The following is a 57,376-nucleotide window of genomic DNA, read 5'->3' as shown; positions in this document are numbered from 1 at the left end:
ATAGGTTCGCCCCCACTCTCCAGAAGGAGGTCCAATCATTACATATTCTGCAGAAAGACCTGTGGTGGTAAAGAACGATATATAAATTAAATATTTCTTCATTTGAAAATCAAAAAATCAAGCTTTTAAGTTGTATTTATATATTACCTAATACTGCTAAAAAAAGAAAAATACTAATCTTTAAAGTAGAGGAGTTTTATTTTAAAATAAAACGATTTATTTATTTGGCTTTTTATACATGAATTACCTAAAGTCTCTGACTATTATGTCCAGCTGTTTTTTATTTACAACACCACTTATAGCAGCAGAGCAAACTGTAGCAAATGCACAAAAATTTTTAACGATTATATTACCAGACAAAGGTATCCAATCTGGAGATTTAAAAAAATATTTTTCAGATATGGCTGATGAGCATGATGGATCAGCACGACTCGAAGGCTATAGTAAAATTACCAACGTAACTACTATTGATCGTTGTATTAGCAAAATAAATTATGATAATAATAGCTTATCTTTGAGAGTTTATCATGGTGGTTCAATGGTTGAACCGGTAGTATCCCTAAGACCTGACTTACGACTAGGGAGTACCGAAAATGGAATTGATTGGGGAAAGGTTTTAGAAGTTAAACAATCTAAAGAACTTGTTTCTATACGCTTAAAAAATAATGAACCATACACTATTTTTTCATTAGGAAGTGAAGATATAGCGACACGTGTAAACTATGCCATGACATTTCTTAAGCAAAAATGTGATCCAGCGAATGGAACAGGTTTTTAAGTTTAAAAGGCACTATGTTAAACATAGTGCCTTTTTTACTTATAACACACCTGGTGCACTGAAATTATATGAGCGTCGTGTAGGAGCAGGTGCTTGATAAATCGGAGGTGCAGTATATACAACTGGCTTAGGCTTATCATAGTTTATTTTACAAACCCAATAGGTTTGTTGAATATTTGAACATATACAACCTGAAGTAGTCGAACCACGTTGAATTTTCTCATCAGCTTGATTACATGCTTTACTTCTGTCTGCACCCACCCCTTTTGATGTATAATTGTATGCTTGGGTTTCAAAGCTAACAATAGCAGACAAACCAAGACCTAAAATAAAAAAATATTTAGATATATTCATTTAAACTACTCTAATCTTTGCTTAAAAGCGAAGATAACCAATAAAAACACTCACTCTCCCTATTTTAATTTTATTCTATTTATTTAAAACCATAAATGATCAAAAATAAGACAAATAAAAAATATTTTTTATTTGTACACTTTTATAAAAAATTAAATTTATTCTTAATTCCGCCTATCATAGAGCGGGATTCCTATATGATTAAACCATTTTACGGTATCTGTAAGAAAACACTTACTATGGCAGAGTCAAAATAATTTATTATTTGTTGAAAATTTCTACTCAATAAAACCAAGACAATAAAAAAGAGGCTTTCCGCCCCTTTCCTATCTATCTTTAAACCGCTTCAGGATTTTTTAACTCCGTCATCGGCCAACGCGGTGTGGTGGTTACCGCTAAACCATCATGTTGTCCTGCTTTTAAACGCTGGTAACCGGCAAAAGCAATCATGGCACCATTATCGGTACATAAAGCCGGTTCTGCATAGTAAACCGATGCACGGATCTTGGCTAAATCAGCCTCTAAACGTTCACGTAAACGTTTATTGGCACTGACTCCACCAGCAATCACCAGACGTTTTAGACCCGTCTGTTTTAATGCTTTCACTGATTTTTTTACTAGCGTATCGACAATGGCTTCCTGGAAACTGGCTGCAATATCGGCATCACGGTTTTCATCACCGAGTTTCTTCATTTGTACCGAAACGGCAGTTTTTAAACCACTAAAGGAAAAGGTTAAATCCTGATGCAACATCGGACGCGGGAAAGCAAAGGCATTCGGATCACCCTGCTCGGCCAGTTTGGCAATATTCGGTCCACCCGGATACGGCAAGCCCATCATCTTGGCCACTTTATCAAAAGCTTCACCGGCCGCATCGTCAATTGACTCACCCAGCAGTTCATACTGACCAATGCCATACGCGGCCATCAGCTGTGAATGCCCCCCTGAAACCAGAAGTGCAACAAATGGAAATTCAGGCGGCGTTGCAGACAATAACGGTGCCAGCATATGCCCTTCCATATGATGCACGCCAATCGCAGGTTTATTTAAGGCAAATGCCAAGGTACGGCCAAACAGCGCCCCGGTCATCAAGGCGCCCATCAGGCCCGGACCGCGGGTATAGGCCACGGCATCAATATCCGATTTTTTCACACCGCTTTGCTCAAGCAGTTCGTTCATTAATGGAATCAGTTTACGCACATGGTCCCGTGAGGCCAGTTCCGGCACCACGCCGCCATATTCGGCATGCAGTTTGATCTGGCTATACAGCACCTGTCCGCGTAAACCCAACTCACTGTCGTACAGCGCGAGTCCTGTTTCATCACACGATGTTTCTAAGCCTAAAACGATCATTAAACTGCCTATAACCTGTATCAAATTTATTGCGGGAACTATTATAGACTTGTGATATGAGATGTAAATGAGTAAAATACTGACCTTCACTTGTGATCGAGGGCAATTCGGCCCCAGATCTTATCCATAACTTAATGAGGATTCTTCATGCCACAAGTTAAATTGAAAGAAGGCGAACCAGTAGACGTAGCTATCCGTCGTTTCAAACGTTCTTGCGAAAAAGCAGGTGTTTTAGCTGACGTACGTAAGCGTGAATTCTACGAAAAACCAACTCAAGAACGTAAGCGCAAAAAAGCTGCTGCTGTTAAACGCTACCAAAAGAAATTGGCGCGTGAATCAGTACGTACTACTCGCCTTTACTAAGATTAATTTGTGATTGACTGCCTGGATTAAAACATGACTACTTTAAAAAGCCAGATTACTGACGTTTTGAAAGCGACAATGCGCGCTAAAGAAATGGACAAGTTAACGGTCATTCGTAGTCTACAGGCGGCAATTAAGCAAATCGAAGTCGATGAGCGCAAAGAGCTTGACGATGCTCAGGTTCTTGCGGTCATTGAAAAGCAAATTAAACAACGTAAAGAATCGGTTAAAGCCTTTGAAGGTGCTGGCCGAGAAGATTTAGCTAGTAAGGAACAAGCCGAAATTGAGGTGTTATCTCAGTTTCTACCAGAAGCTATGACTGAGGAAGAACTTGATTCCATCATTGCGCAAACGATTGCAGCGCAAGAAGCTACTAGCATGAAAGATATGGGTAAGGTGATGAATTCTCTGCGTCCGCTCATAGCCGGGCGCGCCGATCCTGCACAAGTATCTGCCAAAATTAAAGCCAAATTAAGCTAATTCAAGTCAGGCATACGCCTCACGTCCCCCCCGAACAGCATCAACAGCTGTATCAGTTTATTTTCCCGAAAATAAAAAACTGCCTAAAGTTTTAAGCAGTTCTTGAGTCACTTCTATCAGTGTGCACAATTGACCTGATATTTTTTCAGCATCTGCATTTCTTTAGATGAATACACCTGCTGGGCCACATCCTGCTTGGTCATGTTGCGATATTGCGGATCCAGATAGGCACGGTTTTCATCTGCAGCGCTATACAGCTGATCAATATAATTCTGCACAATGCCACAAAACTGCTGTTGCTGCGCCGGACTAAAACCCGATTGCTGCGGATTCAAGCCCTTTAAAAACTGCCGGGTCTGCTGCTTATAACTCTGGTTAATCTGCTCAACCGCCAGTACATACTGCTCCACACTCGCTGCCTGGACCACAGACAGACTCCCCCAGAGCAATATGCCCATCCATAATTTTTTCATCGCGTTATTTAAAATCATTATTTAGCCAGGAGCTAGAATTCTAGCATTTTAAACCCCATGCCTTATAGAGGTTTCCAGCAGACTGACTTGCAAAAACTGCGGTTTTCGATGCGCAAAAGCCTGTTCGGTCGGCGCCGGCACATAGCCTTCAGTCACCGTTCCCAAACGCAAACGCAGAACCCCCGGCAAATCTAAACGATAAGAATAAATCGGGCTACCACATTCCTGACAAAACACCCGCGCCTTATTCGGACTGTGAAAATATTCTTTTAAATATTGCTGTCCGCGTACAATTTGAAATTTGGATTGATCAATCGGGCTATTCCAGCCCAGCATGGCCCCCTGCGCACGCTGGCAATGCTGGCAAAAACATAAAATGGTCTTTTCCAGGTCGGCCTGATAATGGTAATACACCAGCCCGCATAAACATTGTCCCTGTAACATCATTGTTCTCCTTATTGTTATTATGATTTTTCATGCTGTTAAATTTTGAGCTGTCGTTCCCGCTGCATTTCTGTGGTACGTGTTTTCAGTTTGGCAGTCATGGCCTGATTATCCTTGGCCAGACGCTGGGCATGCAACAAGGATTTAATCGCCTCTTCCTCCCATCCAGACCAGTATTGCAGTTCTGCACGATAACGCAATACATTCACCGTGCGTAATGGCGAACTACGATCAATATTGGCGGCCTGCTGCATCAAACGCCAGGCACTTAAATCACGCTCGTTCCGGTTCAGGAACTTTTGCACCAGTGCCTGTGCTTCAGCCGGCTGATTCTGCCGGATCAGCACTTCAGCCAGCTTGTAATTCAAGGCCCGGTTCTCCGGCATAATCCGCGCAGGCGAACTGATCACTTTATAAGCCTCACTCAGCTTATTCTGCCCTAAATAGATGTCAGTTTGAATTAAACTAATAAGATGATGTAAACGGCGATGATTTTTGGCCTGATCCAGGGTTTGCTGTGCCAAGGCATAATCTCCCTGCCGGGTATAAAAAGCCGCTAAAGCCAGCTGTGCAGCAAAGTTATTGCGGCTGGCCAAGACCTGTAATTGCTGCTCTGTCGCCTGATTGGATACCACCAAGGTGTACTGTTTTAAAATATCAAATTCTTCATCACGTAATGATGATTTCACCCGTGGCAACTGGTTGGCACGTAAACGCGCTTCACTCATCCGCTCTGTGGTCAGCGGATGGGTAAACCAGAAATCCGGCAGGAAACTGACCCGGCTGGTGGCACGGTGCATCACTTCAAAAAAATCGGCCATGCTTTGCGGGTTATAACCGGCGGTATACATATATTGCATGCCAATCCGGTCGGCTTCACGCTCCTGATTACGGCTATAGGTCAGCTGCTTATCCATTAATGCGGCCTGTGAACCCATCATTACGGCAGCACCGGCATCACCATCAGCCTGGGATGCAACCAGTGCCCCCACCAGCACACCTGCTAGTGCCAGCAGACCCTGACCCTTAAAAGCTTCCTGTGAACGGCTATAATGACGCTGGGTCACGTGGGCAATCTCATGCGCCATCACCCCGGCCACTTCATCCATATTTCGCGCAGAAGTCACCAGACCGGTATTTAAGGCAAATAGACCGCCTGGCACGGCAAAGGCATTAATTTGCGGATCGTTAATAATGAGCAGGCCAATAGGCTGGCCCATTTGGGTCTGGCTGAGCAGATGCGAGAAGACCGAGAACAGCTGATCTTCCAGCCACGGATTTTGCGCCACCGGCATTTGACGCTGCACTTCACGATAGACTTTTTCACCAATCATGCGTTCTTTTTGCTGATCGATCAGCCCCACCCCTGCACCAATTTCTGGCACATTAAATTGTGGTGAAGTGGTGAAATTTGCCCCATGTATCGAAGTGAATGCTGTAAGCAGGCCTAAACTGCCTGCTAAAAACAACCGTTTCAAATTGCCGTTCTCAAATTATCTGCTCGTGTCTTGAATATAGCATTCAATATCGAAGAAATATGCAACGAAGTGTTAGGAAGTTTTACGCAAATCCGCCATTGACCGCGTAGGCCGGCTGCCGACCCTCCAGTACATCCACCAGATTTTTATAGGCCAGCCAGGCCATTTTTTTACGGGTTTCTGCCGTCGCCGAGCCAATATGCGGCAAGGCCACCACATTGTCCAGACCAAAGAGTTCGGAACTTTGCAACGGTTCTTTTTCATAAACATCCAGACCGGCCGCAAAAATTTTCTGCTGTTTCAGCGCGTCAATTAAAGCCTGTTCATTGATCACGGAACCACGGGCAATATTCACGAATACTGCATGCTTTTGCATCAGCTCAAACTCACGCGCACCAATTAAAGCGGTCGAGTCGGTATTTAAATCCACCGCGACCACCACAAAATCCGACTGTTGTAGTAGTTCATCTAGATTGCGATATTGCGCATTTAAGGGCTGTGCCTGCGCCAGATTTTCGCGGCGGTTATGGTACAGAATATTCATGTTAAAGCCATAACGCCCACGACGGGCAATGGCGGCACCAATATTCCCCAAACCAATAATCCCTAAAGTTTTACCATGAATATCCTGACCGAACTGGGCCGGGCCAACGGTACGTTTCCATTCACCCTGTTTGGTCCAGCGATCCAGATAGGCCAGCTGACGCGCGGCTCCCATTAACAGACTAAAAGCTAAATCAGCAGTGGTTTCGGTTAACACATGCGGTGTATGGCACAGATAAATCTTTTGCTCAGTCAGATAGTCCACATCATAATTGTCATAACCGACACTGATACTGGAAACCACTTTAAGACGGCGCGCACCCGTCAGGTTAGAGGCATTGAGCAAACGCCCCGCACCAATCATGCCATCAGCATCTTGGACATGAGTACGAATCTGCTCATTAACATCACCCAGTTTCGGGCTAATTTCTACCACGTCATACTGCTGTTTCAGCTGGCTTAAAACGTCCTGATCAACCTGACTAAATGCGATAACTTTTTGTTTCATTCCTGATCCGTCATGTGTTTTTTATCTTGCATAGCCTGCCATAGCTGTTTTTTCAATAGGGGCTGTTCTAGCATCTCGGCCAAAGCGGGCAACGCTGTAGCTTGCGTTAACTGTAAATGAGGCAATTGCCCCAGCACAATGATCTTTTTCTCCAGTGCAATCGCATCTAGAAAACCTTGCACATACACCGAGACCGCCCGGCCATCTTGCAGCTCAGGCAAAGCAAAGGGCCAATTCAGCTCAAAAAATTCTGCCTGTGCCGCACGCTGGATATTACGCCATAACTGTTGCTGCGACTCATTGATGTGGGTGGCATCCAGCACAATCGTATATTGTTTTGTAGCAATGGCTTGTAAATGGAATGCATCAATCTGTAAGGCAGGCTGCACTTCAACCAGAGCCGCAGGCGTGACAGGTTCTGCCGGGCTTTCGACTGGATTCTCTTGCGGAGAGACTTGTGGTTCCGCAACAGGCTGTCTGAATTGTAAGGCAATATCTTGAGGTACTGTCGCCGCGACAGCTGCCGGCATGACAATTTCAGTCAGCAGTTCTGCCGGGGCCTGATCTCGCCATAAGGAAGATGTGGGCAAATTTTGAGATGCAGCGTCCCGGGGAATCCATATATCAATTCCCAAACTTGCCAAAATCTCACGTTGATGCCCAATCATCTGCTATCGTCACTTATGTCCATAGGGCTATTCTAGCCGGATTAGTCCGGTTTTGCTGTGCTTTCTGCATCCAGTCATATTAAAGCTGCTCAATGATGATGACACAATCCACCTACCGCACTCAGAAATAGAGTGCTTAGATAATCATTAAACTGTTTTTCTTCTGCATACGCTCGACCATTTCTTCGGTGGCAAAGCCTAAACGCCAGTACAGCAGCTCCAGTACATCCAGCTCATCCTGAGTGATAATCCGGTCATTCCACAAACAGGCTTCAGCAATACCCAGAATACTTAAACGGTCACGCAACAACAGCCCGGCCATATCATTCAGAATTTCTGCCAGATCAATTGGCTCATCAGAAATTTCTTCATACAGCGACATCTCATACGGTGTCAGCACGCGCTGTAAAATTTTTTCCCGTACTTCCAGCTGGTTGCCGCTATTGATCTGCTGGACATGCAATAAGGCATCAATTAAACGCACAATTTGCGGTTTAACTTCATCCAACGCCGTCGGGGTATGCAGCGGCAGCAGGTTCAACTCAGATTTGACCCGCTCCAGCAGCAAGGCATCTAACAGGCCAATTTCCCCATCTTCCTGAATAATTTTGGCCAGCTTGGTCAAGAACTGCCGCCCGATACTGGCCGGCATGCCGCCAATATTCTGGCAGGCTTCCAGAAAAATGGAGATATGCACCCGACCATCCAGATTTAACAAGGCATCGACAATGGCACGGCTGACTTCTACTTCAGGCGGAATAAATTCGCGGTATTGGCGAATCATTAAAATCGCCATCATCACTTCCCGCGAACCAGTGGCCGTCTGCAAGGCACGCTGGATCAGTTCCGGACGCGGCATATTACGGCGGATTTCCGGTTTCAGCGGCTTGATTGCATCTTTAATGGCAAAGCTAATCGGGGATAATCGCAATAAAGGCAAAGGTTGCGGCGAACTCCACGGCGCATAATATTCACCGTTGACCTCTTCCAGTGAACGAAACAGACCAAACCAGGGCTGGCTGCGCAGCTTTTTCAGGTTTTCCAGTTGCAGGTCCTGTACCAGTGCCGGATTTAACTCATAAATCCGCGCATCAATACTCGGATGAATATTCAACCAGCTTTGCGGACTCAGCGAGTTGGCAAAACACATATGCGCAATTGATTCCGAATATTCACTGTGAATTTGCGAACCGGCATGATGCACATAAATCCTGAGCAGGGTTTGAATATTGGCATTGTTCTGGATTAAACGTTTGGTTTTCAGGTCGTTTTTAAAGGTACGCCCGCTCAGGTTTAAATATTTAATAAAACGGGTAATCAGCATGCCTAAGCTGCCAATCAGCCAGATCATGCCGCCCAGTGCAACAAAAGGCGTGGCAGGTGCATAAGCGGTGTTGTAATACTGCTTGCCAAAGCCGAGTTTGGCCACTTTACTGCCCCACTGGCTAAACGTGGTCAGGCTGCTGTAGAGAATTTTCAGCTTGGTATTTTCCGCAGTTTCACCACTTAAAATTTGATGAAACTCATGACTGAGCAAGCCATACAGTTCCTGCTCATCCAGGTTTTGCAAGGCGCCCCAGGTCAGAATAATCGCAATATCGCGTGGATAAAAACCGGCGGTCAGTGCATTTACCCCGACTTCATCCGGCAGGACATACAGCGCCGGCGTATCAATCGCGAAGGTATCGGCCAGCTGTTCGGTAATTTTTAAGGCAACACTTTCTTCCGGCGTGCTTTCAATCAGGCTTAAACGACGTGCACACAGCTGCTTGGCCAGTGAGTGGCCGCCAGAACGGAAAATATATAATTCAATAGCAATGGAAATGCCCATTAAAGACAGCAGTACCGCGACCAGATAAGGACTTAAGCTATGCCAGTAAATGGACTGCGAAGCATCAATATAATGCACCAGCAAACCCAGTACAGTATTTAAAATAAAAATGGTCAGGATGACCGCAAGCAGACACAGGCTTGCAGACCACATCATATTCTTGTTTTTAATAAAGTAGTAACCTACATCTTTCAATGTAAATTTCCTTAAATTACATTGTCTTTAGGCGACATCATAAATGAAAAAAGCGGGAATTTCCCGCTTTTCCTGCCAGTTTTACAAGAATTATTCTTCTTTCAAACCGGTCAAATCTACCGATGCAGCATCAATATTCACATCGATATAATTGTCTTTTTTCTTTTTAGCTGTATCGCTGCGTTTTTGCTGAAGATTATCAAGATAGGCTTCATCAATACCGCCTGCGACATAAACCCCATCAAACACCGAGCAATCGAAATCATTCACTTCTGGCACTTTATGGGTACGTACTGCAGCTTTCAAATCTTCCAGATCCTGGAAAATCAGACGGTCAGCACCAATAATTTCACGAATTTCTTCGACGCTACGGCTAGAGGCGATCAACTCAGATTTAGCCGGCATATCAATACCATACACGTTTGGATATTTCACCATCGGTGCCGCTGAAGCGAAGAATACGCGTTTGGCACCAGCGTCACGTGCCATCTGGATAATTTCGTTACAGGTGGTACCACGCACAATCGAGTCATCTACCAGTAACACATTCTTGCCTTTAAATTCCAGCTCAACCGGGTTCAGCTTTTGACGTACCGATTTTTTACGCTGCTGCTGACCTGGCATAATGAAGGTACGACCGATATAACGGTTTTTCATAAAGCCTTCACGGAATTTAACACCTAAGGTGTTGGCCAGTTCCAAGGCCGAAGTACGCGAAGTATCTGGAATTGGAATTACGACATCAATATCGTGTTCCTCACCCCATTCACGCAGGATTTTTTGCGCCAGCTTCTCACCCATTTTTAAACGGGCTTTGTATACCGAAATACCATCAATGGTCGCATCTGGACGCGCGAAATACACATATTCAAAAATACATGGATGATATTCAGATTGCGCCGCACACTGCTGGGTAAACATCTGGCCGTTAGAGTCAATGAAGATGGCTTCACCCGGTGCCAGGTCACGCTCGACTTTAAAGCCCAGTGCCGTAATTGCCACCGATTCAGAGGCAATGATGTATTCCATGCCTTCATCGGTTTCACGCGAACCGTAAATTAACGGACGAATCCCATGCGGGTCACGGAAGCCCACAATCCCTTGACCGGTCACCATGGCCACTACGCCATAAGCCCCTTTACAACGCTCATGCACACGCGTTACCGCATGGAAGATATCTTCTGCTGCCGGCTCCAGCTTGCCGCGTTTTTGTAATTCATGAGCAAAAACGTTTAACAGTACTTCTGAATCTGAATCGGTATTCATGTGACGTAAATCAGTCTTGAACAGGTCTTCATGAATTTCTTCGGCATTGGTCAGATTACCGTTATGCGCCAGCGTAATACCGTACGGCGAGTTCACATAAAACGGCTGCGCTTCTGCACTGCTAGATGAACCAGCCGTCGGATAACGCACATGACCAATCCCGTAGTTGCCCAGCAAGGCACGCATGTGACGGGTATGGAATACATCACGCACCATGCCGTTGTCTTTACGCAAGAACAAGCGACCTTCATGGCAAGTGACAATCCCAGCTGCATCTTGTCCCCGATGTTGTAACATCGTTAATGCATCAAACAACATTTGGTTAACAGGTGATTTACCAGCTATACCAACTACTCCACACATAGCAACCTCGCAGACCAGCTAGGATTAATAAAAAGGATTATTCGTTGACTCATCTGCGCCCTTTCGTTCAGGTTCAGATGAAGAACCAGAAGATTTCGGAGCATCTTCTGATTTGATGTGCTGTAAAGCCTCATTGGCGGCATCTTTGGACATTTGTGTGGCCCAAGGCGCATAAGGTAAAAGGGTTTGAATAAATTTGGACTGTTTCCAGTGCGGCGAACTTTCGACCCACGGCCCAATGCCCTGAATGGCAATTAGCACAATCAGCAGACCTTTGAGGGTACCAAACGCACCACCGGCTAAACGATTTAATGGGCCCAGTTTCAGCGATTTCAAGATGCGGTTTAATAATGCGCTCACCATCCAGGTCAGCACCACAATCACCAACACAATAAAGGCAAAGGCCGCAATTTTCTGAACCACCGGATCAGCACTGAGAGCGGTCATGGAAGGCGCTAGAACGGAAGCATATTTTGCCGCCACAATCAGGGCAAAAATCCAACCGACCAAGTTCGCAAAGGCTTTAATAAATCCTTGACGCAAACCGTTAAGCCCTCCAATGAGCAGAATAATCAGTATAAAGATATCGATGGCGTTCATGACTTTAAAGTGCGTCTACACAATCTTTCACAAGTTCCGGGCCAGTATAGACCAAACCGCTATACACTTGTACCAAAGTTGCACCGGCATTGCGTTTCGCAACTGCCTGCTCACCTGAAAGAATACCACCAACACCAATTAAAGGAATTTTGCCCTCTAAGGTTTTGGCAAAGGCTGCCAGACACGCGGTACTCTTTTCAAATACTGGCGCACCCGATAAACCACCGGCTTCATCGCCATGTGGCAAATTCTCTACCCCTTCACGAGACAAGGTGGTATTGGTCACAATTAAACCATCAATTTTAAATTGCAGTAATTGCTGGGCAATAAATTCAATATCGGACGGTTCTAGATCTGGCGCGACTTTCAGCACCAACGGTACATAATGCTGATGCTCTTCGGCCAACGCCAACTGACGCTGTTTCAAGGTTTGCAACAGCTCGGTCAGGGCATCTCCGCTTTGCAGACTACGCAAATTCTTGGTGTTTGGTGATGAGATATTGACCGTAATATAAGAGGCGTAATTATAAACTTTTTCTAAACAGATCAGATAATCATCAACCGCTTTTTCTACCGGAGTATCGGCATTTTTACCAATATTAATCCCCAGTACGCCTTTAAATTTGGCGGCCTTGACGTTTTCAATCAGCTTATCGACGCCATCATTATTAAAACCCATGCGGTTAATAATGGCTTTGGCCTGCGGTAAACGGAACAGACGCGGATGTGGATTACCGGCTTGTGGACGCGGGGTGATGGTACCAATTTCAATAAAACCAAAACCTAGAGCGGCCAGTGCATCAATATAGGCACCATTTTTGTCCAGGCCTGCAGCCAGACCTACCGGATTCGGGAATTCAATACCCATACAGGTGACCGGTTTTGCTGCCACCTGCTGACGCATCAGGCCCATTTTATGACCTGATTTTAATAAAGATAATGTGAGCTCATGTGCACGCTCCGGTGCCAAAGAAAACAACAAAGGGCGGGCAAGAGAATACAACATATCGGCAAAAGTCTACGGCTTTTTAAGTCGGCCTATTATAGGCCCAGATTGTTGAAAACACCATGCTTGACCATTGTTTATTTTTACCGGTTATTGCACTGTCGCCGTTAATTTAATCTGCCCGGCATCGGAAATTAATTCCATTTTTTCAATGCTTAATCCCATTTGTGCCAGCTGGGTCAGGAAATTGGCCAGCACAGAATATTGTGCATGACTGCTTACAATTTGAATTTTTTCACCCGACTGCTGCGATGCCACCGACAAACCCTGCTGCTGTGCCACGCGCTGTACTTTTTCCAGACTGCTGAGCTGTACATCCCCGGCCGGCTTCATGGTCACGGCGTTGCTTTGCATCCACACCACCAGATCTTTTAAGGTATTGAGCCGTTTTTGCTGCTGATCTGCTGCGCCGTGCATATACCACAGCGCCGATCCGACGGCGGCCACCAGCACAAAAATACCGGTAAAAATCACCATGATCCGTTCACGCAAGCTCAGCGTATCTAAATAGTCATTTAATTTTTCCAGCGACTGATCCCAACGCTGCTGAATTTTTTCTACTGCTTTCATTATTGTATTTTCACCAGTCCGATTGCGCCGTTGGCGGCCGGTTGAATATTACCTAGCTCGACCTTAAAGCCTTGCTGGTTTAATTGCTGGGTCAATGCCTGCAAGCTGGCTGCGGAACTGGCCTGCAATTCCATATTCAGACTGGACAGATCATAATTGACCCGTCTGGCCACAATCTGATTCTGCATCAATACCGGCCCGACCCGACTGAGCAACTGTAAGGCTTGGGTATCGGCGGTCTGGCTTTGTTTTAACTGATATTCAAACTGGCTTTTAATATTTTGCTCGGTGACCGGATAGTTTTGCCCAAACCAGTATTTAAACTGGTCAATCGCCTGCACCGCGGTCTGATTCGCAACTTTTTTATACTGATACCAGCGCGTGGCATCATAACTGAACTGCACCACCAGAATCCCCAAAAATACCGCAGCACAGGCTTTCCAGCAACCCGAAATGCCCGATTCACTTTTGGCTTTGGGTAAAATATTAAAAGGATGCTGTTTGGCTTTTTTCAGCACCGGCACTTCATAATGGAAGGAGCTTAACTGCTCATGCGTGCTGATAGCCTCAATACTGTGCATCTGTTCGGCGGTAAAATTACTGATCTGATAACGCTGTTCAGGCGCCTGATAATCCAGAAATAAAGCCAGATCATCGACCGAGCTGCCCAGATATTCATTTTCACGTACCAGCAACCGGCCACAGACATTGGCCAGCACAATATGATCAGGCTCAGGCACTGGCAGCAATAAAAAGTCTGGCAATAAGGCCGTGACTTTGACCGGCAATAGCGCCAAAGCATGTTGCAAGGTTTCGACATGGCTTTGCGCCACACCAAGTAAAGTCAGGCGGTCCGGCTGCTGAAAATGATGCAGCACTTTCATGGCATCAATTGGCAATACCACAAATTCTTCTAGCAGGAATTTAATTCCGTCTGGCCCCAGCTGCTTGTATTGGGCCTTGCTCATCTGCTGTTGCAGCATCTGTATATCCCGGCTCGGAAAATACACCACTGCTTCTTCACCCTGATGAAGCTGTATCGCCTGAATCAGGTCTTCCAGGGTATTGGCCTGAACCCAGTACTCCCCGCTCGACCATTGCCAAACCCCATTGGCTTCCGGCATCCATATTTGCAACATTGTTATTGTACTGCCATGAAATAAAGTGTGTTGTTATGCGTCTGGAATAAAACTTTTTATTTGTGTCGATAAACCTGCAGCAATAACCGCCTGCTCATAAATACGCGCTTCTGCCAGCGCATAAGGATGGAAAGATTCCCCGGTTAACTGCTCTGCAATATGTGCCACCACATTCATATGACACACCACCGCAATTGATTCATAAGGCAAATGCGATAACCACTCAATAGCCTGAGTCGCATCATCATCCGGTTTAATGGTATTGCAGATCACCACAGGCACATCTTTAAAATAGGTCTGGATATGCGCCAGCGTTTCCTGGGCACGTAACAGCGGACTAACCACAAACACATCCGGACGGATCAGATCTTTTAAATACTCTGCCGTTTGCTGTGCCTGGGTATGCCCACGTTCGGTCAGGGGACGTTTAATATCATTACCATGCACGGGTGGTGAAGCTTCACCATGACGCACTAGGGTCAATTGCATATACATTTCCTTATTTCATTTTGTCCGCATTATAAGCAGTAAATATGACAGTTCGGTTCATCAAACTGTCATATTTTAACCAATTTATACCTCATGATGTGGCAATACAAACTCTACATCACTACGATGGCCATTTTTCATGAGTGCCAGTGCAATCGTCAGCGGCGGCTGTCCTTCATAAATTACATCATACAAGGCGCTGGTAATTGGCATATACACATCCAGCTCTTCAGAACGCGCTTTGACCTGCACAATGGTATTAATCCCTTCTGCGGTCTGGCCCAGTTCCTGTGTGGCCTGTTCCAGGGTTTTGCCTTTGCCCAGTGCAAACCCGACCTGATAGTTACGACTCAATGGACTGCTACAGGTGGCAAATAAATCACCGACACCTGACAAACCAAGGAACGTCAGCGGGTTGGCGCCCAGCTTGACCGCAAAACGGCTCATTTCAGCTAAAGCACGGGTTAAAATCATACTTTTGGTATTTTCACCGACGTTATACGCGGCGGCCATGCCCATGGCCACGGCATAAATATTTTTTAACGCCCCGCCAAGTTCAACCCCGTGTACATCATCACTACCGAATACACGGAATAAAGCACTGTGCAGTGCCTGCTGCACCGCATAACGCACCAGTTCTGACTGGCTGGCAATCACGGTTCCGGCGGGCTGCCCGGCTACAATTTCTTTGGCCAGGTTCGGGCCAGACAGCACGCCATACGGCACTTCTGGCAATTCGGCACGAATAATATCGCTCATAAAGCAGAAGGTTTTGGCCTCAATGCCCTTGGTCAGGGACACCACCGCTTGCGAGGTGATAAACGGCTTAATCTGCTTCAGCACATCACGAAAAGAATGACTTGGAATGGCGACCAGAATAATATCTCGGTCGCGCACCGCCAGTTCCAGATCCGACACTGCTTTTAAGCCCGGCTCTAAAGGAAAATCTGGCAAATAGCGTTTATTGATATGAGTGCGGTTAATTTCCTCAGCGGTGGCTTCATCCCGAATCCAGATCATGGTGTCACAGCCGTTACGCACCGCGGTATTGGCCATGGCGGTACCAAAACTGCCCCCACCCAAGACGGTAATTCTTAATGCGGTTTTCTGATCAATATTGACCGGTTCTACCAGACTGGCAAAATTCAATTCTGACATTATTTTTATATCCTCAGCCGTATGCGATGCTTATTCCGTCCAGTAACTGACATAGGCGTCAGTCTGAATGTCCGCACGCGGCGCAATCGCTTTTGCGGCAGTTCCAATATAGATGATGCCTGAAATTAAATCATCTTCATTTAATTTCAAAGCTTTTTTCAATAATTTTGATTCAACCACGGCACCACTGCGCCACATACTGGCAAAGCCCTGGGCCTGCAAAGACAGCAGGAAATTCTGTACCGCCGCCCCGGTACTTAAGGTTTGCTCAAAATCCGGAACTTTAGGATGCGTCTGGAATTTGGTCAATGCCAGCACCAGTAATGGCGCCCGAAAAGGATGATGTTTCACACGTTCCAGCTGCACCGCATCGGTCTGGCCCAAATCGGCCAGGGCCTGTACCAGCAACGCACCAAAGGCTTCACGGCGCTCTGCCGGAATTACCACAAAACGGGTTGGTTTTAAACGATGATGATCAGGCGCGGTCAAGGCGGCCTGAAAGGCACGCTCCAGCTGCGCTGCATTCGGTGCCGGCTCGACCAGATGCCCAATCGACTGACGTTGATGAATATTCTGATGAACCGTAGCTTCCACTGTATCCGTCATTGGCTTATATCTATCTGTAAAATCTGCTTCAAGATTAGCATAAACCACAGAATTTACTCTATTTGCGTTGGGTTATTTGTATGAATCCTGAGTTTTAATGGCTGGCTCATCTGTCACAGAGCCACTATATAAAACTGCATTTCTTTACAGCTTCTACAAACTCTAAAAGAGCAGATATGTTTAGATAGATAACTGATTCAACAAATAAAATATGGGGACTACACATGAACAAGCTGATTGGTTTAAGTGCTGCAGCCACGGCTGCGCTGTTTTTTACCGCCTGTGCTTCAAACCCGACCTCTTCGCTGGCAATTCAGAAAGAAAATAATCAGTACGAAGTCACCGGTTTAGGGAAAAGCAATATCATTTCTAAAAACAACGCCATTAGTACTGCCAACAAAACCTGTGGTAGCCGTGCTACACCGGTGGTGGTCGATGAACAGACCACTTATAACGGTGCTTTAAAAGGCGTGGTCGATGAACAGACCGGACAGATGATTCAGGCTGCCGCGACTGTGCTCGGCACCATCTCGGGTCGTAATGCCCAGCTGGCACAGGATGATGATTATCAGACCGTACTCACCTTCCGCTGTCAGGCCAATTAATCTGAACATAATCAAAAGATGCAATAAAAAATGGATCAGGTCCTTTGGAGCTGATCCATTTTTTCATTTTGATGCGGGTAGCTGCCTCAGCAACAACACGACATAGTAAAGTCTAGCAATAACCATCTAAACGGGTTAATGGCAGTTTTTGTCCGATGGCTTTTTCAATTTCTGGCAAATAGAAAGCATCATCTTCGGCCAGGAAACTAATACTGACCCCACGCGTACCAGCACGACCAGTACGGCCAATACGGTGCACGTAGTCATCTGATTGTTCTGGCAAGGTAAAGTTCACCACATGCGACACGCCATCGACGTGAATGCCGCGTCCGGCAACATCGGTGGCAATCATGATGTTGTGCTTGCCATTTTTAAACTGGTCCAGCATTTTCAGGCGTTTATCCTGGGCAATTTCACCAGATAGCATGACCACTTTATAGCCATCACGTTTCAGATGGTCATACAGACGGCGCACCTGATCGCGGCGGTTGGCAAAAATCATGACTTTTTCAATTGGCTCATCGCGCAGAATATCTTGCAGCAGTTTATATTTGTCTGAGTTCGACACCATATATACGCGCTGTTCGACATCGGCATTGGTTTTCTTTTCCGGTTCAATTTCGACAGTCACCGGTTCAAATAACCATTGCTGGGCCAGATTCAGCACATCGTAGCTAAAAGTGGCCGAGAACATTAAAGTCTGACGCTGCTCTTTACGCGGTGAAAAACGCACAATCCGTTTTACCGATGGAATAAAGCCCATATCCAGTAAACGGTCGGCTTCATCAATCACCAGAAATTCCAGCTGATCCAGCCAGACTTCTTTTTGCTCGACAAAGTCAATCAGACGACCCGGGGTCGCGACCATAATGTCGACAAAGTTTTTATCCAGCTGCGCTTTTTGCTTGTCAAAATCGACACCGCCCAACAAAGTCACCACATGCAGGTCAGTAAACTTCACCAGCTCTTTGGCATCGCTTTCAATCTGTAAGGCCAGTTCACGCGTCGGTGCCAGAATCAGGGCACGCGGCTCACCACGGAAACGCTGCTCTTTCACCGGATTATTCAATAAGTCATTGATTACGCTAATGAGGAAGGCAGCGGTTTTGCCGGTACCGGTCTGGGCGCGACCAATGGCATCATGTCCAGCCAAAGTAAATTTTAAAACCTTTTGCTGAATGGGCGTCATTTCCTTAAAACCTAAGGCCGCAATAGCTTGTCTCAGTTTCGGATGTAAATTTAAGGTTTCAAAACCAGATGACATAAAAATGTGCTCTAACTTATTAATCACAAAAACGTATCATATTATAAACAAAAAACGCCCCAATAGATGGAGCGTTTTTCAGATTAATCCAACGATTAGTCTAAAGGTTGTACTTCTTCCGCTTGGAAGCCTTTTTGACCTTTAACTACGCTGAACTCAACACGTTGACCGTCACGAAGTGAACGGTGGCCTTCGCCTTGAATCGCACGGAAGTGAACGAATACATCGTCGCCGCCGTTACGTTGAATAAAGCCAAAACCTTTAGTGTCGTTGAACCATTTAACTACGCCTTGTTCACGAGCTGTCATAAGTTAATCCTCATTGATTAAAAAGAAGGACCACCCGGTGTTGCAAACAGCAGAGTAAACAAAGTTTAAAAATATTTTTATTTCTAAGCTTGTAATCATTCTGTATAACTATTAACAAAATCCCGGTTACATCCAATTTGTAATAGGGCGACAAACAACAACTGCCTATCTCAAATCCTAAATACGCATCGAGCTTAACACGGGTTTATGACAAATAATAGATTTTTTTTGATTTATCTTATTCAGAATTCATGCTTTTTTTGACAAAGTTAATTCAAGATTTTTCAATGTTATATTTTGATAAAAACCGCAAATAAACTTTAGATTTGGCACCAAATTTGCTAATATTTTAAGTCCTTTTTTAAAGACCCGATTGAAGCAGATTATGGACAACTCTGTCGATGAAATGATCACCATTGATGCGATGGGACAACCCTGCCCCATGCCCTTACTGATGCTAAAACGCGCTTTAAAAAAAACCGGCGCCGGACACTTTCTGCTCAAGTCCTCTGACCCGCATAGTCAGCAAGATGTCAGCCGCTATTGTCAGATTCACCAGTACGGCTGTGAATTGACACAAATTTCTGCCAACGAGTTTCATTACTTTATTGAAATTAAATAATTTTCAATTAAAGTAAACAGCATGCATTGGCATAAAACTTTACATTTCTCTACCTTTTTTCCTTAATTTGCAAGGATATTGGTATTAAGATGAAATTTACAGGTAATACGACCCACCGATCCTATAAGGAGAACTCATGAGTGACAGCCGCAATCAGTTGATGCCCCTGTCATTATCTGCGCCAGGCGTAAATCTCGGTGCTTATATTAGTACCGTCAATCAAATTCCTATTTTAACGGCTGAACAAGAAAAAGAGTTAGCTGAACGTTATTATTACGATCAAGATTTAGATGCAGCAAAAATGCTGGTCATGTCGCATTTGCGATTTGTAGTCCATATTGCGCGTAGTTATGCAGGTTATGGTTTGCCACAAGGCGACCTGATTCAGGAAGGCAACCTCGGTCTAATGAAGGCCGTGAAACGCTTCGACCCGAATATGGGCGTGCGTCTGGTGTCATTTGCCGTGCACTGGATTAAAGCAGAGATTCACGAATATGTGATCCGTAACTGGCGTATTGTTAAAATTGCCACCACCAAGGCACAGCGTAAACTGTTCTTTAATTTACGCAGCCTGAAAAAATCCAGCAAAAAACTGACGCTGGAAGAAGCCAAATCGATTGCCAACGACCTGAATGTCACTCCGGAACAGGTCCTGGAAATGGAAGGCCGTCTGACCGCTTATGACGCGGCTTTCGAAGCGCAAAATGATGATGAAAGTGAAAACACTACCCATGTTGCGCCGGCGCTTTATTTAGAAGATAACCGTTACGATCCGGCCCGTCTGGTCGAAGATGAAGATTATGAGGCACAAAGCACCTCTGCCCTGCATGAAGCCATGGAGCAGCTGGATGACCGTTCGCGTAATATCTTGCAGCGTCGCTGGTTAGATGATGATAAATCGACCCTGCATGAACTAGCAGCTGAATATAATGTTTCTGCGGAGCGTATTCGCCAGCTTGAAAAAAATGCCATGGAAAAAATTAAAGTGGCAATGTCATCTAACTAAGTGATGATTCCAGAGTGCTAAAGTTAAAAAAGGGCGATCTGCCCTTTTTTGCTGTCTGTGCTTGCTGAAACCGGGCGATGATCTTAAAGAAATCCATTTTCTTCCCCCCTAAAATCAAAAAGCTGGATTCAATACCACATTTCAGGGTGAAAGTTTTTCACTTTCTCGTTGCCCGGAAAAATGTTAAGGTTGAGCGCAAATTTACTCAGGTCATTCTTGCTATGTGGATTGCAATTTCTGCCCTTAATTTAGCACTTGCGGTGATGTTAGGTGCATTTGGGGCACATGGCTTAAAAGCACGCGCAACAGAAGCTCAACTGGCGTGGTGGCAAACAGCGACTGATTATTTTTTCTATCATGCCCTCGGATTATTGGCACTGGCGATTCTGGCCAAAGTCATGACTCAATTTCCCATTAAAGCCAGCTTCCTGCTGATTCAGGTCGGGATTGTGTTTTTCTGTGGCTCATTGTATGTGATGGCGCTAGGTTTGCCGCGCGGTCTGGGGGCCATTACCCCAATTGGCGGTGCGCTAATGATTGCCGGCTGGCTGGTACTGGCCTGGAATGCCATGAAATATGCCCGATAATTCGGGAACGGAACAGCTAGGAAACTGCAGGTATGCACATTTATTTAAACGGCGAATTACAACAGACACAGTGCCATAATTTACTAGAACTGGTGCAACAACTGGCGTTGGAAGGCAAACGTTTTGCGGTAGAACAAAACGAGATGATTGTGCCGAAAAGCCGACTGGAAAGCACCCCTATTCATGATCAAGACCGCATTGAAATTATTCATGCCGTTGGCGGCGGCTAAGACGGAGCACGTATGGAAGACACCCTACTTAAAATCGGTTCACGCACTTTTAACTCGCGCTTGCTGGTGGGCACGGGAAAATATAAAGATCTGCAGGAAACAGATCTGGCCATTCAGGCCAGCGGTGCGGAAATTGTAACTGTTGCTATTCGTCGCGTGAATATTGGTCAGCATCCCGATCAGCCAAATTTGCTGTCTGTGATTCCACCAGAAAAATATACCATTTTGCCAAATACAGCCGGCTGTTTTGATGCCAACAGTGCAGTGCGTACCTGTATGCTGGCACGTGAACTGCTCGATGGTCATAATCTGGTAAAACTGGAAGTACTGGGCGATGAAAAAACCCTGTATCCAAACATCACCGAAACCTTAAAGGCAGCGCGCACGCTTATTGATGATGGTTTCGAGATTATGGTCTATACCTCGGATGATCCGATTGTGGCACAAGAACTGGAAAGCATGGGCTGTGTGGCAATTATGCCTTTAGGCAGCTTAATTGGTTCAGGACTGGGGATTTTAAACCCGCATACCATTTCTATTATTAAAGAAAATGCCAAAGTACCGGTACTGGTCGATGCGGGTGTCGGCACTGCCAGTGATGCAGCAATTGCCATGGAACTGGGCTGTGATGGTGTGTTAATGAATACTGCAATTGCAGCAGCGCAAAATCCGGTCCTGATGGCTTCGGCAATGCGCAAAGCAGTGGAAGCGGGTCGTGAAGCTTATCTGGCAGGCCGGATGCCGCGTAAACGTATGGCCAATGCCAGCTCGCCAGAAACCGGTTATTTCTTTAAATAATCCGGACATTATCTGCGCTAAGAGATGAGTTGATCCTTCAGGTTTCAATTGATTTAAAAGCGAAACATGAAAAAAGGACTCTGCTTGAGTCCTTTTTTATTACGGTTTTTAAACCTGAATCAAGGAATCAAGCCTTCATCACGCATGGCAATCTGCACCGATTGACGCTCGGCCACTTTATTGCGTAGCGCAATAATATGGGTATATGGGGTTAAATCATGATGAATATGGTTCGACCAGTTGGTCAGTACGAATAAATAGGCATCGGCCGGGCCAAAGTTATCATCGACCAGATATTCATTGTCTGATTCACCGATGGTTTTATCAATATAACTTAACAGACGGTCAATTTCAGCATAGGCTTTATTTTTTTCATCATCGGTTAACTGGCCACCGAAGAATACCGCGTAGGCATCATGCAGTTCCGAATTCAGATAACCTAACCATTCCAGCACTTTGGCACGGCCCATGCCGGATGGTGGAATTAAATCTTGTTTTGGATCGTGCTGAGCCAGAAACGGTAGAATTGCCACGTTCTCGGTCAGAATCAGACCAGGATTAATCTCAAGCGCCGGAACATAGCCTTTTGGATTAATTTCGTAATAATCATGACCTTTTTCGGTTTTATGGGTTTTCAGGTCGACACGTTCTAAATCAAAATCTACATTAATTTCATTTAAAATAATATGGGCCGCTAAAGAACATGCACCCGGTGAATAATAAAGCTTCATATCTGATCCTTGTTATATAACTACTAACTGTTTTAAATGGCTTCTAACAAACTTTCAAGTGATCGAACCTGTAAATTGCAAAAAAGCGTAAATGCGTAAAAAACATTTACCTTTTCAATATTGAGCAAGCGCGGCGCTTTTTCAAGTGGATTGCGGCTGCTTTTTTCACTTCATTTGTTTTACCATAGTCGCCTTTAAAGTTTCATGAAAAGCCGATTGTGATTAGTCTGAAAAAAGAAGAGTGGTTTTCCAATATCCGGACCGATGTGCTGGCCGGTCTGGTGGTGGGGCTGGCCCTGATTCCTGAATCCATTGCCTTTTCTGCGATTGCCGGCGTCGATCCACAAGTTGGCTTATATGCCTCCTTCTGTATTGCCGTGACCATTGCATTTTTTGGTGGCCGCACGGCGATGATTTCGGCCGCGACGGGCGCCATGGCGCTGCTGATGATTACCCTGGTCAAAGAGCACGGGCTGCAATATTTACTGGCGGCAACGGTACTGACCGGGATCATTCAGGTGGTGGCCGGCTATTTTAAAGTGGCCAAGCTGATGCGCTTTGTGTCGCAATCGGTGGTCTATGGTTTTGTGAATGCGCTGGCGATTTTAATTTTTGTCGCGCAACTTCCAGAGCTGATGCAAATGGATCTGTGGGGCTATGTCTTTGTCGGCCTGGGGCTGGCGGTAGTTTATCTGTTTCCCTATCTGCCTAAAATTGGCAAGGCGGTGCCCTCACCCTTAATCTGCATTATTGTGCTGAGTCTGCTGGCGCTATTTTTGGGTGCCGATATGCGTACGGTGAGCGATCTGGGACAGTTTCCAGACACCTTACCGGTATTTTTAATTCCTGAAATTCCGCTGAATTTTGAAACGCTGGCGATTATTTTCCCTTATTCCATCACCCTTGCGACAGTGGGTTTACTGGAAACCATGATGACCACCACCATTGTAAATGAAGTGACGGAAACTGAAGGTGACCGTCATCAGGAATGTCGTGGTCAGGGCTATGCCAATATTGTCAGCGGTTTTATGGGCGGGATGGCCGGCTGTGCCATGATTGGCCAGTCGATTATTAACGTCAGCTCTGGTGCGCGTACCCGTCTTTCTACTTTGGTCGCCGGCGTTTTCCTGCTGTGTCTGGTGGTGTTCTTTAAAGACTGGCTGGCTTATATTCCAATGGCGGCACTGGTGGCGATTATGATTATGGTGGCCTTTACCACCTTTAACTGGGATTCGGTGCGTAACTTTAGCAAGCATCCAAAGCAAAGTAATATTGTGATGCTGACCGTGGTGGCCATTGTACTGGCGACGCACAACCTAGCCTTGGGTGTTTTCGTTGGGGTATTGCTGTCTGCCTTGTTCCTGGTGAATAAGCTGGAAAGTGAAGTCAAAGTTCAGTCTGAACGCGTACAGGATACACGCCGTTATCAGATTACCGGACAGATTTTCTTTAGCAGCTCGGACAAGTTTTTCCAGTTCTTTGACTTTAAGGAAAATCTGCAACAGGTAAAGATTGATCTGACTCATGCGCATATTTGGGATTTAACCTCGGTCAATATGCTAAATACTGTGGTGCAGAAATTTGAAGCTCGCGGGATTCAGGTCGAGCTGATTGGCTTAAATGAAGCCAGTGACACCCTGATTGATAAATTAAGTCCGAATTAAGCTTGAATAAAAACTGCCTAAAGAAAAAACGCCTGATAATCAGGCGTTTTTTATGGCAGATCAATACCCGCCTTATTTACGGCGACGTAACCAAGCCGCAGCACTCAGCCCGAATAATCCCAATAATGACCATAGGCCGGTACTCCCCCCATGGGTATCCGCTTTGGAGTCTTCCGATGGCTTTGGCTCTGCCGGTGCATCTGACAGGTCCAGATCAATAATAATCGGGTCGTGGTCAGATGAACGGAAAGCATCCGGGCTATAAAAGGCCTGAATCTGCTCGGCAGTTTTATAGTCTTCGTTATAGGCCAGTGCCGTCGGTTCATCAGCATTAATGGCCCATGCAAAAGCACGTTTAACCCGTGGATACAATTGTGCATCGGCAATGGCATGGTCTAAATTACCGGCGCCGCCATAGCCTTGGGTATTACTGGCCACGCCAAACACATAACTATAAGCCTGTTTGCCCTGTCCGATTTTTTCATCATTAAACAGATTTTTATAGTTGGCCTTTTCCAGCGCCAAAATCGGATCTTCTTTGGCATAACTGTTTAAGTCGCCCAGAATCAGGACATTGGGCTTCGTTACTTTGGTTGGATTGGTCGCCAGCCATTGCATTAATTTCTGTACTGCGGTCACACGGGTGCTATTCCAGCAGCCTTGACCATCGTCCTGATCTGCATCTAGGCCGGTATCAGGACAGCTACCTTTGGATTTCAGATGCTGTGGCACCACGGTAAAGCTTTCGCCACCCGCCACAGGTTTAAAACTTTGCGCCATGGTGACACGATTCAATTGTGTACCATCATCAAATACGGCAGCGGCATTCACCGGCGTCAGGCGTTTGCTGTTATAAATCATGGCTACGGCAATGGTATCGGTGCCCAAGCGATCTGCATTTGGCGGTGTCACATACTTCCAGTCTGGCCCCAGACTTTGGGTTAAATAGGCAATAGCGCTGTCTGGGCCATAACCATTGTTGGCAATTTCATTCAGGCCATAGACATCGGCATCAATGGCTTTTAAGGCACTGACAATTTTCTGATGCTGCTTGTCGAACTCTGCTTTGGTTTTTGCACCGCGCTCGGTCGGGAAGCCTTGTGCCGCCCCATTGTCATAGTTCAGGACATTAAAGGCCGCAGCACGAATCTGGGCAGTATTTTTGGCGCTGACGCTGCTGCGCTCATTTTTGTCTGCCACGATATTCGGCAAGGTTCTGCCCTGAACAGGCTGAATACGCCACTGGTTAAAACGATATTCCAAAATCCCTTCTACATTTTGCAGCTCATAGCCGGCTCTTAAGGTATTTTGCGCATTAAAGTTCAGCGGCAACCACGGCGTCCGGTTCTGGTTGTTATAGCCATCATCCAGAATAATTTTCGACAGCAGGTTTTGTTTGGCCAGGCTGAGTGCTTCGTCGGATTTGGCCGGATACAGATTGGTCGGCATATATAAACGCCCAAGGCTTAGGGCCAGCTCGCCATAACGGCCATAATTATAGTTTTCACTGACGGTCAGAGTTTGCGGCAGTTTAACCAGTGCACCCTGATAACGCTGCGGTGCATGCTGCTGCATATCCGTCAGGCTTTCAAACGGTAAATTTACCGTTTTTGGTGCTACCCAGCTTGCCGCTTGCGGATTACAGGTTTGAATATCCTGAGTCAGCTGGTCCAGCTGCAGCTGGTTTTGATAGCTAGTGAGGCGACCGCGTAAAATCACCTCTTCCCCAACCTGACCACCTTTGATCTGGCTGCTGGCCGGAATATAAACAAAAATCGCATTATTCAGGTTTGGTTTGGCTTTGCTATCTGGCGTTTGCAGATAAAAACCGGAAAAACCATTGCTATAACGATAATCTGCGGTCATCACCCCACGCACGGTATAGATCTGGTTCTTGCTGGCACTGTGCAAATCGGCAATGGCGGTATCACTACTGCTACAGCTAATCGTTTCCGTCACAGGCGGTGGCTGCTCTCCTTCTGGCAGCAAATACTGACTAAAAGCATTCCGGTCAGACCAGGCCGTCCATTCACTGTTCACATCAAAAGGTGCTGTTGGGTCAACTGAGCTAACACTATGCGTGGTTTTATTGCGGCTTAAACTGGTGCCCTCTGCCCAACTCGTAGTCTGTCCAAGCACACCAAAACGATCGACCGGTGTATTATGCTTATACAGCACAACAGCATCATTACCATTAAAATTCAGACTTGCGATTTTTTTGACCAGATCGCCCAGCACCAGCTCCAATTCACTTCGCCCGACCAGATATTCAGCTTTGGCCGGCAACACTCCCTCTAAAGATACCGTCAGTCCGGCTGTGGTTGAGCCATTGGAAAAAATCTTGATTTGATACTGAGATAAATCGGCCGCTGTCGCATCGGGGTTATAAATCTCCAGTCCCTTACGGTTCGATGTACCATCGACATATTGACTGAACATCAGCTCTGCATGTGCAGAAAAGCCACAACCCATGAGTGCCATGGCCCAGCATAAAGTATGTAATTTCATTGTTTTTTATCAGTTGTTAAAGCTTATTCAGGCTATTTTTTAGACATGACAGATGTATGAACATTTGATGAAACTATTTCTGCATTTTCATGACAGCTGCCGTGAAAAAAATAGCGCAATGCATGAAAAAATTTGACTTCAACTGCTCAGGACTTAAAATACCGCATTTGAATTTTTTACGATTGCCAAAGTTATGTCGAATGATCAATTAGACCAGCAAGTCGTCGAGCTGGACAACTTAAACGAGCACCGTGAAATTGTGACGTTTATGCGTCGTTCCTCACCACTCAACACCTCTCAACGTACTGCGCTTGAACAATATGGTCACCTAATTTTGGAATATCCGGTTGGCGATTTACGTCAGCATTTTGAACATCCAGAACGTCCTTTAACGGTGGAAATCGGTTTTGGGATGGGCCGTTCACTGGTCTTAATGGCACAGGCCAATCCGGAGCGTAACTTTGTGGGTATTGAAGTGCATGTGCCAGGTATTGCCCAGTGCGTATATGAAGCAGGCACGGCCGGTTTAAGCAACCTGCGCGTCCTGGATGCCGATGCAATTCAGGTGCTGCGTGAAATGCCAGACAACAGCATTAACACCGTACAACTGTACTTCCCAGACCCATGGCAGAAGAAACGCCACTTCAAACGCCGTTTTGTGGTGGATGAACGTATGGAACTGGTCGAGCAAAAACTGGAAATGGGCGGCACTTTCCATGCAGCAACTGACTGGGAACCGTATGCAGAATGGATGCTGGACGTGCTGGACAACCGTTCCCGTTTAGAAAACCTGGCAGGCAAAGGCAACAGCTATCCACGTCCGGAATGGCGCCCGCAAACCAAATTTGAACGCCGCGGTATTGAAGCCGGTCACAAGATTAACGACTTTATCTTTAAGAAAATTTCTTAATCACAAAGTTGAAAAAGCGCTGAAATCTCAGCGCTTTTTTTATACGTCCCTATCTTGAGATTAGACAAAATAGATGATCTACCAGTCAAAAGTGATTTAAAAGATCAGATCAACGACTCGATTAACCAGTATAAAACCGAAGATAACAACAATGGTTTATGACTGATGACGTTCTAAAATCTGCTGGCTGAATAGTTGATAAACCGCCTGTAAATCGGGTCGCTGTGCATCGGCCAATAACTGCTGATGCATCTGTAAAATATTCTGATCACCACGCATGGCCGGGCCGGTCTGCATGATTTTAGGGTCGGCCTGGGTGGCCTTCTGCGCCGTTTCCAGCATTAACGGATACAGCAGACTAAAATCGACCTGCTGGACATCAACAATTTGCCGGGCCATGTCATAACAATAATTACTGAAATTACAGGCAAACACCGCGGCCAGATGCAGGCTCAGACGCTGCTCGGAGCTATAGGCATAAACCCACTGACTGAGTTCATTGGCCAGCTGCAACAATACAGCCTGATCGTCTTCATGTGCCGCTTCAATAAATACAGGGGTCTGACTCCAGTCAATCTCACGTTCCAGACTAAAGGTTTGCAGCGGATAAAATACTCCGGCACGTGCATGTACCTGCTGCAACAGCTGCATTGCAGTACTGCCGGAGGTATGGACCATCAGCACTTCAGGCAAATGAGGATGCACCTGCTCAATTACCGCGGCAATGGATTGATCACTCACCGCAATGATCACCAAGTCTAATGTTGCATCAAACTGTTCAGGGCTATGAATTGCACTGGCCTGTACCTGCTGTGCCAGCTGCGCTGCCTTATCCAAACTGCGGCTATAAATCTGTACTATCTGGTGCCGTGCACTCAATGCCCGTGCCAGATGATGTGCTACCCGCCCCGCGCCAATAATCCCGATTCGCATCTGTTTCATCTATATTTTGAACTGCCCACAGCATGCCAATAAAAAAAGGACGAATCAATTCGTCCTGATAGACTTGAGCCAGTTTTAGAACTTTCTTAAGGTCAGAATCTGTTCACTGCGTCCAAATGGCCCATGAACATCATGCAGAATGCCGCTGGTCAGACCAATACCGTCTTCACCATATTGTTGTACCACTTCCAGTCCTAGCCACTGGCCTTGCGGTAAGCGGTGCAGATGAATTTGCAAATCCAGGTTTGGAAAGCCCCAACCGGCATTCGGGTCCTGACGTGGCACCACACCATTGGCGGTATCTACCATGCCCATCAGGCGGGTAAAATCGGACGTCGGCTGGCCGTCAATCATTTCAAGCTGATTACTGAGCCAGACAATGCCTTTGCCCGGACGATGGTCCAGATGGGCACGGGTCTGAATGCTTTGAATATAGCCGCCTGGCCAGCAGCGCATGCCATCCCACTCGGGTAAATAGTCCGGACTTTCTGCCGGTAAATCTTCCAGACCAGCAATGGCACGAGTGTCGGAAGTCAGCATTTTCCAGGCACGCGCCACAATACAGGTTTTGCCATTGGCACACATTTCCGCTTCAATCAGTTCAATGGTTTTGCCCGGGCGAATCATGCGGGTAGTAATCGAAAATTCACCAAAGGCAATCAAACCAAAAATATCCAGCCCGACCCGGCCAATGCGCATTTCTGCACGTGGCTGGAACTGTTCCAGCTCTGCACAAAGAATACCGGTGGCAGGTGCCATATGCTGCTCATGCGGATTCCACGCGCCCTGAGCATGAATATTCGATTCATAATAAGCTGTGCTGCTGCCATCTGCATGCTGTTCACGTCTGATAAAACTGTAATATGCCGACATTATTTTCCCTACTTCCTTGCTCTTTGGTCTGTGTGCTACCTGCCTGTGTAGCCTCTGTTTCGTTTATTTTCGTGCAAAAAAACCATAATAACTCATGATTTGACAATAAACCCTGCAACTTTTAAATCCGACTTTTGTTAATACGTCTTTGGTCTGTTCAGCCGAAACCAGTTCAAAATCATCATCCAGACGTGCAATCATCTTTTCACTCTGGCTCACTGTTAAGCCCTGTTGCACCGCTACATGCTGCAGCACTTGCTGTTCAGCCAATGTTTCAGGCTGCATCAGGTCATAACTGAGGAAAACACCACCCGGTTTTAAGCGCTGGCAGATGTCCTGAAAAAAATCGGCTTTGGCCGGCATGGGAATAAAATGCGCCACCAGAATGGCCAGTGCCGCATCAAAAGGCTGAGGGGACTCTAAACTCTGGGTATCGGCCTGAATAAACTGCACCCGCTCGGCACCTGCAATTGAGCGGATCGTATTTTGTGCCTGTTCCAGCATGGCACGGGAGGGATCAATGGCGGTAATCTGCCACTGTGGATGATGCGCCAATAAATAGGTCAGCTCATAGCCTGTCCCGCACCCGACCACCAGAATATGCACAGTTTCCGGTAATTCTGCCGTTAGAATGGCATCAATCTGTTGATGTACCAGTTCATAGCCGGGAATCAGTTTACGGATGTGATCATCATAGCCGGCGACAATGACTTCACTGTGAAAGTTTTTGGCCATCTTTAACTCACTCTACCTCTGACTCTTGAATAGACTTGCGAAGATCATTCTTGTTGGAAAGTCATGACAGCTCGCGGAAAGCAAAGCAATTTTGCTCTGATTTGATTTTTCCCGAGATTCAATCACATGACCGGCGATATCCCTGTCGCCCTGTCATGTGATTAGATGCCTGCATGAATCAAGCAATTTCTTTTAGGTTCAACTCTTCACGCATAAATTCACGCAGCTTAAACTTCTGCGCCTTACCCGATGCAGTCATTGGAAACTCGCTAAAGAAACGCACATAACGTGGCACTTTATTGTGTGAAATATGCTCGGCGCAGTACTGGCGAATGGTTTCTTCTGTACATGGATCGTTTTCATGCAGAATAATGCAGGCGCAAAGTTCTTCGCCATATTTATGGTCAGGTACGCCAATCACCTGTACATCGCAAACCGCCGGATGGGTATAGAGGAAATCTTCAATTTCTTTCGGGAACAGGTTTTCACCGCCACGAATCACCACATCTTTAATCCGGCCTTTAATTTTGACAAAGCCTTCATCGTCCATTTCAGCGATATCACCGGTATGCATCCAGCGCGCGGCATCAATCACTTCTGCGGTTTTTTCCTGATCTTCCCAATAGCCGAGCATTACCGAATAACCGCGAACACAGAGTTCACCGAGCTGTCCACGTGGTACCACCTTGCCCTCTTCATCGACAATTTTGACTTCCAGATGTGGATGGACTCGGCCTACGGTACTGACGCGACGTTCCACCGAATCTTCCGTTGAACTTTGCGCACTTACCGGTGCTGTTTCAGTCATGCCATAGCAGATGGTAATTTCCGACATATGCATGCGGTCAATCACGCGCTGCATGATTTCCTGCGGACATGGACTGCCGGCCATAATACCGGTGCGCAAGCTTGACAGGTCAAACTCATCAAACTGTTCATGCTCTAAAATGGCAATGAACATGGTCGGTACGCCATAAGCGGCGGTACATTTTTCCTGCTGAATGGCTTTTAAAGTATCCAGCGGGTTAAATACGGCTGATGGATAAACCATGGTGGAACCATGAGTGATACAGGCCAAGTTCCCCATCACCATCCCGAAACAGTGGAATAACGGCACTGAAATACAGACCCGATCTGCCGGGCTGAGATGAATTGCTTCACCGACAAAATAGCCATTATTTAAAATGTTGTTATGGGTCAGCATGGTGCCTTTCGGATTCCCGGTGGTGCCCGATGTAAACTGAATATTAATAGTTTCATCAAACTGCAATTCACTAGAAATCTGCTGCAGTTTTTGCAACATTTTTTTGCTTGGCGGGGTCAGTAAATCCTGAAAGCGGTGTAATCCGGCATGTTCCTGATCATCAATTTTAATAATATGTTTCAGATGCGGCAGGCGCTCGGCTTTCAGCACTTTGCTTGCTGCCTGGTTCAGCTCCGGGGCAATTTTGGTCAGAATCTCCTGATAATTGGTGGTCTTGAACTGCGAGGCAATCACCAGTCCCTTACACGACACTTTATTCAGTACATATTCCAGCTCATTGCTTTTATAGGCCGGGTTCAGGTTCACCAGAATAATGCCGGCTTTAAAGGCCGCAAACTGGGTAATAGTCCATTCCACGCAGTTCGGCGACCAGATTGCAAGACGGTCACCTTTTTGAAAGCCCAGTTTCAGCAAACTGCAGGCAAAGGCATTCACCTGCTCTTGCAACTGCCGGTAGCTCAAACGCACATTCTGATGCAGGCTGACCACCGCATCCTGTTCGGCGTATTGCGCGCAAGCCTGATCAAATTTTTCACCAATCGTTGTGCCCAGTAAAGGCTGGCTGCTCGTTCCGTAGGCGTAGCTTAACCGTACTTGTGTCATTGAATCGTTCTCCTTGATTCTTTGTAATTCTGATTTTCAACTCTACTAATTGTTTTTGAACCACGACTACCTGTCTGTCTTCCCTGCCGTTTTTATCGTTTTTACTCACTTCCCTCCTGTCGACGTACTGCGTTCACACAAAAATCGGCAATCTGTTTGACAAAGTAATCCTTATAGTTTTGATCAAACATCACATTGCGAGATGGGTTCAAAGGTTCAATCACCACAAAAGTCATAGAGCCAACCACGCCCAGTGCGGCGGTGTTCAAATCTTCAAACTCAAACTCACCATTGACTTTTCCTTCAGCCAAAATTTCCTTAATGCTCTGCTTGATCAGCTGTTTACTGCGAAAACGTTCATGTTCCATTTCCGGATCAACCGGTTCAAACATGAGCGCATACGCCAGTTGGGGACTGTTCATGGCACGCTTCACAAAAGTTGTAACAGATTTTTGCAATTTCTGTTTTGGCGATAAATCCGAGCCGGCAATGTGGTTCAAAATTTCAACCTCATGCTGAATCGCATTCGACAACACTTCAATTAAAATCTGGCTTTTGTTTTCGAAATATCGATAGACCAAACCGGTAGATACACCGGCACGTTCCGCAATGGCCTGAATCGACGCCTCTTTAAAGCCCCCTTGAGCAATTAGTTCACGAGCGGACTGCAAAATCGACAGGCGATTCTGTTCCATTCGTTCCTGCATCAATGATGATCTTTTATAACTCATATCTTATTCTCAACCAGATAAAATGAATTGTAAATCATTTTGTGAATTTTAGTTCACTTTTTTAAATTTTCGATGTATGTTAAAAACCAAGCACAACAAAAATGCTTTTTTGGAAACAACAAATATAACCGCAGGATGGATGAAGAAATGAATTTACAAAGCTTGGATTTCGGTTTGGATGAAACACTGATCGCCCTTCGTGATTCAGTTGCTGCATTTTGTGCAAAAGAGATCGCACCCATTGCTCAACAGGTCGACCGTGACAACGAATTCCCTGCTCATCTTTGGAAAAAGTTTGGGGACATGGGTTTACTCGGTCTGACTGTAAGTGAGGAATATGGTGGCACCAACCTCGGTTATCTGGCACATATTATTGCCATGCAGGAAATTTCACGTGCCTCAGCATCCATTGGCCTTTCCTACGGGGCACATTCTAACCTATGTGTGAACCAAATTAAGCGTAATGGTAACGAAGAACAGAAACAGCGCTATTTACCGAAACTGATTTCAGGTGAATATGTCGGCGCATTGGCCATGTCAGAACCGAATGCCGGCTCCGATGTGGTCAGCATGAAACTCAAAGCTGAAGATCAGGGCGATCATTATCTGCTAAACGGTTCAAAAATGTGGATCACCAACGGTGGTGATGCAGATGTGCTGGTGGTCTATGCCAAAACTGATACCCAGGCCGGCGCCAAAGGCATGACCGCTTTCCTGATTGAAAAAACCATGCCGGGCTTTAGCCACGGTACGCACCTGGACAAACTGGGCATGCGCGGCTCGAATACCTATCCACTGTTCTTTGACAACGTGCGCGTACCGAAAGAAAACGTCCTCGGCGGTGTCGGCAATGGTGTAAAAGTGCTGATGAGTGGTCTGGACTATGAACGTGCTGTATTAAGCGCAGGCCCACTGGGCATTATGGATGCCTGCCTAGACACCGTGATTCCGTATATCCACGAGCGTAAACAGTTTGGTCAGGCACTGGGCGAATTCCAGTTGATGCAAGGCAAAATTGCCGATATGTATTCGACCTGGCTGGCCTGTAAAGCCCTGGTCTATGCGGTAGGTGCAGAATGTGACAAAGCCGAGCATAGCCGCAGCCTGCGTAAAGATGCTGCCAGCACAATTTTATATGCAGCCGAAAAAGCCACCTGGATGGCCGGTGAAACCATTCAGACGCTAGGTGGGAACGGTTATATCAATGAATTTTCTGCTGGCCGTTTATGGCGTGATGCCAAACTCTATGAAATTGGTGCAGGCACCTCGGAAATTCGCCGTATGCTGATTGGCCGCGAACTGTTTAACGAAACTGCCTAAAAATAAATCACAAGAATAGACAAGGATGTTGGCATGAATCAATTACAGAGCAAAATCAATATTCGCAGCGAAGAGTTCAAAAACAACCTCGCAGCGATGCAAACCCTGGTCGATGACCTGAAACAGAAAGTCCAGAAAATTGCCCTAGGCGGCGGTGAAACTGCACGTCAGAAACATCTGGATCGCGGTAAATTATTACCACGTGAACGGATTGACCATCTGATTGATCCGGGTACGGCTTTTATTGAAATTGGTCAGCTGGCTGCCTATCAGGTGTATCAGGATGATGTACCTGCTGCCGGTGTGGTGGCCGGTGTCGGTCAGGTCAATGGCGTGACCTGTATGATCATTGCCAATGATGCGACAGTAAAAGGCGGAACGTACTACCCGCTGACCGTGAAAAAGCATTTACGCGCTCAGGAAATTGCCGAGCAGAACCATCTGACCTGTATCTATCTGGTCGATTCTGGCGGTGCCTATTTACCGCTGCAAGATGAAGTGTTCCCAGATCGTGACCACTTCGGCCGTATTTTCTACAATCAGGCGCGCATGTCGAGCATGGGCATTGCCCAGATTGCCGTGGTGATGGGCAGCTGTACAGCCGGCGGTGCTTATGTCCCTGCCATGTCGGATGAAACCATTATTGTGCGGAATCAGGGTACCATCTTCCTGGGGGGCCCGCCACTGGTGAAAGCTGCCACCGGTGAAGTGGTCAGCAGTGAAGACCTGGGCGGTGGCGATGTGCACACCCGTTTATCAGGTGTGGCCGATCATCTGGCAGAAAATGACGAACATGCTTTGGCCATTGCCCGCAACATCGTCGCCAATTTAAATAAAAAACCAAATCCGCAGCCGGAAAATGTCGAAGCACCATTATTCGATGCGTCAGAGCTGTACGGCATTGTCCCGACTGATGCACGTAAACCGTTTGATGTGCGTGAAGTGATTGCGCGTATTGTCGACGGTTCACGCTTTGACGAATTCAAGGCACGCTTTGGGACTACCCTGGTCACTGGCTTTGCCAAGCTCTATGGAATGCCAGTTGGAATTATTGCCAACAATGGAATTTTATTCTCTGAGTCTGCACAAAAAGGCGCGCATTTTATTGAACTATGTACCCAGCGCAATATTCCGCTGATCTTCCTGCAAAACATCACCGGCTTTATGGTGGGTCGTCAGTATGAAAATGAAGGTATTGCTAAAAATGGTGCCAAGCTGGTGATGGCCGTCGCGACAGCCAATGTGCCTAAACTGACTCTGGTGATTGGCGGTTCTTTTGGTGCCGGTAACTATGGCATGTGTGGCCGTGCTTACTCGCCACGCTTTATGTGGACCTGGCCAAACTCGCGTATTTCAGTGATGGGCGGTGAACAGGCCTCTAGCGTATTGTCGACTTTGAAACGCGATCAGATTGAGCAAAAAGGTGGCAGCTGGTCAGCTGAAGAAGAAGACCAGTTTAAACAGCCAATTCGTGACCAATATGAACGCCAAGGCCATCCTTATTATGCTTCTGCGCGTTTATGGGATGATGGCGTCATTGATCCTGCGCAATCACGTGAAGTATTGGCGCTCAGTCTGGCGGCAGCATTAAATGCCCCAATCCAGCCAACCAAATTCGGCGTGTTCCGCATGTAAGAGGTGACAAAAATGGATTATCAATTTTTACAACTCGAACAGCAAGATCAGGTGGCTACGGTGTGGATTAACCGTGCCGAACTGCACAATGCCTTTAATACGCAGGTCATTGAAGAATTACATGCCTGCTTTCAGCAGCTAAATACCCGCGCTGATGTACGTGTGGTGATTCTGGCCGGTCGTGGCAAGAGCTTCTCTGCCGGTGCCGACCTGAACTGGATGAAACAGGCCGGTCAGGCCTCACAAGCCGACAATGAAGCCGATGCCCTGAAACTGGCCAAAATGCTGCAAAGTCTGGCCACCTTGAAACAGCCGACTATCGCTCGCGTACATGGCATTGCCTTTGGTGGTGGTATGGGTCTGGCCTCGGCCTGTGATATTTGTGTGGCCAGCACCGATGCCAAATTTGCCACCTCTGAGGTACGTTTAGGCCTGGCGCCATCCACCATCAGCCCTTATGTCATTCGTGCCATTGGCGCACGTCAGGCATCACGTTACTTTTTAACTGCTGAACGGATTTCTGCAGCACAGGCACACGCTATTGGTCTGGCACATGAAGTGACCGCACCGGAACAGCTGGACAGCAAAATTGATGAAATTGTGCAGGCCTTATTACTCGGTGGCCCTGAAGCACAGCACGCATCGAAACAGCTCATTCAGATGGTGAACCAGCAAGTCCTGACCGAGGACCTCTTGCTGCAAACCGCACAGCATATTGCCCACGTTCGCCAGGGAGATGAGGCGAAAAACGGCTTAAATGCTTTCCTTAACAAACAAAGCCCGGCCTGGATCAAGACCACGGCATAACAACTAGAAGGATCCTAACGATGTTTGAAAAGATTTTAATTGCCAACCGTGGTGAAATTGCCTGCCGTGTCATTCGTACTGCCAAAAAACTGGGAATTGCAACTGTTGCAGTCTATTCAGATGCAGATGCTCAGGCCCAGCATGTCAAACTGGCCGATGAAGCAGTCTATATTGGTGAATCACCAGCAGCACAAAGCTATTTACAGATTGAACGGATTATCGAAGCCGCAAAAAGTACCGGCGCACAAGCCATTCACCCGGGTTATGGCTTCCTGTCTGAAAATGACCAGTTTGCTTTTGCCTGTCAGGACAACAACATTGTCTTTATTGGCCCGCCAGTTGACGCCATTCTGGCGATGGGTTTAAAAGCCACCTCTAAAGCCTTGATGGAAAAAGCCGGCGTACCACTGACACCGGGTTATCATGGCACCAATCAGGATGCTGCGTTCTTAAAACAGCAAGCCGATGACATTGGCTATCCGGTGCTGATTAAAGCCAGCGCCGGCGGTGGCGGTAAAGGGATGCGTCTGGTTGAGCGCAGTGAGGATTTCCTTAGCGCCCTGGCCTCATGTAAGAGTGAAGCCCGTTCCAGCTTTGGCAATGAAGATGTACTGATTGAACGCTATGTAGTGCAGCCGCGTCATATTGAAGTGCAAGTGTTTGGCGATACCCATGGCAACTATGTGCATCTGTTTGAGCGTGATTGCTCGGTACAGCGCCGCCATCAGAAAGTACTGGAAGAAGCACCAGCACCGAAAATGCCGGAAGATAAACTGGAAGCCATGCGTCAAGCCGCAATTGATGCCGCGCGTGCCGTGAATTATGTTGGTGCCGGTACGGTCGAGTTTATTGTCGAGCAAGATGGTACTGCCTACTTCATGGAAATGAACACCCGTCTGCAGGTTGAACACCCGGTGACTGAAATGATTACCGGTCAGGATCTGGTCGAGTGGCAATTACGCGTCGCCTTTGGTGAGCCTTTACCAAAACAGCAGCACGAATTGCAGATTCACGGCCATGCTCTGGAAGCACGTGTTTATGCCGAAGAACCTGAAAAAGGCTTTATTCCGGCGATTGGTCAAATCAGCTATCTGCATTATCCAGCACAAAATGAAGCGGTACGTGTCGACAGCGGTATTGTTGAAGGCGATGAAATTAGCACCTACTACGACCCAATGATTGCCAAACTGATTGTCTGGGGCAAAAACCGTGAAGCGGCATTAACGCAAATGCACCATGCTTTAGGTCAGTTCCATGTTGATGGTCTGGGCAACAACATTGCCTTCCTGGATCGTCTGGTGCTGTGCGATTCTTTCAAAAATGCCAATTTGGATACTGGCCTGATTCAGCGCGAAGAAGAATTCCTGCTAAAACCGGCCACAGAGCTGAACAGTACGCTAGTGGTCAGCGCGGCCTTCATCGAATTGCTGTCACGTTTGGCCCAGAACCCGAGCGCCCGCAATCCGGTCTGGCAGACCAATGCTTTCTGGCGTTTAAACCTGCAATCGGGGCAGACAATCAAATTACAATGTAATGACAAAACCTTAAATATCCAGTTTGCAGCACAAGAACATGGCTTTGTCGCACAGTATGAGGGTCAGACTTTTGAGCTTGAGGGTCAGTTACTGGATACGCATACCCTGCAATTCAAGCTGGCCGGCAAACAGCAAAAACTGGCCTTTAGCCAGACTGAACATGGCATTACCCTGTTCCAGAATGGCCAGAGCTGTAAATTTACCTATCTGAAACCGGTATTTAACCAGGATGATGAACAAGGTGCAGAAAACAACCTGACTGCGCCAATGCCGGGTGTCATCACTCAGGTACTGGTCGCGGCCAATGACAAAGTCAAAAAAGACGATGTCCTGATGACCCTCGAAGCCATGAAAATCGAATACTCGATTCGTGCACCGCATGATGGCATCGTGGCCAGCTCTTACTTCCAGGCCGGTGATCAGGTCAAAGCTGGCGATGAGCTGGTGGAATTCCAGCCGCTGGCGGAGGAAGTCGCATGAGCGAATTTGTCAAAATTGTTGAAGTCGGGCCACGCGATGGCCTGCAAAATGAAAAAACACCCTTAACCCTGGATGACCGCAGACAGCTGATTCTGGATTTAATGCAAACCGGTTTACAGGCCATTGAAGTTGGTTCCTGTGTATCGGCCAAATGGGTACCGCAAATGGCAGACAGCGATGTGCTGTTTGCCGGCTTGCCCAAAGATCCAAATATTCAGTTCAGCCTGCTCACGCCAAACCTGAAAGGTTTTGAATCTGCGCTGGCAGTGGGTTGCAAAGAAGTGGCGGTCTTTACCGCCGCGTCTGAAAGTTTTACCCGCAAAAACATCAATTGTTCGATTGATGAAAGCTTTGAAAAATTCAGCGATGTAATGCGTGAAGCCAAAGCGCACAACATTCGTGTGCGTGGTTATGTGTCCTGTATGGTCGATTGTCCGTATGAAGGCGCAATTGATCCGCAGCAGGTGGCAAAAGTTTCGCAGCGCCTGCTGGATATGGGCTGCTATGAAGTGTCTTTGGGTGAAACCATTGGCACCGCCACACCCGACCGGGTGAAAAAAGTCTGGGACGCCTGTCTAGCTGAACTGGATACGACGGTGCTGGCCGGTCATTTCCATAATACCTATGGCATGGCCATCGCCAATATTTACCAGTCACTGCTGCAAGGTATTCGCGTTTTTGACTCGTCAATTGCCGGTTTAGGCGGCTGTCCTTATGCCAAAGGCGCATCCGGCAATGTCTCAACCGAAGATCTGTATTATCTGCTGTCCAACATGGGCTATGAAACCGGCATTCAGCTGGATGCCTTGATGCAGGCCAGCCGTAATATCAGCAATGTTTTACAGCGCAATAATCCATCCAATTATGCCAATGCCTACTGGCAAAAAGCCTGCGCTTAATAACCGAATAAAACCCGGCTTGAGCAATGCCCTCAAGCCACTCAAGGATGTAACAGCAGCAACCTGCTGAAAAAGGATAAAAAATAGAGGTGACACATGGCAAATAAAGTCTATGACAGCGCACAAGCCGCCTTAAATGGCGTGGTTCAGGATGGCCAGACCCTGGCCGTAGGTGGTTTTGGCCTGTGCGGGATTCCTGAAGCATTAATTGCCGCGCTAAAAGACACCGGTGCCAAACAGCTGACCTGTATTTCCAACAATGCCGGTGTCGATGGTTTTGGTCTGGGGCTGCTGCTTGAAACCAAACAGATTAAAAAAATGATTTCATCCTATGTCGGTGAAAACAAGGAATTTGAACGTCAGTTTCTGAGCGGTGAACTGGAAGTTGAACTGACCCCGCAAGGCACACTGGCAGAAAAATTACGTGCCGGCGGTGCGGGTATTCCAGCCTTCTTTACCGCCACCGGTGTGGGCACCGTGATTGCGGAAGGCAAAGAAGTACGTCAGTTTAAAGGTCAGGATTATATCTTAGAAGAATCCTTAACCGCCGATGTTGCCCTGGTCAAAGCCTATAAAGCCGACAAGGCCGGCAACCTGATTTTCCGTAAAACTGCACAAAACTTTAATCCGGTCTGTGCCATGGCGGGCAAAATCACCATTGCCGAAGTCGAAGAAATTGTAGAGATTGGCGCGCTCGATCCAGATGAAATTCATCTGCCGGGGATTTATGTCAACCGCATTGTGTTAAATGCACATCCTGAAAAACGTATTGAACAAATGACTTTAAAGGCGGAGGCTTAAACCATGGCTTGGACGCGTAATCAAATGGCGCAGCGCGCCGCACAAGAACTGGAAGATGGTTTCTATGTCAATTTAGGGATTGGTTTACCAACTTTGGTCGCTAACTATATTCCGGAAAATATCAACGTTTGGCTACAGTCAGAAAATGGCCTGCTCGGGATTGGGGAATTCCCAACTGAAGCCACAGTTGATGCTGACCTGATTAATGCCGGCAAACAGACGGTCACAGCTCGTCAAGGTGCGTCGTTTTTCTCTAGCGCAGACTCTTTTGCCATGATCCGTGGCGGTCATGTCAATATTGCCATTCTGGGGGCCATGGAAGTCTCTGAACAGGGTGATCTGGCCAACTGGATGATTCCCGATAAAAAAGTCAAAGGTATGGGCGGTGCCATGGACCTGGTCGCAGGTGTGCAAAAAGTGGTGGTGTTGATGGAACACTGCGCCAAAGATGGTACACCTAAAATCGTTTCACAGTGTAGCCTGCCGCTGACCGGTAAAGCCGTGGTTCATCGCGTAATTACCGATTTGGGCGTTCTGGATATTACCCCAACCGGCGTGCAGCTGGTGGAACTGGCACCGGAGGTCAGTTTTGATGAAATCCAGAAAGTCACCGGGGTGCCTTTAATACGTAATGCAGCTTAATGGCTGGTTTTAAAAGCGGGCATCGGATGGTCGTGAATACATCCCCACTGCTACCTCCGCTTTTCAACTAAACCAAAAAGGACGACTTGACGTCGTCCTTTTCTATTTCCTTAACTCAATCCTTACTCTGCTTTTTTCTCGACAATACCTTGGTCATCGACCGCACGTACCACCCCGGTTTCTGTATTTAATACTTCAAACTCAATACGACGGTTCTGGAACTGCCCTTCTGGGGTTGCATTTGGTTCCATCGGCTGTTGCTGGCCATACCCCACGGCCTGTAACTGGGAAGGATCAACCCCGCGTTGTACCAGATAATCACGTACCGCTTCAGCACGGCGTAAGGACAACAGATTATTGGCTTCATTGCTGCCTACTGCATCGGTATGGCCTTTAATGGTCAAATGTACATGCGGCGCACGCTGGATTAAGGCCGCAGCCTGATCCAGAATTGGCTGATTGGCTTCCGGTACAGTCGAAGATGCTGACTCAAAATGAATCGCCTCCAGATTTAAGGCGGTGGCGACATCCAGCGCCTGAATATTATCCGGGTTAATCACGGCCAAGGCTTGTGCTGCGGTCGTGGTCGCTGGTGTGACGGTCTGTACATCGAGATCCTGCTGCACCGTAATGGTCATATTCTTGGCCAAAGGACGCAGCTGATTGGCCACACGCTGCGCATCTGCCGGATTGGTGGACTGAATCGCAATCTGCTCACCCATCCAGGTCATATTGGTATTCGGCACATCTTTCAGGATTTTCAATGCCGTTGGAATCACATCCTGATCAATAAATTCACTATGATAATTACTGGCGCTATTCACCCCACAACCTGTCGGATGGTTAAAAATCCGTTTAACTTCTGTTTGCAGAATGTCGGTATAAGCCGGATTGTTCAGATACAACTGACAGGTGACCAGATCGCCATTGGAACCGGTATTGACCTGCAAATAGGCCGGTTCCGTCGCTGCTGCCTGGGTAACAGGCACCTCTTCTTCATTACGGTCAGAACAGGCTTTAAATAAAAAGGCCAGTAACAATGCCAGAATAATAAAAATCAGAATCGGTACCCACGGCGAGCGCTTCTGCTCTGGCACCTCTTCATATAACTCAGGCGCCTGATGAATAGTCTGCCCGGCAGTGGTATTGACACCTAAACCGGCCAGCAGCGCAGCGGCCCATTCCGGCAAAGCAGCCTGAATGTCCGGCATATGCTGATCAAGCAAATGCACAATCGCCTCAGGATCGGTCGAGCCGGCCTCACTTTCTAAAAAACCTAAGGTTGGTACGATGGCCCGGTTCAGGGTGGATTCAATTTCATCTGCCGGCGCCTGACCGCGGCTAAATTCCAGAAACTGCTGTTTCAGGTTCAGGTTGGTACCAAAAATTTCAGCCAGCCGCGGATTAAGCTGATTTCTCAGACTGTCAATGAGGGATGGGCGGTGTCTTAACACCGATAAAAACACCGGATAAAAATCATTTAAGGCACGGTTTTTCTCAATGAGGTAATCCGTTTCCCCGTCTAGCACAATGGATGACACGCTATTTTTCAATAATTCTATCAATCTGCTTTGCATGATATGGCCTCATTTTTTTCATTGTTCTACTCGCATTTTTTAGTGTATCTGGTCATTTTTTAGACGTTGTAAATAATTGTATTTTTCTTTATGTACTTAAATTAAAACATAAAAAAAGCCAGCAAATGCTGGCTCTTGAACAGGCGAATTTAGGCCAGGAAAGTCTGAATTACCTTGCCTTTCACGGTTTGCTGAATCAGTGGCGTGTTCTTGCCTTGGGACAGAATGCTGTCTTTGTCCAGCGTCCACTCCAGTTCAGGATCAATCAGAATCCAGCCGGCTTCCTGCATCCAGCGATCTGCCATTTGCGCAACCGTCGCCGGTGCCAGTGTCACGGTATGCACCCATTCCAATGGACTGAACAGACCTTCCTCAACCAGTTGCACACCCAAGGGCACAAAGGTATCAAAAGCGGTAAAGCCCGGTAAGGTTTCAGCAAACGGTGCCATTTTGGCCGAACTGCTTAAGGGTTCATGATGGGTACAGATCGCATCAATTACGCCATCTTTTAAGCCCTGACGCAGCAATTCTTTGTCTTTTTCAGCACGTAGCGGTGGACGTACATGCGCCAGCGAGTTAAAGCCATCAATCACCTGATCGGTTAAATGCAGCTGATGCATTGCCACATCACAGGTTACTGGCAGGCCTTTTTCTTTGGCAATTTTAATCAGCTCGACCGAAGCGCCACAGGACAGTAAACCGAAATGCGCACGGACTTTGGTCGCTTCAATCATCAACAGGTATTTGGCAATGGCTACGGTTTCGGCCAGCGCCGGAATCATAGGCAAGCCCTGACGTGAAGCAATAAAGCCTTCATGCACACAGCCATCTTTGGCAATTTGCGGTTCTTCAGCATAGAACACCACGGTCAGGTCCAGACCGGCTGCATATTCCAGCGTGCGAATCACGACATCATCATCAGCAAAGGATGCATTGGCATTGGAAACTGCAGTACAGCCGCCCTTTTTCAGACCGGCCATATTGGCAGGCTGTTTGCCTTGCAAGCCTTGGGTTTGTGCGCCAATCACCTGTAAATAAATACCACCATCCAGCATGGCTTTTTCGACCAGACCGTGAATCAAAGCACCATTGTCCTGCACAATCGGCTTGGAATCTGGTGGGGTAAACACGTGCAGAATGCCGTTTTCACGTGCCGCCTTGCCTTCAGATTTTAAAGTACCATGCTGCTGCTGACCCGGTTCACGCATCCGCGCGCACAGATCAACCATGGTTGGCATCAGCCATTTGCCTTGTCCATCAATGGTTTCAGTCACATCTGCTGTTTCTGCAACCAGCTTGCCATTTTCCAGATATACCGTTTGTACGCGATCAGTCTTTTGCATTGGATCAAGAACGCGGACATTTTCAATTTTTACAATACGCATGACTGATTCCTTATACCGCAATCGCTTCAATTAAACCTTGTTCCTGCAGCTGACCCTGCATCGCCAGTGCCAGCACCGCCATACGCACCGCAATACCATTGGTCACCTGATTTAAAATCACCGATTGCGGGCCATCGGCAATGCTGGAATCAATTTCCACACCACGGTTCATCGGTCCCGGGTGCATCACGATACAATCCGGTTTGGCCAGCGCCAGACGCTCTTTGTTCAGGCCATACATTTTGTAGAATTCTGCCGGTGAGGACAGCGCCGGTGAATCAATCCGTTCATTCTGGATACGCAAGGTAATAATCACATCACAGTCACGGATGCCATCTTCCATTTTATTAAACAGGCGTACATCGGCTCCGTATTCTCCAAAACCAAATGGCAGCAAGGTATTGGGTGCAATCACGCGAATATCTTTACAGCCTAAAGTTTGCAACGCCGCCACATCAGAACGTGCCACGCGTGAATGTTTAATATCGCCAATAATGGCAATGCTCATGTCAGCAAAGTCTTTTTTGGTTTCACGGCGAATGGTCAGCATATCCAGCATCGCTTGAGTCGGATGGGCATGACGGCCATCTCCGGCATTAATAATTGCGATATTTGGACAGACATCCTTGGCAATAAAATGCGCTGCACCTGAAGAGGAATGACGCACCACAAAAATATCGGCGGCCATGGCTTCTAAATTCCACAGCGTATCGCGCAGGGTTTCGCCTTTAGAGGTACTGGAACGGGCAATGTCAATGTTAAGCACGTTGGCCGAAAGACGTTTGGCTGCAGCTTCAAAGGTGGTGCGGGTACGGGTTGAATTCTCAAAAAACAGGTTCATAACTGTACGACCTTCCAGCAGGTTGTTAGTGATGAGCTGATTTTGGTCATTAAAAAAGGACTGCGCGGTGTCCAAAATTTTGGTGAGGGTTTGTTTGGAAAGCCCTTCGATGGTGATGAAATGTTTTAGATTTCCATCTTTATTGAGTTGAATCTGGCTCGGAGTATGCAATGCCGCCAAGTGCATGAGAGATTCCTTATACGTTAAGTCAACGTATTATACAGAGATTCCCCTAAGATGGCGCTGAAGATTTCAACATTTAAAGCCCTTTTCCTGCCAGTGAATCAAGTTTTCTTCAATCATTACCATAAATTCAACAGGATAATTCAACAGGATAATTCAACCGGTTTTGATCAATATTGCTTAGGCTATTTTTGCAGATAGATAAAAAAAGCCCTCAGAATCGAGAGCTTGTTGATGCGGATGATGGCGGTTTTAACGCAAGGCGCCAATATAATGATGCGACACCTGTGCCCGGTAAATTTCCTCCTCGGTAATTTCTGGTTCAACCTGCTCGTCGATGACCTCATCTAACGGGTTCAGCAACGGTGCATTTAAATCCAGTAGCCTGGTCAGCCGTTCGGCATAACGGCTTAATTCAGCATCTCCCGTGGCTAAGGCCAGCTCAATCACATCTTTGGCATAGCCCGGATGATCGACCAGATACAAGGCATCAATTACCCTGCCGCTGACCCGGCGTAAACGTGTATACAATAAGGTGGCCACTGAAAAGGCTTCATTGTGGGCAATTAACTGATCACTGCTTTCGACTCGCATATTTTCCCCGTTCTCCAATTTTAAAATTAAGGTCATTTTTCGTTATCATTATTTATTGTGCAAAATATATACCAACCGTTGGGAGGCATAGAAAATGGATCAAATTTAAGTGGGTTTTAGTACAAATAAATCTTGTATATCTTCAGCACAACATCCGCCCAAAGCCGTGAAAATACGTTAAAATATTAGATTGCTTTGTTGCTTTTGGAAATTTACATGCATTCGAAACCGCGTCTTTCTACATACTGGGTCACCTGTGCAGATGGACTTGAAACCTTGCTTCAAGAGGAATTAGAAGGTTTAGGGGTTCAAAATATTGAACGTTTACCGGGTCGTTTAATTTTCAAAGGCAGCTTGGAACAGGCGTATCGCATTTGTATGTGGTCACGTTTGGCTTCCCGTGTCTTAATGCCAATTCACACTTATGAGCTGGAACGCCATCACGACGCACGTGATGTCGCTGAAGAGCTTTATGAAGGTGCAATCAGCTTCGACTGGTCGCTTATTTTTGCACCACAAAGTACCTTTGCCATCCGCCTGCATATTGAACGTGAAATTAAGGTCAATACGCAGTTTGCTACGCTACGTGCCAAAGATGGTGTGGTTGATTCATTTATGGAAGCTGTCGGTAAACGCCCAAGTATCGACACCAAATCACCTGAAATCACCATGTATATTTTGGCAGGTAAAAAAGAACATACCTATTGCTTAGATTTATCGGGTGATTCACTGCATAAACGTGGCTACCGTCGTTTTATGACCGACGCCCCAATTAAAGAAAATCTAGCAGCAGCAATTTTGCAAAAAGGTGCTTTAAAAGAAACACAACCTGATATTGTCATCGACCCGATGTGTGGTTCAGGTACCTTTATTATTGAATCCCTGCTGATTTTAACCGACCGTGCACCGGGTCTGGTACGCCGTTTCGGCTTTAATGGCTGGAATGGCCATGACCATGAACTGTGGATGTCATTAAAGGCAGAAGCGGCTGAGCGTCATCAACAGGCGCTGGAACAGCCACTGCCAAAATTCTATGCTTTTGATGCCGACTGGGAAGCAGTCAAAGCCACCAAACAGAATATTATTGCTGCCGGTTTTGAACGTCTGCTCGATCATATCCAGATTGAAGAACGCACCTTGTCAGACTGGCCAGATTTTCAGGCCGAAGGCAAAACTGCGTTTGTGGTGACCAACCCGCCGTATGGTGAACGTCTGGGAGATAAAGCCTCGAACCGTGCCTTGTATTTAGGTCTGTCTGCCCTGCTACAAAAACATTTCCCGAACCAGTCTGCTGCTGTCATTGCAGCCCAGGTGGAACAGGCCGATGTGCTGGCATTTAATGAGCCGCAAACCTTGCGTTTAATGAATGGTAAGCTGCCAATTTACATTCGTTTTGGTACGGTCAAACCATCGGCAGTAGTAAAACCATTCCTGGCCGACTGGCAGCCACAGCAGTTTGAACCGATTGAAGGTGCCGAAGACTTTACCAACCGTCTGCAAAAAAACATGCAGGCCTTAAAGAAATGGGCGGTTAAAGAAAACGTCTATTGTCTGCGTTTATACGATGCCGATTTACCGGACTTTAATGTCGCGGTCGATTTATATGGTGATCGTCTGCATGTGCAGGAATATGCACCACCGAAGAAAATTGATCCTGAAAAAGCAAAAAAACGCTTTAACCTGGCGCTGCAAGCGATTCGTGCCGTGACCGGTTTAGGCCGTGATGCCGTGTTTATTAAAACCCGTGCCCGTCAGGAAGGTAAAAACCAGTACACCAAACAAAGTACCGCATCGAAACGCTTTATTGTGCAGGAGGGTCAGGCCAAGATTCTGGTTAACCTCACCGACTATCTGGATACCGGCCTATTCCTGGACCATCGCCAGATTCGTTTACGCATTGCCAAAGAAGCTAAAGGCAAGCATTTCCTCAATCTGTACAGCTATACATCAACGGCGAGTTTGCATGCCGCTTTAGGCGGCGCGGCCAGTACCACCAGTGTGGACTTGTCCAACACCTATTTAAACTGGTCCAAAGAAAACTTTGTCTTAAACGGCTTAACCGTCGACCATACCGATGAACAACACCAGTTCTTTGCCAGCGACTGTTTTGAGTGGCTAAAAGAAGGTCATGAGCAATATGACCTGATCTTTATTGATCCGCCAACCTTCTCCAACTCGAAAAAATTCTACGGCACCTTTGATGTACAACGTGACCATGTCTCGCTAATTAAACGCGCCATGAACCGTTTAACCACAGAAGGCACCCTGTACTTCTCGAATAACTATCGCGGTTTTGAAATGGATGAAACCTTGCCAGCGCTGTTTGATATCCAGGAGATCAGCCATGAAACCATTGGTCCAGATTTCAAACGTAACCAGAAGATTCACCGCGCCTGGAAAATCCAGCATCCACAAATCTAAAATGTGAATGGTAAAGGATGATTTAATCCTTTTCTATTCACAGTTCATTCGATTAGCAATAAAAAGCCTGCTACCCCATAGCAGGCTTTTTTTTACATCGGAAACTTTACGCTGTCACTCATCATCCAGCGTGGACTTACTTTGCAGAGTGAATCGCTACATCTGCCCGGCTTTTTGCTGCAGATACCTCCATAAAAAAACCCGGCCGAAGCCAGGTCTTTGATTAAACAGTTTAGATGAACCGTGTGCGGATTAGTTCAGTTTCAGCTTCTGGAAATCCAGTTGGCCTGCATCTGCCGTAATCACAATGGTATCTCCCGGCTGGAAGTCACCGGCCAGAATTTTCTGCGCCAGATTATTTTCTACCTGTTGCTGGATGGCACGTTTTAATGGACGCGCACCGTAAACTGGGTCAAAACCGGCTTCAATCAGCTGGTCAAAGGCAGAATCATCTACCGTTAACTTGATATCGCGGTCGGCCAGACGGGCACGTAAACGGTCCAGCTGGATATCGGCAATACCACGAATCTGCGCTTTTTCCAGGGCATGGAATACTACCAGCTCATCAATACGGTTGATAAACTCCGGACGGAAATGCTCAGACACGGCCGCCATCACTACATTGCGTACATCATCACGGCTTGGATTATCGCCCAGTTCACGCACATCGCTTGAACCCAGGTTCGAGGTCATTACAATCACGGTGTTTTTAAAGTCCACCACACGGCCCTGCGAGTCGGTCAAGCAACCATCATCCAGCACCTGCAGCAAGATGTTAAATACATCCGGATGGGCTTTCTCCACCTCATCAAACAGCACCACGCTATATGGTTTACGGCGTACGGCTTCGGTTAATACCCCGCCTTCTTCATAGCCGACATAGCCCGGAGGCGCACCGACCAGACGACTGACTGAATGTTTTTCCATAAATTCGGACATATCAATCCGGATCATGGCGTCATCGCTGTCAAACAGGAAATTGGCCAAGGCTTTGGTTAACTCGGTCTTACCGACACCGGTTGGACCCAGGAACAGGAAAGAACCACTTGGACGGTTCGGATCCGACAACCCGGCACGTGAACGGCGCACCGCATTGGATACCGCAATCACCGCTTCATCCTGCCCTACCACACGCTGATGCAGGAAGCTTTCCATTTGCAGCAGTTTTTCACGCTCGCCTTGCAGCATTTTCGCAACCGGAATACCGGTGGCTGCGCTGACCACTTCCGCAATTTCGTTATCGGTGACTTTATTGCGCAATAACTTCGGTTCTTCTTTCTCTTCCACCAGCTCATCTTGGGCCAGCTGTTTTTCCAGTTCCGGAATCACGCCATATTGCAGACGCGACATCTCGCCCAGATCATTTTCACGCTGTGCTTTTTGCAAGGCAATACGCGCCTGATCCAGCTGCGCCTGAATCTGCTTAGTGCCTTCGACCAGAGTTTTTTCAGATTTCCACACTTCTTCCAGATCATTATAGTCTTTTTGGACGTCTTCGATCTGTTTTTCCAGATGACTGACTTCTGCACGGCTGCCGGCATCTTCATCTTTTTTCACAGCTTCAAGTTGCAGCTTTAACTGAATCAGACGGCGTTCCAGCTTATCCAGCGCTTCCGGTTTAGAGTCCAGCTCCATCTTGATGCGCGATGCTGCTTCATCAATCAGGTCAATAGCTTTATCGGGCAACTGACGGTCAGTGATATAACGATGTGACATTTTCGCTGCAGCAATAATCGCCGAGTCGAGAATTTTCACCCCGTGGTGGACTTCATAACGCTCTTTCAGACCACGTAAAATGGCAATGGTGTCTTCGACACTTGGCTCATCGACCAGCACTTTCTGGAAACGGCGCTCAAGGGCGGCATCTTTTTCAATGTACTGACGATATTCATCGAGCGTGGTTGCCCCCACGCAGCGTAATTCACCGCGTGCCAGCGCCGGTTTCAGCATGTTGCCGGCATCCATCGCGCCATCACCTTTACCTGCGCCAACCAGGGTATGCAACTCATCAATAAACAGGATGATTTCGCCTTCATGCTTGGCCAGATCTTTCAGGACCGCTTTTAAACGCTCCTCAAACTCGCCGCGATATTTGGCACCGGCCAGCAATGAACCCAGGTCCAGCGATAACACGCGTTTGCCTTTTAAGCTTTCTGGCACTTCACCATTCACAATACGCTGTGCCAGACCTTCTACAATTGCGGTTTTACCGACCCCAGGCTCACCAATCAGTACCGGGTTATTTTTGGTCCGACGTGACAAGACCTGTACGGTACGGCGGATTTCATCATCACGACCAATCACCGGATCGAGCTTGCCAGCCAGCGCACGTTCGGTTAAATCTACAGTGTATTTATTGAGTGAATCACGTTGATCTTCATGATTATTACTCATCACTTTTTCATCACCTCGAATTTTTAAAATCACCTGACGCAGACTGTCTGCGCTGACACCGATACTGTTCAATAAGCTTTTAGTGGCCCCAACTTCGCTCAGGCCCAGTAATACCCAGTCGGTAGACAGGAATTCATCGCCCGCTTTCTGGGCATAGCTATCGGCCAGGTTTAAGGCTTTAACCGCTTCCGGACTTAAATTAATGTCGCCAGTCGGATTGGCTAGCGTTGGCGCATCATTCAGTGCCTGCTGCAACTTGCTCTGCAAATCACGCAACTGGGCACCGGCCTGCTGTAACAAGCTGACATTGGATGCTTCTTCTAACAGAGTGGCCAAGACATGAATGCCGTCAATGGCGGTATGGTCTTTGCCCATCGCCAGCGATTGCGCATCGGAGAGAGCTTGCTGTAAGCGATTTGTAAATTTTTCAAAACGCATTCTTGTTATTCCTCACAACAATTTTTTCACTTGAAACATATATGGGAGTACTTTTGGCAATTTCAAATGATTTTTCATATATTTTTCAAAGTGTTATTTTAATGCAACAGATATAACTCAATTATAATATTGGTCTGTGACCGGCCAATTTCAAGTCAGCATCAGGATTATTTTTATACAGTAATGCAGCTGCGACCTATGTAATAGGAAACACATATTTTGAGAGCTCTGCCCATTGCGGCCAATTTTTTGCGAGGTCTAAAACCATGGAAAAATAAAAAAGCCGGTAATTAACCGACTTTTTACATGACTTTACAGTCATGATTATTCTGCTTCGATAATCTCGAAATCGTGGCTAATTTCAACACCACCATCTGACAGCATTTTGCTGGCTGAACAGTATTTTTCTGCGGATAATTCAACTGCCTTGGCGACCTGCTTTTCCTTGACTGCCTTGCCTGTCACCACAAAATGCAGATGAATTTTGGTGAACACCGCCGGAATCGAATCGGCACGTTCTGCTTTCAGCTGACAAACCACACCAGTCACATCCTGACGTGATTTCTTTAAAATGGTCACAATATCAAACGATGCACAACCACCAAGTCCCATTAAAATGAGCTCCATGGGACGTGGTCCACGGTTTTCTCCACCATACTCGGCAGAACCATCCATCACCACGCTATGGCCACTTTCCGATTTTGCTTCAAAAGCAACATTCTCTAGCCAATGAACACTCGTTTGCATTGCAAGTCCTTCAAAAAAACTATAAATTTACAAGGTGCCTGTACACTAACATAATTTGAGTTGATAAGGAATTTCATCTCTACTGTGTGACAAGTTCATACTAGGTCTTGTGCGATCTATTATTTATCCATTTTCGGAACCGTTAGCATGACTTCAAACTTTTCACAATTAAGCACCGATGCCCTGTCTCCTGGTCAATTACCAGATTCAGTCAAGGCATTATTAAAACGTGCATATATCAACCGTTATCCGAAACGGACAACAATTGTTGATGCGGGGTCTGAATCAAAATCACTTTATTTGATTCTGAAAGGATCTGTTTCCATCATTCTTCGTGAAGATAATGATCGCGAAATTGTTGTGGCGTATTTGAATCCGGGTGACTTCTTTGGGGAAATGGGTCTATTCGAAGCAAATCCACAACGTACTGCAGAAGTACGCACACGTGACGTTTGTGAAATTGCAGAAGTGACTTATGAAAACTTCCACGAGCTCAGCAAGCAATATCCAGATTTAAGCTATGCGGTATTTGCCCAGCTGGTGCGCCGTTTAAAAAATACCACACGTAAAGTGACCGATCTGGCCTTCATTGATGTTTCAGGCCGTATTGCGCGTTGTCTGATTGACCTGTCTGCGCAGCCTGAAGCCATGATTTTGCCAAATGGCCGTCAAATCCGTATTACCCGTCAGGAAATTGGCCGTATTGTGGGCTGTTCACGTGAAATGGTCGGCCGTGTTCTGAAAACCCTGGAAGAACAAGGCATGATCGAAACTGATGGTAAAGCCATTCTGATTTTTGATGCCTCTTTAGAGCAAAATGATGCAGCAGATGAACAGTTTGATGATGAATAAGTCTTAAACTGCTATATGCTTAAGGCAAATCTTCGGATTTGCCTTTTTTATGCCTGTTCGCTATGTGAAAAATATTTACAAACTAACCTAAAATATTGATTTAACAGTCTGCCTGCGATGGTTTAGCCTAGTCCCTATTCGCTTGATGATATTTTGAATAAGGACATCTTATGCAGTTCAATCCCCTTGCTGATACCGGTATTTTATTGCCTGAAATCTGTCTAGGCACCATGACCTTTGGTGAACAGAATACCCAGGATGAAGCCTTTGCCCAGCTGGATTATGCGCTGGAACGTGGCCTGTATTTCTGGGATACCGCCGAAATGTATCCGGTGCCACCGAAACCAGAAACTCAAGGTGCCACCGAAGTCATGATTGGCAACTGGCTCAAGACGCGCGGTGGACGGGACAAGCTGTTTTTGGCCTCAAAAATTGCCGGACCGGCTCAAGGCGGCAGCCATATTCGTGATGGTCAAACCCGTTACAACGCTACCGATATTCGCACTGCCCTGGATGGCAACCTGAAACGCCTGCAAACCGACTATATTGACTTATACCAACTGCACTGGCCTCAGCGCCCGACCAACTTCTTTGGCAAACTGGGTTATGGCAATGCCGAAGCCCATGCACAGCAGCATGTCACCGACCTTGAGGAAACCCTGACTGCCTTGCAGCAGGAAATCCAGAACGGCCGGATTCGCTATATTGGCCTCTCCAATGAAACCCCATGGGGCACCATGAAGTTTTTGCATCTGGCGGAAAAACTCGGTTTAAGCAAATTTGTCAGCGTACAAAACCCGTATAACCTGCTGAATCGCACCTATGAAATTGGCATGTCGGAAATTGCCAAATATGAAGGCGTCGGCTTACTGGCTTATTCTCCTCTGGCCTTTGGTTACTTAACCGGGAAATTCCGGCATGGCGCCCGTCCGGCCAATGCGCGTGTCACCCTGTATTCACGCTTTAGCCGCTACAGCAATCCAGAAAGTGAATGGGCCACAGAGCAATATGCGCAACTGGCCGAGCAACATGGCCTCAGTTTAACCCAACTGGCTTTGGCTTTTATTAAGCAGCAGTTCTTTGTCACCAGTACCATTATTGGCGCGACTTCACTAGAGCAACTAAAAGAAAATATTGATGCCTTTGAAGTCAATCTGTCCGATGACATTTTACAAGGCATTGAAGCGATTCACCGTCAGCAGCCCAACCCGGCGCCTTGATGGCTTTCAATCAAATTCCAGCAACATCATGCATAAAAAAATGCCTCATCATATGAGGCATTTTTAAATCCATTTTAAACCCAGAAGCTTAACGACGGTTCTGGTTATAAATGGCCTGAGCAGCCGGCAAGTTCTCACGCATCGCTGCAATACGCTGGCTGTTCGATGGGTGAGTCGACAGGAACGATGCCCCGCCACCACCTTCTAAGCGGTTCATTTTTTCCCATAAGGTAATTGCCGCTTGCGGGTTATAGCCACCACGCGCCATCAGCATTAAACCGCCTTCATCGGCACGACTTTCCAGATTACGTGAATATGGCAAGCCCACACCTACCTGTGCGCCCAATTGTGCCGCTGCAGCACCTAACTGGCCAACGTTACTGCCTGCTGCGCTTAAACCGATATTTAAAGCTAGGTTGGTCAGTGCCTGCGCGCCAATTTTACTCTTGGCATGTTCTTCTAGAGCATGCACCATTTCATGGCCCATAATCGCAGCAATTTCGGCATCAGTCAGGTTCAGTTTATTGACGATACCAGTATAGAACACCACTTTACCGCCGGGCGCGACAAAGGCATTAATCTGGTCAGATTTTAATACTGCCAGCTGCCAGCTAAATGGCTGACCAGTCTGGTTCATCTGGTTGGCAACCGGTGTTAAACGCTGGAACACCGTGTTAATACGTTTATAGGTACTCGAACTGGTGTCCAGCTGCCCCTTGTTACGCGCATCTTGCACCATCTGGCTATAACTTTGCGCCGCGGTTGCATTTAGGGTTGCGGTATCTGCACCGGCCATATCGGCCACGGTGGTACAGCCTGAAAAAGTGATTGCACTTGCGGCACAAAAACTCAATACCAATTTTTTGTTCATTATAATAATCTCCGCCATTCGGCTATACACATACTCATGAATTATATGAAATCATTTCAATGCTTTAAATCTGAAATGGCTTCATAATCATATCATTTATGTAAACAATGGCAGTGCTGTGTAAACTGTAGCTACATCAGCAGCAACGAGCGAAATACGGCCTTAATAGGCAAACTGATAGAAAATCCAGAATACCAGACAGAAAATATTCAAGCCCAGATACATCTGCGAAACCACTTCCATTTTCTCTTCCAGTGTCGGATTTTTACGTTTATAGAATAAATAGGCGTTTTGGATCAGTACCAGTGGCACCAAAATACAGGCAAAAATCACACTCAGACCAATAAAGGCCTGATACATAATATTCGGATCATGCTTTTGTAACAGAATCAGCAACATCGCAATGGTCGGTGCACCGCCCATGGCAAATAATAACGAATAGAAAATGGTGCTTGAAATATTTTTATGCATCCTGCCTGACCCAATGTTTTTGCTGTGTTTTATTCTAGCAAGCACCATCTGAATAGACAGTGCTGATCTGTGCAACTTTAGTCTTGAATTACTTCGCAGCGCGGTAATACTGTATTGCTTCCGGCATCATCTGCTGTAATGCGGCAATACGGTCATTATTGCTGGGATGGGTCGACATAAACTTGGCAATGGCGCTATTTCCACGGGCATCGTTGGCATTCATTTTCTGCCAGAGCGTAATGGCTGCATTCGGATCATAACCGGCTTTGGCCATTAACAGTAAACCGCCTTTGTCGGCGCGGCTTTCCAGATTACGCGAATAAGGCAACCCCACCCCAAACTGACTGCCCAAATCCAGCAGTAAACCACCATAACCACCCACCGACTGGCCCACATATTGCGAGCCAATACTAACCGCCAGATTGGTCAGGGTCTGGGCGCCAATTTTACTTTTGGCATGTTCTTCCAGTGCGTGTACCATTTCATGGCCCATGATCGCCGCGACTTCATTGTCAGTCAGTTTCAGATTTTCAATAATGCCGGTATAGAACACTACTTTGCCACCCGGGGCCACATAGGCATTAATTTCAGGCGATTTAATGACGGCCACCTGCCACTCAAAGGTCTGCCCGGTCTGGTTCATCTGGTCAGCATAGGGCTTCATCTTTAAAAACACGCGATTAACCTTCTTATAGGTGGCAGAACGGGTATCTAGCACCTTTTTCTGCTCGGCTTCCTGCAACATTTGCTGATAGCTCTGGCTGGCGTTTAAGTTTAAAGTCGCTGAATCTGCCCCGGCCAGTTCTGCCACAGTGGCGCAGCCCGTCAAATGCGTTGCCAATACAATTCCAATGGCTAAGTTCTTATATTTCATAACATTCTCTAATTGTTCGAAAGTGCTTAGCACTATAAACAAAATCAGGGAATTCTCAAGATGGTGCGCTATTTTTCTGAGCCAAAAATAAAAAACCCTGTGCAAGCACAGGGTTTTCTCATTTCAGCTTAAACGATTAAGCTTCAAACGGATGACGCAGAATAATGGTTTCTGCACGGTCTGGACCGGTTGAAATGATATCGATTGGACATTCAATTAACTGCTCAAGACGCTTGATGTAGTTGATTGCATTTTCAGGCAATTGTTCAACACTGGTCGCACCCACAGTTGACTCAGACCAGCCTGGCATGGTTTCGTAAATTGGCTTCAAGTTTTCATAAGCCAGCGCGTCAGAAGAACCGACACAACCTGAATCAGTGTTTTCATAACCGACACAGATTTTAATTTCTTCTAAACCATCCAATACGTCTAACTTGGTCAGGCAGATTCCAGACAGTGAGTTGACATCGACTGAACGGCGCAGGATTTCTGCATCGAACCAGCCACAACGACGTTGACGGCCAGTAGATGCACCAAACTCGTGACCCACTGTACCCAGGTGTTTACCAATTGCATCACCCACATCATTTGCCGCGTCGTAGACCAGCTCAGTTGGGAACGGACCAGCACCCACACGTGTGGTGTAGGCTTTGGTAATACCCAGCACATAGTCAAGATGCAATGGACCTAAACCAGAACCTGAGCTTACGCCGCCCGCAGTGGTGTTTGAAGAAGTCACGTACGGATAAGTACCGTGGTCAACGTCCAGCAATGAACCTTGCGCACCTTCAAACATAATGTTGTCACCGTTTTTACGGTAATTATGAATTTCAGTGGTTACATCCACCACTAATGGTGCAATCACTTCGCGCCATTGGTCACACAGCGCAATCACGTCATCCAGTTTAACTTCTTCAACACCGTAGTATTGAGTTAACTGGAAGTTGTGGTAATCCAGCAATTCAGCCAGTTGCGCACGTAATGCGTCACCGCCACGTACCAGGTCAGCCACACGTACTGCACGGCGCGCCACTTTATCTTCGTAGGCAGGACCAATACCACGACCAGTAGTACCAATTTTGGCATTACCACGTTTTTTCTCACGTGCCTGATCCAGCGCAATGTGGTTCGGAAGAATTAATGGACAGTTTGGAGAAATACGTAAACGTTCTTTAACTGGCACGCCTTCCTGTTCAAGAATGGTCATTTCCTTGATCAGCGCTTCAGGTGAAAGCACCACACCGTTACCAATTAAGCACAGTACGTTTTCACGTAAAATACCAGATGGAATGAGGTGTAATACAGTTTTCTTACCACCAACCACGAGAGTATGACCTGCGTTG

General features: G+C 46.7%; 57 protein-coding genes (2 of these 57 running past the window's edge). 21 read left to right on the top strand and 36 right to left on the bottom strand.

Annotation, left to right across the window (positions count from 1 at the left end; all coding sequences use genetic code 11):
- Positions 1–102, bottom strand: the beginning of a protein-coding gene (locus tag VF685_RS03035) for a hypothetical protein (protein WP_141667070.1). Its footprint begins 597 nt before the window's first position; only the first 102 of its 699 coding nucleotides appear in the window; the start codon lies at positions 100–102; the stop codon falls past the left edge of the window.
- A 136-nt stretch (positions 103–238) separates the two neighbouring features.
- On the opposite strand from VF685_RS03035, the gene VF685_RS03030 reads away from it, so the two are divergent.
- On the top strand, positions 239–778 hold the full coding sequence (locus VF685_RS03030; protein ID WP_074382963.1) for a hypothetical protein: 540 nt from the start codon (positions 239–241) through the stop codon (positions 776–778).
- Between the two features lie 39 nt (positions 779–817).
- On the opposite strand, the gene VF685_RS03025 is transcribed toward VF685_RS03030, so the two are convergent.
- Together VF685_RS03025 and tsaD are read right to left on the bottom strand one after the other, a co-directional pair.
- Positions 818–1,132, bottom strand: a complete 315-nt coding sequence (locus VF685_RS03025; protein WP_141667071.1) for a hypothetical protein — start codon at positions 1,130–1,132, stop codon at positions 818–820.
- A gap of 336 nt (positions 1,133–1,468) precedes the next feature.
- Positions 1,469–2,485: a tRNA (adenosine(37)-N6)-threonylcarbamoyltransferase complex transferase subunit TsaD gene (gene tsaD / locus VF685_RS03020; RefSeq protein ID WP_286384690.1), complete on the bottom strand. Its 1,017-nt coding sequence runs from the start codon at positions 2,483–2,485 to the stop codon at positions 1,469–1,471.
- Between the two features lie 147 nt (positions 2,486–2,632).
- Between tsaD and rpsU the strand changes: the two genes are divergently transcribed.
- Both rpsU and VF685_RS03010 read left to right on the top strand, forming a co-directional pair.
- A complete protein-coding gene (gene rpsU, locus VF685_RS03015) occupies positions 2,633–2,848 on the top strand; it encodes a 30S ribosomal protein S21 (RefSeq protein WP_001136722.1) in 216 nt (71 codons plus the stop codon).
- Positions 2,849–2,881: 33 nt separating this feature from the next.
- On the top strand, positions 2,882–3,328 hold the full coding sequence (locus VF685_RS03010; protein ID WP_005177146.1) for a GatB/YqeY domain-containing protein: 447 nt from the start codon (positions 2,882–2,884) through the stop codon (positions 3,326–3,328).
- 116 nt (positions 3,329–3,444) lie between these two features.
- Here the strand turns inward: VF685_RS03010 and VF685_RS03005 are convergent, their stop codons facing one another.
- The 14 genes from VF685_RS03005 to VF685_RS02940 form a co-directional block, all read right to left on the bottom strand.
- A complete protein-coding gene (locus VF685_RS03005) occupies positions 3,445–3,801 on the bottom strand; it encodes a hypothetical protein (RefSeq protein WP_075166807.1) in 357 nt (118 codons plus the stop codon).
- A 48-nt stretch (positions 3,802–3,849) separates the two neighbouring features.
- Entirely contained in the window at positions 3,850–4,245 is a 396-nt protein-coding gene (locus VF685_RS03000) for a GFA family protein (protein ID WP_168396467.1), read from the bottom strand.
- Between the two features lie 38 nt (positions 4,246–4,283).
- Positions 4,284–5,723: a M48 family metalloprotease gene (locus tag VF685_RS02995; protein WP_407061110.1), complete on the bottom strand. Its 1,440-nt coding sequence runs from the start codon at positions 5,721–5,723 to the stop codon at positions 4,284–4,286.
- 82 nt (positions 5,724–5,805) lie between these two features.
- Positions 5,806–6,774 carry a 2-hydroxyacid dehydrogenase gene (locus VF685_RS02990; protein ID WP_286384691.1) on the bottom strand — a complete coding sequence of 323 codons (969 nt, stop codon included), beginning with the start codon at positions 6,772–6,774 and terminating at the stop codon, positions 5,806–5,808.
- Positions 6,771–7,442: a hypothetical protein gene (locus VF685_RS02985; RefSeq protein WP_005177134.1), complete on the bottom strand. Its 672-nt coding sequence runs from the start codon at positions 7,440–7,442 to the stop codon at positions 6,771–6,773. Before VF685_RS02985 ends, VF685_RS02990 begins: the two co-directional genes overlap by 4 nt.
- A gap of 136 nt (positions 7,443–7,578) precedes the next feature.
- Complete coding sequence (locus VF685_RS02980; RefSeq protein WP_005177130.1) at positions 7,579–9,468, bottom strand: M48 family metallopeptidase; 1,890 nt, start codon at positions 9,466–9,468, stop codon at positions 7,579–7,581.
- A gap of 90 nt (positions 9,469–9,558) precedes the next feature.
- On the bottom strand, positions 9,559–11,097 hold the full coding sequence (purF, locus tag VF685_RS02975) for an amidophosphoribosyltransferase (RefSeq protein WP_005177128.1): 1,539 nt from the start codon (positions 11,095–11,097) through the stop codon (positions 9,559–9,561).
- Between the two features lie 24 nt (positions 11,098–11,121).
- Positions 11,122–11,697 carry a CvpA family protein gene (locus VF685_RS02970; protein ID WP_016658356.1) on the bottom strand — a complete coding sequence of 192 codons (576 nt, stop codon included), beginning with the start codon at positions 11,695–11,697 and terminating at the stop codon, positions 11,122–11,124.
- 4 nt (positions 11,698–11,701) lie between these two features.
- Positions 11,702–12,703, bottom strand: a complete 1,002-nt coding sequence (locus tag VF685_RS02965; protein WP_016658357.1) for a quinone-dependent dihydroorotate dehydrogenase — start codon at positions 12,701–12,703, stop codon at positions 11,702–11,704.
- Between the two features lie 90 nt (positions 12,704–12,793).
- The gene (gene gspM, locus VF685_RS02960) at positions 12,794–13,273 is read right to left on the bottom strand and encodes a type II secretion system protein GspM (protein WP_075175184.1); all 480 of its coding nucleotides are present in this window, start codon (positions 13,271–13,273) and stop codon (positions 12,794–12,796) included.
- Positions 13,273–14,412 carry a type II secretion system protein GspL gene (gspL, locus tag VF685_RS02955; protein ID WP_286384692.1) on the bottom strand — a complete coding sequence of 380 codons (1,140 nt, stop codon included), beginning with the start codon at positions 14,410–14,412 and terminating at the stop codon, positions 13,273–13,275. Before gspL ends, gspM begins: the two co-directional genes overlap by 1 nt.
- Positions 14,413–14,445: 33 nt before the next feature.
- On the bottom strand, positions 14,446–14,901 hold the full coding sequence (gene sixA, locus VF685_RS02950; RefSeq protein ID WP_163142241.1) for a phosphohistidine phosphatase SixA: 456 nt from the start codon (positions 14,899–14,901) through the stop codon (positions 14,446–14,448).
- Positions 14,902–14,985: 84 nt separating this feature from the next.
- Positions 14,986–16,059 (bottom strand): NAD(P)H-dependent glycerol-3-phosphate dehydrogenase, encoded by a 1,074-nt coding sequence (locus VF685_RS02945; protein WP_005177113.1) that lies wholly within the window; start codon positions 16,057–16,059, stop codon positions 14,986–14,988.
- Between the two features lie 30 nt (positions 16,060–16,089).
- Positions 16,090–16,665 carry a nitroreductase family protein gene (locus VF685_RS02940; RefSeq protein ID WP_286384693.1) on the bottom strand — a complete coding sequence of 192 codons (576 nt, stop codon included), beginning with the start codon at positions 16,663–16,665 and terminating at the stop codon, positions 16,090–16,092.
- Between the two features lie 224 nt (positions 16,666–16,889).
- On the opposite strand from VF685_RS02940, the gene VF685_RS02935 reads away from it, so the two are divergent.
- The gene (locus VF685_RS02935; RefSeq protein ID WP_286384694.1) at positions 16,890–17,270 is read left to right on the top strand and encodes a hypothetical protein; all 381 of its coding nucleotides are present in this window, start codon (positions 16,890–16,892) and stop codon (positions 17,268–17,270) included.
- A gap of 112 nt (positions 17,271–17,382) precedes the next feature.
- Here the strand turns inward: VF685_RS02935 and rhlB are convergent, their stop codons facing one another.
- Both rhlB and VF685_RS02925 read right to left on the bottom strand, forming a co-directional pair.
- Positions 17,383–18,534, bottom strand: a complete 1,152-nt coding sequence (gene rhlB, locus VF685_RS02930; RefSeq protein WP_005177106.1) for an ATP-dependent RNA helicase RhlB — start codon at positions 18,532–18,534, stop codon at positions 17,383–17,385.
- Positions 18,535–18,629: 95 nt separating this feature from the next.
- A complete protein-coding gene (locus tag VF685_RS02925; protein WP_005177104.1) occupies positions 18,630–18,842 on the bottom strand; it encodes a cold-shock protein in 213 nt (70 codons plus the stop codon).
- 385 nt (positions 18,843–19,227) lie between these two features.
- Here VF685_RS02925 and VF685_RS02920 point away from each other — a divergent pair, with 385 nt between their 5' ends.
- The 5 genes from VF685_RS02920 to VF685_RS02900 all read left to right on the top strand — a co-directional run bounded on the left by VF685_RS02920 (position 19,228) and on the right by VF685_RS02900 (position 22,085).
- The gene (locus VF685_RS02920) at positions 19,228–19,464 is read left to right on the top strand and encodes a sulfurtransferase TusA family protein (RefSeq protein ID WP_005177103.1); all 237 of its coding nucleotides are present in this window, start codon (positions 19,228–19,230) and stop codon (positions 19,462–19,464) included.
- A gap of 136 nt (positions 19,465–19,600) precedes the next feature.
- A complete protein-coding gene (gene rpoH, locus VF685_RS02915; protein ID WP_005177101.1) occupies positions 19,601–20,470 on the top strand; it encodes an RNA polymerase sigma factor RpoH in 870 nt (289 codons plus the stop codon).
- 221 nt (positions 20,471–20,691) lie between these two features.
- On the top strand, positions 20,692–21,057 hold the full coding sequence (locus VF685_RS02910) for a DUF423 domain-containing protein (protein WP_005177099.1): 366 nt from the start codon (positions 20,692–20,694) through the stop codon (positions 21,055–21,057).
- A 32-nt stretch (positions 21,058–21,089) separates the two neighbouring features.
- Positions 21,090–21,287 carry a sulfur carrier protein ThiS gene (gene thiS, locus VF685_RS02905; protein ID WP_005177095.1) on the top strand — a complete coding sequence of 66 codons (198 nt, stop codon included), beginning with the start codon at positions 21,090–21,092 and terminating at the stop codon, positions 21,285–21,287.
- Between the two features lie 12 nt (positions 21,288–21,299).
- Complete coding sequence (locus VF685_RS02900) at positions 21,300–22,085, top strand: thiazole synthase (protein WP_005177093.1); 786 nt, start codon at positions 21,300–21,302, stop codon at positions 22,083–22,085.
- 119 nt (positions 22,086–22,204) lie between these two features.
- Here VF685_RS02900 and VF685_RS02895 read toward each other — a convergent pair whose 3' ends face one another.
- Complete coding sequence (locus VF685_RS02895) at positions 22,205–22,816, bottom strand: glutathione binding-like protein (protein ID WP_005177091.1); 612 nt, start codon at positions 22,814–22,816, stop codon at positions 22,205–22,207.
- 218 nt (positions 22,817–23,034) lie between these two features.
- Between VF685_RS02895 and VF685_RS02890 the strand changes: the two genes are divergently transcribed.
- The gene (locus VF685_RS02890; protein ID WP_005177090.1) at positions 23,035–24,480 is read left to right on the top strand and encodes a SulP family inorganic anion transporter; all 1,446 of its coding nucleotides are present in this window, start codon (positions 23,035–23,037) and stop codon (positions 24,478–24,480) included.
- A 72-nt stretch (positions 24,481–24,552) separates the two neighbouring features.
- On the opposite strand, the gene VF685_RS02885 is transcribed toward VF685_RS02890, so the two are convergent.
- Positions 24,553–26,961, bottom strand: coding sequence for an ExeM/NucH family extracellular endonuclease (locus VF685_RS02885; protein WP_440203546.1), 2,409 nt, complete (start codon positions 26,959–26,961; stop codon positions 24,553–24,555).
- A 220-nt stretch (positions 26,962–27,181) separates the two neighbouring features.
- Here VF685_RS02885 and trmB point away from each other — a divergent pair, with 220 nt between their 5' ends.
- Positions 27,182–27,898: a tRNA (guanosine(46)-N7)-methyltransferase TrmB gene (trmB, locus tag VF685_RS02880; RefSeq protein ID WP_075166682.1), complete on the top strand. Its 717-nt coding sequence runs from the start codon at positions 27,182–27,184 to the stop codon at positions 27,896–27,898.
- A gap of 156 nt (positions 27,899–28,054) precedes the next feature.
- Here trmB and VF685_RS02875 read toward each other — a convergent pair whose 3' ends face one another.
- The 5 genes from VF685_RS02875 to VF685_RS02855 all read right to left on the bottom strand — a co-directional run bounded on the left by VF685_RS02875 (position 28,055) and on the right by VF685_RS02855 (position 33,046).
- A complete protein-coding gene (locus VF685_RS02875) occupies positions 28,055–28,831 on the bottom strand; it encodes a Rossmann-like and DUF2520 domain-containing protein (protein WP_206897034.1) in 777 nt (258 codons plus the stop codon).
- An 84-nt stretch (positions 28,832–28,915) separates the two neighbouring features.
- Entirely contained in the window at positions 28,916–29,713 is a 798-nt protein-coding gene (locus tag VF685_RS02870) for a thioesterase family protein (protein WP_005177084.1), read from the bottom strand.
- 63 nt (positions 29,714–29,776) lie between these two features.
- Positions 29,777–30,448: a class I SAM-dependent methyltransferase gene (locus tag VF685_RS02865; RefSeq protein WP_206896781.1), complete on the bottom strand. Its 672-nt coding sequence runs from the start codon at positions 30,446–30,448 to the stop codon at positions 29,777–29,779.
- Between the two features lie 178 nt (positions 30,449–30,626).
- On the bottom strand, positions 30,627–32,315 hold the full coding sequence (locus tag VF685_RS02860) for an AMP-binding protein (RefSeq protein ID WP_104488771.1): 1,689 nt from the start codon (positions 32,313–32,315) through the stop codon (positions 30,627–30,629).
- 101 nt (positions 32,316–32,416) lie between these two features.
- Positions 32,417–33,046 (bottom strand): TetR/AcrR family transcriptional regulator, encoded by a 630-nt coding sequence (locus VF685_RS02855; protein WP_005177074.1) that lies wholly within the window; start codon positions 33,044–33,046, stop codon positions 32,417–32,419.
- Positions 33,047–33,193: 147 nt separating this feature from the next.
- Between VF685_RS02855 and VF685_RS02850 the strand changes: the two genes are divergently transcribed.
- From VF685_RS02850 to VF685_RS02820, 7 genes are all read left to right on the top strand, one after another.
- The gene (locus VF685_RS02850) at positions 33,194–34,366 is read left to right on the top strand and encodes an isovaleryl-CoA dehydrogenase (RefSeq protein WP_286384695.1); all 1,173 of its coding nucleotides are present in this window, start codon (positions 33,194–33,196) and stop codon (positions 34,364–34,366) included.
- A gap of 33 nt (positions 34,367–34,399) precedes the next feature.
- On the top strand, positions 34,400–36,001 hold the full coding sequence (locus VF685_RS02845) for a carboxyl transferase domain-containing protein (protein WP_286384696.1): 1,602 nt from the start codon (positions 34,400–34,402) through the stop codon (positions 35,999–36,001).
- 12 nt (positions 36,002–36,013) lie between these two features.
- On the top strand, positions 36,014–36,808 hold the full coding sequence (locus VF685_RS02840; RefSeq protein ID WP_152342323.1) for an enoyl-CoA hydratase/isomerase family protein: 795 nt from the start codon (positions 36,014–36,016) through the stop codon (positions 36,806–36,808).
- 20 nt (positions 36,809–36,828) lie between these two features.
- Positions 36,829–38,823, top strand: coding sequence for an acetyl/propionyl/methylcrotonyl-CoA carboxylase subunit alpha (locus VF685_RS02835; RefSeq protein ID WP_152342322.1), 1,995 nt, complete (start codon positions 36,829–36,831; stop codon positions 38,821–38,823).
- The gene (locus VF685_RS02830) at positions 38,820–39,722 is read left to right on the top strand and encodes a hydroxymethylglutaryl-CoA lyase (RefSeq protein ID WP_016658374.1); all 903 of its coding nucleotides are present in this window, start codon (positions 38,820–38,822) and stop codon (positions 39,720–39,722) included. The genes VF685_RS02835 and VF685_RS02830 overlap by 4 nt, the downstream gene beginning before the upstream one ends.
- Before the next feature lie 96 nt (positions 39,723–39,818).
- Positions 39,819–40,523: a CoA transferase subunit A gene (locus VF685_RS02825; RefSeq protein WP_005177058.1), complete on the top strand. Its 705-nt coding sequence runs from the start codon at positions 39,819–39,821 to the stop codon at positions 40,521–40,523.
- Positions 40,524–40,526: 3 nt separating this feature from the next.
- Positions 40,527–41,165, top strand: coding sequence for a CoA transferase subunit B (locus tag VF685_RS02820; RefSeq protein ID WP_163142260.1), 639 nt, complete (start codon positions 40,527–40,529; stop codon positions 41,163–41,165).
- 122 nt (positions 41,166–41,287) lie between these two features.
- Here VF685_RS02820 and VF685_RS02815 read toward each other — a convergent pair whose 3' ends face one another.
- The 4 genes from VF685_RS02815 to VF685_RS02800 form a co-directional block, all read right to left on the bottom strand.
- Positions 41,288–42,742 (bottom strand): OmpA family protein, encoded by a 1,455-nt coding sequence (locus tag VF685_RS02815; RefSeq protein WP_286384697.1) that lies wholly within the window; start codon positions 42,740–42,742, stop codon positions 41,288–41,290.
- Positions 42,743–42,891: 149 nt separating this feature from the next.
- Complete coding sequence (locus VF685_RS02810; protein WP_005177048.1) at positions 42,892–44,127, bottom strand: dihydroorotase; 1,236 nt, start codon at positions 44,125–44,127, stop codon at positions 42,892–42,894.
- Between the two features lie 10 nt (positions 44,128–44,137).
- The gene (locus VF685_RS02805) at positions 44,138–45,154 is read right to left on the bottom strand and encodes an aspartate carbamoyltransferase catalytic subunit (protein ID WP_152342319.1); all 1,017 of its coding nucleotides are present in this window, start codon (positions 45,152–45,154) and stop codon (positions 44,138–44,140) included.
- A 249-nt stretch (positions 45,155–45,403) separates the two neighbouring features.
- Positions 45,404–45,745, bottom strand: coding sequence for a hypothetical protein (locus VF685_RS02800; RefSeq protein WP_016658379.1), 342 nt, complete (start codon positions 45,743–45,745; stop codon positions 45,404–45,406).
- Between the two features lie 216 nt (positions 45,746–45,961).
- On the opposite strand from VF685_RS02800, the gene rlmKL reads away from it, so the two are divergent.
- On the top strand, positions 45,962–48,166 hold the full coding sequence (rlmKL, locus tag VF685_RS02795; RefSeq protein WP_286384698.1) for a bifunctional 23S rRNA (guanine(2069)-N(7))-methyltransferase RlmK/23S rRNA (guanine(2445)-N(2))-methyltransferase RlmL: 2,205 nt from the start codon (positions 45,962–45,964) through the stop codon (positions 48,164–48,166).
- A 252-nt stretch (positions 48,167–48,418) separates the two neighbouring features.
- Here the strand turns inward: rlmKL and clpB are convergent, their stop codons facing one another.
- Together clpB and VF685_RS02785 are read right to left on the bottom strand one after the other, a co-directional pair.
- The gene (gene clpB, locus VF685_RS02790) at positions 48,419–50,998 is read right to left on the bottom strand and encodes an ATP-dependent chaperone ClpB (RefSeq protein ID WP_440203543.1); all 2,580 of its coding nucleotides are present in this window, start codon (positions 50,996–50,998) and stop codon (positions 48,419–48,421) included.
- A gap of 324 nt (positions 50,999–51,322) precedes the next feature.
- Positions 51,323–51,745 (bottom strand): OsmC family protein, encoded by a 423-nt coding sequence (locus VF685_RS02785; RefSeq protein ID WP_005177032.1) that lies wholly within the window; start codon positions 51,743–51,745, stop codon positions 51,323–51,325.
- 147 nt (positions 51,746–51,892) lie between these two features.
- Here VF685_RS02785 and crp point away from each other — a divergent pair, with 147 nt between their 5' ends.
- Together crp and VF685_RS02775 are read left to right on the top strand one after the other, a co-directional pair.
- The gene (gene crp / locus VF685_RS02780; protein WP_168398835.1) at positions 51,893–52,597 is read left to right on the top strand and encodes a cAMP-activated global transcriptional regulator CRP; all 705 of its coding nucleotides are present in this window, start codon (positions 51,893–51,895) and stop codon (positions 52,595–52,597) included.
- A 170-nt stretch (positions 52,598–52,767) separates the two neighbouring features.
- Positions 52,768–53,817, top strand: a complete 1,050-nt coding sequence (locus VF685_RS02775) for an NADP(H)-dependent aldo-keto reductase (protein ID WP_242912017.1) — start codon at positions 52,768–52,770, stop codon at positions 53,815–53,817.
- A gap of 88 nt (positions 53,818–53,905) precedes the next feature.
- On the opposite strand, the gene VF685_RS02770 is transcribed toward VF685_RS02775, so the two are convergent.
- The 4 genes from VF685_RS02770 to VF685_RS02755 form a co-directional block, all read right to left on the bottom strand.
- On the bottom strand, positions 53,906–54,688 hold the full coding sequence (locus tag VF685_RS02770; RefSeq protein WP_005177027.1) for a M48 family metallopeptidase: 783 nt from the start codon (positions 54,686–54,688) through the stop codon (positions 53,906–53,908).
- A gap of 162 nt (positions 54,689–54,850) precedes the next feature.
- Positions 54,851–55,159, bottom strand: a complete 309-nt coding sequence (locus VF685_RS02765; protein WP_163142270.1) for a hypothetical protein — start codon at positions 55,157–55,159, stop codon at positions 54,851–54,853.
- 88 nt (positions 55,160–55,247) lie between these two features.
- The gene (locus tag VF685_RS02760; protein ID WP_286384699.1) at positions 55,248–56,033 is read right to left on the bottom strand and encodes a M48 family metallopeptidase; all 786 of its coding nucleotides are present in this window, start codon (positions 56,031–56,033) and stop codon (positions 55,248–55,250) included.
- Positions 56,034–56,169: 136 nt separating this feature from the next.
- A protein-coding gene (locus tag VF685_RS02755; protein ID WP_005177019.1) for an adenylosuccinate synthase crosses the window boundary here: on the bottom strand, positions 56,170–57,376 show its 3' portion. It continues 113 nt past the right edge of the window; the window shows 1,207 of its 1,320 coding nt (coding positions 114–1,320); the start codon falls outside the window, past its right edge; its stop codon occupies positions 56,170–56,172.

The organism is Acinetobacter sp. Brlt_5 (genome assembly GCF_051949055.1).
In the GTDB taxonomy this organism is placed as follows: Bacteria; Pseudomonadota; Gammaproteobacteria; order Pseudomonadales; family Moraxellaceae; genus Acinetobacter; species Acinetobacter indicus.
This window is presented reverse-complemented; position numbering and strand designations above follow the sequence as displayed.

What these genes read in the sequence shown, in the direction of transcription:
- VF685_RS02845 (WP_286384696.1), top strand. Translation starts at nt 34,400, where the DNA reads ATGAATCAATTACAGAGCAAAATCAATATTCGCAGCGAAGAGTTCAAA.
- VF685_RS02850 (WP_286384695.1), top strand. Translation starts at nt 33,194, where the DNA reads ATGAATTTACAAAGCTTGGATTTCGGTTTGGATGAAACACTGATCGCC.
- VF685_RS02920 (WP_005177103.1), top strand. Translation starts at nt 19,228, where the DNA reads ATGGACAACTCTGTCGATGAAATGATCACCATTGATGCGATGGGACAA.
- rlmKL (WP_286384698.1), top strand. Translation starts at nt 45,962, where the DNA reads ATGCATTCGAAACCGCGTCTTTCTACATACTGGGTCACCTGTGCAGAT.
- VF685_RS02765 (WP_163142270.1), bottom strand. Translation starts at nt 55,159, where the DNA reads ATGCATAAAAATATTTCAAGCACCATTTTCTATTCGTTATTATTTGCC.
- VF685_RS02965 (WP_016658357.1), bottom strand. Translation starts at nt 12,703, where the DNA reads ATGTTGTATTCTCTTGCCCGCCCTTTGTTGTTTTCTTTGGCACCGGAG.
- VF685_RS02940 (WP_286384693.1), bottom strand. Translation starts at nt 16,665, where the DNA reads ATGACGGATACAGTGGAAGCTACGGTTCATCAGAATATTCATCAACGT.
- VF685_RS02925 (WP_005177104.1), bottom strand. Translation starts at nt 18,842, where the DNA reads ATGACAGCTCGTGAACAAGGCGTAGTTAAATGGTTCAACGACACTAAA.
- VF685_RS02895 (WP_005177091.1), bottom strand. Translation starts at nt 22,816, where the DNA reads ATGAAGCTTTATTATTCACCGGGTGCATGTTCTTTAGCGGCCCATATT.
- VF685_RS02910 (WP_005177099.1), top strand. Translation starts at nt 20,692, where the DNA reads ATGTGGATTGCAATTTCTGCCCTTAATTTAGCACTTGCGGTGATGTTA.
- VF685_RS02875 (WP_206897034.1), bottom strand. Translation starts at nt 28,831, where the DNA reads ATGCGAATCGGGATTATTGGCGCGGGGCGGGTAGCACATCATCTGGCA.
- VF685_RS02970 (WP_016658356.1), bottom strand. Translation starts at nt 11,697, where the DNA reads ATGAACGCCATCGATATCTTTATACTGATTATTCTGCTCATTGGAGGG.
- VF685_RS02810 (WP_005177048.1), bottom strand. Translation starts at nt 44,127, where the DNA reads ATGCGTATTGTAAAAATTGAAAATGTCCGCGTTCTTGATCCAATGCAA.
- VF685_RS03005 (WP_075166807.1), bottom strand. Translation starts at nt 3,801, where the DNA reads ATGAAAAAATTATGGATGGGCATATTGCTCTGGGGGAGTCTGTCTGTG.
- VF685_RS02830 (WP_016658374.1), top strand. Translation starts at nt 38,820, where the DNA reads ATGAGCGAATTTGTCAAAATTGTTGAAGTCGGGCCACGCGATGGCCTG.
- VF685_RS02870 (WP_005177084.1), bottom strand. Translation starts at nt 29,713, where the DNA reads ATGTCGGCATATTACAGTTTTATCAGACGTGAACAGCATGCAGATGGC.
- thiS (WP_005177095.1), top strand. Translation starts at nt 21,090, where the DNA reads ATGCACATTTATTTAAACGGCGAATTACAACAGACACAGTGCCATAAT.
- VF685_RS02775 (WP_242912017.1), top strand. Translation starts at nt 52,768, where the DNA reads ATGCAGTTCAATCCCCTTGCTGATACCGGTATTTTATTGCCTGAAATC.
- rpoH (WP_005177101.1), top strand. Translation starts at nt 19,601, where the DNA reads ATGAGTGACAGCCGCAATCAGTTGATGCCCCTGTCATTATCTGCGCCA.
- trmB (WP_075166682.1), top strand. Translation starts at nt 27,182, where the DNA reads ATGTCGAATGATCAATTAGACCAGCAAGTCGTCGAGCTGGACAACTTA.
- VF685_RS02800 (WP_016658379.1), bottom strand. Translation starts at nt 45,745, where the DNA reads ATGCGAGTCGAAAGCAGTGATCAGTTAATTGCCCACAATGAAGCCTTT.
- gspL (WP_286384692.1), bottom strand. Translation starts at nt 14,412, where the DNA reads ATGTTGCAAATATGGATGCCGGAAGCCAATGGGGTTTGGCAATGGTCG.
- VF685_RS02860 (WP_104488771.1), bottom strand. Translation starts at nt 32,315, where the DNA reads ATGACACAAGTACGGTTAAGCTACGCCTACGGAACGAGCAGCCAGCCT.
- VF685_RS02855 (WP_005177074.1), bottom strand. Translation starts at nt 33,046, where the DNA reads ATGAGTTATAAAAGATCATCATTGATGCAGGAACGAATGGAACAGAAT.
- VF685_RS02785 (WP_005177032.1), bottom strand. Translation starts at nt 51,745, where the DNA reads ATGCAAACGAGTGTTCATTGGCTAGAGAATGTTGCTTTTGAAGCAAAA.
- VF685_RS02885 (WP_440203546.1), bottom strand. Translation starts at nt 26,961, where the DNA reads ATGGCACTCATGGGTTGTGGCTTTTCTGCACATGCAGAGCTGATGTTC.
- VF685_RS02770 (WP_005177027.1), bottom strand. Translation starts at nt 54,688, where the DNA reads ATGAACAAAAAATTGGTATTGAGTTTTTGTGCCGCAAGTGCAATCACT.
- sixA (WP_163142241.1), bottom strand. Translation starts at nt 14,901, where the DNA reads ATGCAATTGACCCTAGTGCGTCATGGTGAAGCTTCACCACCCGTGCAT.
- VF685_RS02900 (WP_005177093.1), top strand. Translation starts at nt 21,300, where the DNA reads ATGGAAGACACCCTACTTAAAATCGGTTCACGCACTTTTAACTCGCGC.
- VF685_RS02820 (WP_163142260.1), top strand. Translation starts at nt 40,527, where the DNA reads ATGGCTTGGACGCGTAATCAAATGGCGCAGCGCGCCGCACAAGAACTG.
- VF685_RS03025 (WP_141667071.1), bottom strand. Translation starts at nt 1,132, where the DNA reads ATGAATATATCTAAATATTTTTTTATTTTAGGTCTTGGTTTGTCTGCT.
- tsaD (WP_286384690.1), bottom strand. Translation starts at nt 2,485, where the DNA reads ATGATCGTTTTAGGCTTAGAAACATCGTGTGATGAAACAGGACTCGCG.
- VF685_RS02935 (WP_286384694.1), top strand. Translation starts at nt 16,890, where the DNA reads ATGAACAAGCTGATTGGTTTAAGTGCTGCAGCCACGGCTGCGCTGTTT.
- purF (WP_005177128.1), bottom strand. Translation starts at nt 11,097, where the DNA reads ATGTGTGGAGTAGTTGGTATAGCTGGTAAATCACCTGTTAACCAAATG.
- VF685_RS03000 (WP_168396467.1), bottom strand. Translation starts at nt 4,245, where the DNA reads ATGTTACAGGGACAATGTTTATGCGGGCTGGTGTATTACCATTATCAG.
- VF685_RS02815 (WP_286384697.1), bottom strand. Translation starts at nt 42,742, where the DNA reads ATGCAAAGCAGATTGATAGAATTATTGAAAAATAGCGTGTCATCCATT.
- clpB (WP_440203543.1), bottom strand. Translation starts at nt 50,998, where the DNA reads ATGCGTTTTGAAAAATTTACAAATCGCTTACAGCAAGCTCTCTCCGAT.
- VF685_RS02835 (WP_152342322.1), top strand. Translation starts at nt 36,829, where the DNA reads ATGTTTGAAAAGATTTTAATTGCCAACCGTGGTGAAATTGCCTGCCGT.
- VF685_RS02990 (WP_286384691.1), bottom strand. Translation starts at nt 6,774, where the DNA reads ATGAAACAAAAAGTTATCGCATTTAGTCAGGTTGATCAGGACGTTTTA.
- VF685_RS02760 (WP_286384699.1), bottom strand. Translation starts at nt 56,033, where the DNA reads ATGAAATATAAGAACTTAGCCATTGGAATTGTATTGGCAACGCATTTG.
- VF685_RS02865 (WP_206896781.1), bottom strand. Translation starts at nt 30,448, where the DNA reads ATGGCCAAAAACTTTCACAGTGAAGTCATTGTCGCCGGCTATGATGAT.
- VF685_RS03010 (WP_005177146.1), top strand. Translation starts at nt 2,882, where the DNA reads ATGACTACTTTAAAAAGCCAGATTACTGACGTTTTGAAAGCGACAATG.
- VF685_RS02945 (WP_005177113.1), bottom strand. Translation starts at nt 16,059, where the DNA reads ATGTCAGAATTGAATTTTGCCAGTCTGGTAGAACCGGTCAATATTGAT.
- VF685_RS02805 (WP_152342319.1), bottom strand. Translation starts at nt 45,154, where the DNA reads ATGCACTTGGCGGCATTGCATACTCCGAGCCAGATTCAACTCAATAAA.
- gspM (WP_075175184.1), bottom strand. Translation starts at nt 13,273, where the DNA reads ATGAAAGCAGTAGAAAAAATTCAGCAGCGTTGGGATCAGTCGCTGGAA.
- crp (WP_168398835.1), top strand. Translation starts at nt 51,893, where the DNA reads ATGACTTCAAACTTTTCACAATTAAGCACCGATGCCCTGTCTCCTGGT.
- VF685_RS02840 (WP_152342323.1), top strand. Translation starts at nt 36,014, where the DNA reads ATGGATTATCAATTTTTACAACTCGAACAGCAAGATCAGGTGGCTACG.
- rpsU (WP_001136722.1), top strand. Translation starts at nt 2,633, where the DNA reads ATGCCACAAGTTAAATTGAAAGAAGGCGAACCAGTAGACGTAGCTATC.
- VF685_RS02985 (WP_005177134.1), bottom strand. Translation starts at nt 7,442, where the DNA reads ATGATTGGGCATCAACGTGAGATTTTGGCAAGTTTGGGAATTGATATA.
- VF685_RS02825 (WP_005177058.1), top strand. Translation starts at nt 39,819, where the DNA reads ATGGCAAATAAAGTCTATGACAGCGCACAAGCCGCCTTAAATGGCGTG.
- VF685_RS03030 (WP_074382963.1), top strand. Translation starts at nt 239, where the DNA reads ATGAATTACCTAAAGTCTCTGACTATTATGTCCAGCTGTTTTTTATTT.
- rhlB (WP_005177106.1), bottom strand. Translation starts at nt 18,534, where the DNA reads ATGTCATCTGGTTTTGAAACCTTAAATTTACATCCGAAACTGAGACAA.